Source organism: Pseudomonas sp. A-RE-22, assembly GCF_019956035.1.
In the GTDB taxonomy this organism is placed as follows: Bacteria; Pseudomonadota; Gammaproteobacteria; order Pseudomonadales; family Pseudomonadaceae; genus Aquipseudomonas; species Aquipseudomonas brassicacearum.
This window is the reverse complement of sequence record NZ_JAHBCZ010000044.1, coordinates 112,721-169,035: the sequence shown is the minus strand read 5'-3', so window position 1 is coordinate 169,035 and position 56,315 is coordinate 112,721. Positions and strand designations below refer to the sequence as shown.

At 60.1% G+C, this 56,315-nt stretch carries 56 protein-coding genes (2 of these 56 running past the window's edge); 14 read left to right on the top strand and 42 right to left on the bottom strand.

Going from position 1 to position 56,315, the window contains the following annotated elements:
• From atpD to rpmH, 17 genes are all read right to left on the bottom strand, one after another.
• Positions 1–648, bottom strand: the beginning of a protein-coding gene (gene atpD / locus KGA89_RS21300; protein ID WP_003207089.1) for a F0F1 ATP synthase subunit beta. It extends 729 nt beyond the left edge of the window; the window shows 648 of its 1,377 coding nt (coding positions 1–648); its start codon is at positions 646–648; its stop codon lies off the left edge, out of view.
• A gap of 27 nt (positions 649–675) precedes the next feature.
• Positions 676–1,536, bottom strand: coding sequence for a F0F1 ATP synthase subunit gamma (gene atpG / locus KGA89_RS21295; protein ID WP_003207090.1), 861 nt, complete (start codon positions 1,534–1,536; stop codon positions 676–678).
• A gap of 50 nt (positions 1,537–1,586) precedes the next feature.
• A complete protein-coding gene (atpA, locus tag KGA89_RS21290; RefSeq protein WP_003207093.1) occupies positions 1,587–3,131 on the bottom strand; it encodes a F0F1 ATP synthase subunit alpha in 1,545 nt (514 codons plus the stop codon).
• A 21-nt stretch (positions 3,132–3,152) separates the two neighbouring features.
• On the bottom strand, positions 3,153–3,689 hold the full coding sequence (locus tag KGA89_RS21285; protein ID WP_003207094.1) for a F0F1 ATP synthase subunit delta: 537 nt from the start codon (positions 3,687–3,689) through the stop codon (positions 3,153–3,155).
• Between the two features lie 12 nt (positions 3,690–3,701).
• Positions 3,702–4,172: a F0F1 ATP synthase subunit B gene (locus KGA89_RS21280; RefSeq protein WP_003187193.1), complete on the bottom strand. Its 471-nt coding sequence runs from the start codon at positions 4,170–4,172 to the stop codon at positions 3,702–3,704.
• A gap of 58 nt (positions 4,173–4,230) precedes the next feature.
• The gene (gene atpE / locus KGA89_RS21275; protein ID WP_003097235.1) at positions 4,231–4,488 is read right to left on the bottom strand and encodes a F0F1 ATP synthase subunit C; all 258 of its coding nucleotides are present in this window, start codon (positions 4,486–4,488) and stop codon (positions 4,231–4,233) included.
• A 131-nt stretch (positions 4,489–4,619) separates the two neighbouring features.
• Positions 4,620–5,489, bottom strand: coding sequence for a F0F1 ATP synthase subunit A (gene atpB, locus KGA89_RS21270; RefSeq protein WP_003207096.1), 870 nt, complete (start codon positions 5,487–5,489; stop codon positions 4,620–4,622).
• A gap of 16 nt (positions 5,490–5,505) precedes the next feature.
• Positions 5,506–5,913, bottom strand: a complete 408-nt coding sequence (locus tag KGA89_RS21265) for a F0F1 ATP synthase subunit I (RefSeq protein WP_013694636.1) — start codon at positions 5,911–5,913, stop codon at positions 5,506–5,508.
• Between the two features lie 148 nt (positions 5,914–6,061).
• Positions 6,062–6,934, bottom strand: a complete 873-nt coding sequence (locus KGA89_RS21260; protein WP_003207098.1) for a ParB/RepB/Spo0J family partition protein — start codon at positions 6,932–6,934, stop codon at positions 6,062–6,064.
• A gap of 9 nt (positions 6,935–6,943) precedes the next feature.
• Positions 6,944–7,741, bottom strand: a complete 798-nt coding sequence (locus tag KGA89_RS21255; RefSeq protein WP_003207100.1) for a ParA family protein — start codon at positions 7,739–7,741, stop codon at positions 6,944–6,946.
• 18 nt (positions 7,742–7,759) lie between these two features.
• On the bottom strand, positions 7,760–8,395 hold the full coding sequence (gene rsmG, locus KGA89_RS21250) for a 16S rRNA (guanine(527)-N(7))-methyltransferase RsmG (RefSeq protein ID WP_013694637.1): 636 nt from the start codon (positions 8,393–8,395) through the stop codon (positions 7,760–7,762).
• Between the two features lie 5 nt (positions 8,396–8,400).
• Positions 8,401–10,299, bottom strand: a complete 1,899-nt coding sequence (gene mnmG, locus KGA89_RS21245) for a tRNA uridine-5-carboxymethylaminomethyl(34) synthesis enzyme MnmG (RefSeq protein ID WP_003207103.1) — start codon at positions 10,297–10,299, stop codon at positions 8,401–8,403.
• 564 nt (positions 10,300–10,863) lie between these two features.
• Positions 10,864–12,234 carry a tRNA uridine-5-carboxymethylaminomethyl(34) synthesis GTPase MnmE gene (gene mnmE, locus KGA89_RS21240; RefSeq protein WP_003207104.1) on the bottom strand — a complete coding sequence of 457 codons (1,371 nt, stop codon included), beginning with the start codon at positions 12,232–12,234 and terminating at the stop codon, positions 10,864–10,866.
• 79 nt (positions 12,235–12,313) lie between these two features.
• A complete protein-coding gene (gene yidC / locus KGA89_RS21235) occupies positions 12,314–13,996 on the bottom strand; it encodes a membrane protein insertase YidC (RefSeq protein ID WP_003207105.1) in 1,683 nt (560 codons plus the stop codon).
• A 2-nt stretch (positions 13,997–13,998) separates the two neighbouring features.
• Entirely contained in the window at positions 13,999–14,244 is a 246-nt protein-coding gene (yidD, locus tag KGA89_RS21230; RefSeq protein ID WP_010465488.1) for a membrane protein insertion efficiency factor YidD, read from the bottom strand.
• A complete protein-coding gene (gene rnpA, locus KGA89_RS21225; protein WP_003207107.1) occupies positions 14,237–14,638 on the bottom strand; it encodes a ribonuclease P protein component in 402 nt (133 codons plus the stop codon). The genes yidD and rnpA overlap by 8 nt, the downstream gene beginning before the upstream one ends.
• A gap of 16 nt (positions 14,639–14,654) precedes the next feature.
• Positions 14,655–14,789: a 50S ribosomal protein L34 gene (gene rpmH / locus KGA89_RS21220; RefSeq protein ID WP_003213577.1), complete on the bottom strand. Its 135-nt coding sequence runs from the start codon at positions 14,787–14,789 to the stop codon at positions 14,655–14,657.
• 566 nt (positions 14,790–15,355) lie between these two features.
• Between rpmH and dnaA the strand changes: the two genes are divergently transcribed.
• The 5 genes from dnaA to gabP all read left to right on the top strand — a co-directional run bounded on the left by dnaA (position 15,356) and on the right by gabP (position 23,270).
• Positions 15,356–16,882, top strand: coding sequence for a chromosomal replication initiator protein DnaA (dnaA, locus tag KGA89_RS21215; protein WP_003196144.1), 1,527 nt, complete (start codon positions 15,356–15,358; stop codon positions 16,880–16,882).
• Between the two features lie 39 nt (positions 16,883–16,921).
• Positions 16,922–18,025 carry a DNA polymerase III subunit beta gene (dnaN, locus tag KGA89_RS21210; RefSeq protein ID WP_003196145.1) on the top strand — a complete coding sequence of 368 codons (1,104 nt, stop codon included), beginning with the start codon at positions 16,922–16,924 and terminating at the stop codon, positions 18,023–18,025.
• Between the two features lie 20 nt (positions 18,026–18,045).
• Positions 18,046–19,149 carry a DNA replication/repair protein RecF gene (gene recF / locus KGA89_RS21205; protein ID WP_003196148.1) on the top strand — a complete coding sequence of 368 codons (1,104 nt, stop codon included), beginning with the start codon at positions 18,046–18,048 and terminating at the stop codon, positions 19,147–19,149.
• Between the two features lie 5 nt (positions 19,150–19,154).
• Complete coding sequence (gyrB, locus tag KGA89_RS21200; protein ID WP_027912872.1) at positions 19,155–21,572, top strand: DNA topoisomerase (ATP-hydrolyzing) subunit B; 2,418 nt, start codon at positions 19,155–19,157, stop codon at positions 21,570–21,572.
• 303 nt (positions 21,573–21,875) lie between these two features.
• Positions 21,876–23,270, top strand: a complete 1,395-nt coding sequence (gene gabP / locus KGA89_RS21195) for a GABA permease (protein ID WP_223472457.1) — start codon at positions 21,876–21,878, stop codon at positions 23,268–23,270.
• 66 nt (positions 23,271–23,336) lie between these two features.
• Here the strand turns inward: gabP and KGA89_RS21190 are convergent, their stop codons facing one another.
• Entirely contained in the window at positions 23,337–24,071 is a 735-nt protein-coding gene (locus tag KGA89_RS21190) for a response regulator transcription factor (protein ID WP_223472456.1), read from the bottom strand.
• Positions 24,072–24,280: 209 nt separating this feature from the next.
• Here KGA89_RS21190 and KGA89_RS21185 point away from each other — a divergent pair, with 209 nt between their 5' ends.
• Entirely contained in the window at positions 24,281–25,798 is a 1,518-nt protein-coding gene (locus KGA89_RS21185; RefSeq protein WP_223472455.1) for a PAS domain-containing sensor histidine kinase, read from the top strand.
• Between the two features lie 177 nt (positions 25,799–25,975).
• Here KGA89_RS21185 and KGA89_RS21180 read toward each other — a convergent pair whose 3' ends face one another.
• The 4 genes from KGA89_RS21180 to glyQ form a co-directional block, all read right to left on the bottom strand.
• Positions 25,976–26,755, bottom strand: coding sequence for a lysophospholipid acyltransferase family protein (locus KGA89_RS21180; RefSeq protein ID WP_038855869.1), 780 nt, complete (start codon positions 26,753–26,755; stop codon positions 25,976–25,978).
• An 80-nt stretch (positions 26,756–26,835) separates the two neighbouring features.
• Positions 26,836–27,375, bottom strand: coding sequence for a D-glycero-beta-D-manno-heptose 1,7-bisphosphate 7-phosphatase (gene gmhB, locus KGA89_RS21175; protein ID WP_161796653.1), 540 nt, complete (start codon positions 27,373–27,375; stop codon positions 26,836–26,838).
• A gap of 4 nt (positions 27,376–27,379) precedes the next feature.
• Complete coding sequence (glyS, locus tag KGA89_RS21170) at positions 27,380–29,431, bottom strand: glycine--tRNA ligase subunit beta (RefSeq protein ID WP_003196162.1); 2,052 nt, start codon at positions 29,429–29,431, stop codon at positions 27,380–27,382.
• The gene (gene glyQ, locus KGA89_RS21165; RefSeq protein WP_003177094.1) at positions 29,428–30,381 is read right to left on the bottom strand and encodes a glycine--tRNA ligase subunit alpha; all 954 of its coding nucleotides are present in this window, start codon (positions 30,379–30,381) and stop codon (positions 29,428–29,430) included. Before glyQ ends, glyS begins: the two co-directional genes overlap by 4 nt.
• 81 nt (positions 30,382–30,462) lie before the next feature.
• On the opposite strand from glyQ, the gene KGA89_RS21160 reads away from it, so the two are divergent.
• The 5 genes from KGA89_RS21160 (at position 30,463) to KGA89_RS21140 (ending at position 34,382) form a co-directional block, all read left to right on the top strand.
• Positions 30,463–31,020 carry a DNA-3-methyladenine glycosylase I gene (locus KGA89_RS21160; protein ID WP_003196165.1) on the top strand — a complete coding sequence of 186 codons (558 nt, stop codon included), beginning with the start codon at positions 30,463–30,465 and terminating at the stop codon, positions 31,018–31,020.
• Positions 31,021–31,063: 43 nt separating this feature from the next.
• Positions 31,064–31,951, top strand: coding sequence for a lysophospholipid acyltransferase (locus KGA89_RS21155; RefSeq protein WP_003196168.1), 888 nt, complete (start codon positions 31,064–31,066; stop codon positions 31,949–31,951).
• 248 nt (positions 31,952–32,199) lie between these two features.
• Positions 32,200–32,925 (top strand): hypothetical protein, encoded by a 726-nt coding sequence (locus KGA89_RS21150; RefSeq protein WP_223472454.1) that lies wholly within the window; start codon positions 32,200–32,202, stop codon positions 32,923–32,925.
• Between the two features lie 184 nt (positions 32,926–33,109).
• On the top strand, positions 33,110–33,463 hold the full coding sequence (locus tag KGA89_RS21145; protein WP_223472453.1) for a VOC family protein: 354 nt from the start codon (positions 33,110–33,112) through the stop codon (positions 33,461–33,463).
• Between the two features lie 130 nt (positions 33,464–33,593).
• Complete coding sequence (locus KGA89_RS21140) at positions 33,594–34,382, top strand: SDR family NAD(P)-dependent oxidoreductase (RefSeq protein ID WP_223472452.1); 789 nt, start codon at positions 33,594–33,596, stop codon at positions 34,380–34,382.
• Positions 34,383–34,497: 115 nt separating this feature from the next.
• Here the strand turns inward: KGA89_RS21140 and KGA89_RS21135 are convergent, their stop codons facing one another.
• The 11 genes from KGA89_RS21135 to KGA89_RS21085 all read right to left on the bottom strand — a co-directional run bounded on the left by KGA89_RS21135 (position 34,498) and on the right by KGA89_RS21085 (position 45,301).
• Entirely contained in the window at positions 34,498–34,749 is a 252-nt protein-coding gene (locus KGA89_RS21135) for a hypothetical protein (protein WP_223472451.1), read from the bottom strand.
• A gap of 33 nt (positions 34,750–34,782) precedes the next feature.
• Positions 34,783–35,202 (bottom strand): organic hydroperoxide resistance protein, encoded by a 420-nt coding sequence (locus KGA89_RS21130; RefSeq protein WP_095962172.1) that lies wholly within the window; start codon positions 35,200–35,202, stop codon positions 34,783–34,785.
• A gap of 498 nt (positions 35,203–35,700) precedes the next feature.
• Entirely contained in the window at positions 35,701–36,825 is a 1,125-nt protein-coding gene (locus KGA89_RS21125; protein ID WP_223472450.1) for a sensor domain-containing diguanylate cyclase, read from the bottom strand.
• A gap of 322 nt (positions 36,826–37,147) precedes the next feature.
• Positions 37,148–37,522, bottom strand: a complete 375-nt coding sequence (locus KGA89_RS21120) for a lysozyme inhibitor LprI family protein (protein ID WP_003196186.1) — start codon at positions 37,520–37,522, stop codon at positions 37,148–37,150.
• Between the two features lie 239 nt (positions 37,523–37,761).
• On the bottom strand, positions 37,762–38,331 hold the full coding sequence (locus KGA89_RS21115; RefSeq protein WP_028237744.1) for an HD domain-containing protein: 570 nt from the start codon (positions 38,329–38,331) through the stop codon (positions 37,762–37,764).
• Complete coding sequence (locus tag KGA89_RS21110; RefSeq protein WP_223472449.1) at positions 38,328–39,485, bottom strand: TIGR03364 family FAD-dependent oxidoreductase; 1,158 nt, start codon at positions 39,483–39,485, stop codon at positions 38,328–38,330. The genes KGA89_RS21115 and KGA89_RS21110 overlap by 4 nt, the downstream gene beginning before the upstream one ends.
• Positions 39,486–39,635: 150 nt before the next feature.
• Positions 39,636–40,655, bottom strand: coding sequence for a putative 2-aminoethylphosphonate ABC transporter substrate-binding protein (locus KGA89_RS21105; protein WP_223472448.1), 1,020 nt, complete (start codon positions 40,653–40,655; stop codon positions 39,636–39,638).
• A 44-nt stretch (positions 40,656–40,699) separates the two neighbouring features.
• A complete protein-coding gene (gene phnX, locus KGA89_RS21100) occupies positions 40,700–41,527 on the bottom strand; it encodes a phosphonoacetaldehyde hydrolase (RefSeq protein ID WP_223472447.1) in 828 nt (275 codons plus the stop codon).
• Between the two features lie 17 nt (positions 41,528–41,544).
• Complete coding sequence (locus KGA89_RS21095; protein ID WP_223472446.1) at positions 41,545–43,254, bottom strand: putative 2-aminoethylphosphonate ABC transporter permease subunit; 1,710 nt, start codon at positions 43,252–43,254, stop codon at positions 41,545–41,547.
• Positions 43,254–44,294 (bottom strand): putative 2-aminoethylphosphonate ABC transporter ATP-binding protein, encoded by a 1,041-nt coding sequence (locus KGA89_RS21090; RefSeq protein WP_039013339.1) that lies wholly within the window; start codon positions 44,292–44,294, stop codon positions 43,254–43,256. The genes KGA89_RS21095 and KGA89_RS21090 overlap by 1 nt, the downstream gene beginning before the upstream one ends.
• A gap of 140 nt (positions 44,295–44,434) precedes the next feature.
• Positions 44,435–45,301, bottom strand: a complete 867-nt coding sequence (locus KGA89_RS21085; RefSeq protein WP_013691946.1) for a LysR family transcriptional regulator — start codon at positions 45,299–45,301, stop codon at positions 44,435–44,437.
• Between the two features lie 528 nt (positions 45,302–45,829).
• Here KGA89_RS21085 and KGA89_RS21080 point away from each other — a divergent pair.
• Positions 45,830–46,189 (top strand): DUF6124 family protein, encoded by a 360-nt coding sequence (locus KGA89_RS21080; RefSeq protein ID WP_223472445.1) that lies wholly within the window; start codon positions 45,830–45,832, stop codon positions 46,187–46,189.
• Between the two features lie 102 nt (positions 46,190–46,291).
• Here KGA89_RS21080 and KGA89_RS21075 read toward each other — a convergent pair whose 3' ends face one another.
• From KGA89_RS21075 to KGA89_RS21065, 3 genes are all read right to left on the bottom strand, one after another.
• Entirely contained in the window at positions 46,292–47,065 is a 774-nt protein-coding gene (locus KGA89_RS21075) for a MetQ/NlpA family ABC transporter substrate-binding protein (protein ID WP_027912883.1), read from the bottom strand.
• Between the two features lie 79 nt (positions 47,066–47,144).
• Positions 47,145–47,819, bottom strand: a complete 675-nt coding sequence (locus tag KGA89_RS21070) for a methionine ABC transporter permease (protein ID WP_003196204.1) — start codon at positions 47,817–47,819, stop codon at positions 47,145–47,147.
• Positions 47,819–48,826: a methionine ABC transporter ATP-binding protein gene (locus KGA89_RS21065; protein WP_013691947.1), complete on the bottom strand. Its 1,008-nt coding sequence runs from the start codon at positions 48,824–48,826 to the stop codon at positions 47,819–47,821. The genes KGA89_RS21070 and KGA89_RS21065 overlap by 1 nt, the downstream gene beginning before the upstream one ends.
• Positions 48,827–49,023: 197 nt before the next feature.
• On the opposite strand from KGA89_RS21065, the gene katE reads away from it, so the two are divergent.
• Positions 49,024–51,228 (top strand): catalase HPII, encoded by a 2,205-nt coding sequence (gene katE, locus KGA89_RS21060; RefSeq protein ID WP_223472444.1) that lies wholly within the window; start codon positions 49,024–49,026, stop codon positions 51,226–51,228.
• Positions 51,229–51,334: 106 nt separating this feature from the next.
• On the opposite strand, the gene KGA89_RS21055 is transcribed toward katE, so the two are convergent.
• Genes KGA89_RS21055 through zur form a run of 4 tightly spaced genes read right to left on the bottom strand, consistent with a single transcriptional unit; the run spans position 51,335 to position 54,131 of the window.
• Positions 51,335–52,048 carry a PA5502 family lipoprotein gene (locus tag KGA89_RS21055; RefSeq protein ID WP_003196211.1) on the bottom strand — a complete coding sequence of 238 codons (714 nt, stop codon included), beginning with the start codon at positions 52,046–52,048 and terminating at the stop codon, positions 51,335–51,337.
• 37 nt (positions 52,049–52,085) lie between these two features.
• Complete coding sequence (gene znuB / locus KGA89_RS21050) at positions 52,086–52,874, bottom strand: zinc ABC transporter permease subunit ZnuB (RefSeq protein WP_003196213.1); 789 nt, start codon at positions 52,872–52,874, stop codon at positions 52,086–52,088.
• Positions 52,867–53,649: a zinc ABC transporter ATP-binding protein ZnuC gene (gene znuC, locus KGA89_RS21045; protein ID WP_003196215.1), complete on the bottom strand. Its 783-nt coding sequence runs from the start codon at positions 53,647–53,649 to the stop codon at positions 52,867–52,869. Before znuC ends, znuB begins: the two co-directional genes overlap by 8 nt.
• Positions 53,649–54,131 (bottom strand): zinc uptake transcriptional repressor Zur, encoded by a 483-nt coding sequence (gene zur, locus KGA89_RS21040; protein ID WP_003196217.1) that lies wholly within the window; start codon positions 54,129–54,131, stop codon positions 53,649–53,651. Before zur ends, znuC begins: the two co-directional genes overlap by 1 nt.
• A gap of 66 nt (positions 54,132–54,197) precedes the next feature.
• Between zur and znuA the strand changes: the two genes are divergently transcribed.
• Positions 54,198–55,127 (top strand): zinc ABC transporter substrate-binding protein ZnuA, encoded by a 930-nt coding sequence (znuA, locus tag KGA89_RS21035; RefSeq protein ID WP_041931094.1) that lies wholly within the window; start codon positions 54,198–54,200, stop codon positions 55,125–55,127.
• A 138-nt stretch (positions 55,128–55,265) separates the two neighbouring features.
• On the opposite strand, the gene KGA89_RS21030 is transcribed toward znuA, so the two are convergent.
• Positions 55,266–56,216, bottom strand: a complete 951-nt coding sequence (locus KGA89_RS21030) for a homoserine kinase (protein WP_003196221.1) — start codon at positions 56,214–56,216, stop codon at positions 55,266–55,268.
• A 59-nt stretch (positions 56,217–56,275) separates the two neighbouring features.
• On the bottom strand, positions 56,276–56,315 hold the final stretch of the coding sequence (locus KGA89_RS21025; RefSeq protein WP_013691951.1) for a DUF2782 domain-containing protein. The gene runs 248 nt beyond the window's last position; the window shows 40 of its 288 coding nt (coding positions 249–288); its start codon lies beyond the right edge, outside the window; its stop codon occupies positions 56,276–56,278.

Here is a 56,315-nt window from a genome sequence, read left to right as displayed (position 1 = left end):
CAGACGGTTTCCCGGCGGCTCGTTCATCTGGCCGTAGACCAGTGCCACTTTGTCCAGAACGTTGGAATCCTTCATCTCGTGGTAGAAGTCGTTACCCTCACGAGTACGCTCACCCACACCGGCGAACACGGAATAACCGCTGTGCTCGATGGCGATGTTACGGATCAGTTCCATCATGTTTACGGTCTTGCCTACACCGGCACCACCGAACAGACCGACTTTACCGCCCTTGGCGAACGGGCAAACCAGGTCGATAACCTTGATGCCGGTTTCCAGCAGGTCGTTGCCGCCCGCCTGTTCAGCGAAGGATGGCGCAGGACGGTGAATGCCCCAGCGCTCTTCGGTGTCGATCGGACCCGCTTCGTCGATCGGGTTACCCAGTACGTCCATGATCCGGCCCAGGGTCGCTTTACCGACCGGTACGGAGATGGCAGCGCCAGAGTCGATAACGTCCAGACCGCGCTTCAAGCCTTCGGTAGAACCCATCGCAATGGTACGAACGATGCCGTCGCCCAGCTGCTGCTGAACTTCCAGGGTAGTTTCCGCGCCTTGTACTTTCAGCGCGTTGTAGATGCTCGGTACGCTGTCGCGTGGAAATTCCACGTCGATAACGGCGCCGATGATTTGAACGATACGTCCGCTACTCATAGCTGGATCCTCTGAATATTTGAACCGTTAAACCGCGGCAGCGCCGCCGACGATTTCCGAGATCTCTTGGGTGATCGCAGCCTGACGCGCCTTGTTGTAGATCAGCTGCAAATCGCTGATCAAATCACCGGCGTTGTCGGTAGCGTTCTTCATCGCGATCATCCGCGCTGCTTGTTCAGCTGCGTTGTTCTCGACCACCGCCTGGTAGACCTGCGACTCCACGTAGCGGACCATCAAGCCGTCAAGCAGCTCCTTGGCATCCGGTTCGTAGAGATAGTCCCAGTGGTGCTTGAGTTCCTGTTCCGGGGTCGCCACCAGTGGGATCAATTGCTCCACGGTTGGCTGTTGCGTCATGGTGTTGATGAACTTGTTGGATACCACGGACAGGCGGTCAATCCGGCCTTCCAGGTAAGCATCCAGCATCACCTTGACGCTGCCGATCAGATCATTGATCGACGGCTCTTCACCCAGGTGGCTGATAGCAGCGACGACGTTGCCGCCGAAGTTGCGGAAGAAAGCCGCACCCTTGCTACCAATCACGCACAGATCGATCTCGACGCCTTGTTCGCGGTTTACAGCCATGTCCTTGACCAGGGCCTTGAACAGGTTGGTGTTCAAGCCACCACACAGACCACGGTCACTGCTCACCACGACGTAACCGACGCGCTTGATAGCACGGTCGATCATGAACGGGTGGCGATATTCCGGGTTGGCGTTGGCCAGATGACCAATAACCTGGCGGATGCGCTCCGCATAAGGGCGGCTAGCAGCCATGCGCATTTGTGCCTTGCGCATTTTGCTGACCGCCACTTTTTCCATGGCGCTGGTAATTTTTTGCGTGCTTTTGATGCTCGCAATCTTACTGCGAATCTCTTTTGCGCCTGCCATGTAACACCTATCAGGTTAGCAAGCGGGAGCCTTGCGACCCCCGCTGCGGCTTACCAGGTTTGGGTGGCCTTGAACTTCTCGATACCGGCTTTCATGCCAGCGTCGATTTCGTCATTGAAGTCACCCTTCACGTTGATCTTGGCCAACAAGTCGGCGTGATCGCGGTTGAAGTAAGCAATCAGCGCTTGTTCAAAGCTGCCGACCTTGGCGATTTCAACGTCAGTCAGGAACCCACGCTCAGCGGCATACAGCGACAGCGCCATGTCAGCGATCGACATTGGTGCGTATTGCTTCTGCTTCATCAGCTCGGTAACGCGCTGACCATGCTCAAGTTGCTTACGGGTCGCTTCGTCCAGGTCAGAAGCGAACTGGGCGAATGCCGCCAGTTCACGGTACTGGGCCAGGGCGGTACGGATACCACCGGACAGCTTCTTGATGATCTTGGTCTGAGCGGCACCACCCACACGGGATACCGAAACACCGGCGTTCACAGCAGGACGGATCCCGGAGTTGAACATGGCCGATTCCAGGAAGATCTGACCGTCGGTGATGGAAATCACGTTGGTCGGAACGAACGCGGAAACGTCGCCAGCCTGGGTTTCGATGATCGGCAGAGCGGTCAGGGAGCCGGTCTTGCCGGTCACTGCGCCGTTGGTGAACTTCTCTACGTACTCTTCCGAAACGCGGGATGCGCGCTCCAGCAGACGGGAGTGGAGATAGAACACGTCGCCTGGGTAGGCTTCACGGCCTGGTGGACGGCGCAGCAGCAGGGAGATCTGGCGGTAAGCCACTGCCTGCTTGGACAGATCGTCATAAACGATCAGCGCGTCTTCACCGCGGTCGCGGAAGTATTCGCCCATGGTGCAACCGGAGTACGGTGCCAGGAACTGCAGCGCAGGAGATTCCGATGCGCTGGCTGCCACGATGATCGTGTTGGCCAGGGCGCCGTTTTCTTCCAGCTTGCGAACCACGTTGGCGATGGTCGATTGCTTCTGACCGATGGCTACGTAGACGCAGAAAATGCCGCTGTTCTTCTGGTTGATGATCGCGTCGATCGCCAGAGCGGTCTTACCGATCTGACGGTCACCGATGATCAGCTCACGCTGGCCACGGCCGACAGGGATCATGGCATCGACAGCCTTGTAGCCAGTTTGTACAGGCTGGTCTACCGACTTACGCCAGATCACGCCAGGAGCAACTTTCTCGACCGCGTCGGTCTCGGTGTTGTTCAGCGGACCTTTGCCGTCAACAGGGTTACCCAGTGCGTCGACAACGCGACCCAGCAGTTCCTTTCCAACTGGAACTTCGAGGATGCGGCCGGTGCACTTGGCGCTCATGCCTTCGGCCAGCGACTGGTAGGAACCCAGTACAACGGCACCTACGGAGTCTTGCTCCAGGTTGAGGGCCATACCGTAGACGCCGCCCGGAAACTCGATCATCTCGCCGTACATGACGTCGGCCAGACCGTGAATCCGCACGATACCGTCAGATACGCTGACGACAGTGCCTTCGTTACGGGCTTGGGAGGTCACATCGAGCTTGTCGATGCGGCCCTTGATAATTTCACTTATTTCGGAAGGATTGAGTTGCTGCATTGCTCTGCTGCCCCTTCAAACTCAAGATTTCAATGCTTCGGCAAGTTTCGCGATTTTGCCGCGAATCGAGCCATCGATAACCAGGTCGCCGGCGCGGATTACAACGCCCCCTATCAGGGACTTGTCTTCCTCGACTTGCAGGCGCACTTCCCGGTTGAGTCGTGCACTGAGAACCTTGGCGAGTTTGTCTTGCTGTTCTTGGTTCAATGCGAAAGCACTGGTCACTTCCACGTCTACCGACTTCTCTTGCTCGGCCTTGTACAGGTCAAAAAGAGTGGCGATCTCCGGCAGAAGCAGGAGACGGTCGTTTTCGGCAACGACGTGAATGAAATTCTGTGCCTTGGCATCGAACTTGTCGCCGCACACGTCAATGAACGTGGCGGCCTTTTCTGCGCTCGTCAGTCGCGGGGCCTTGAGCACGCGCTGCATGGTGTCGTCTTGCGACACCGCTGCAGCCAGGCCGAGCATGGCTGACCAATTGGCCAGTTGCTGGTGGGCCTGAGCGTGCTCGAAGGCCGCCTTAGCGTAAGGTCGGGCCAACGTGGTCAGTTCTGCCATGATCGCCCTCGCTTAGATTTCAGCAGCCAGTTGGTTAACCAGCTCTGCGTGCGCGTTTTGATCGATTGTGGCACCCAGGATCTTCGAAGCACCGCCAACGGCCAGGGCACCCACTTGGGCACGCAGCGCGTCTTTGACACTGTTGAGTTCCTGTTCGATCTCGGCTTGAGCCTGAGCCTTCACACGGTCAGCTTCGACGCGAGCCTGTTCACGGGCTTCGTCGACAATCTGGGTACCGCGTTTCTTGGCTTGCTCGATGATTTCAGCTGCCTGAGCTTTCGCTTCGCGCAGTTGCTGACCCACTTTCTCATGGGCCAACTCCAGGTCGCGAGCTGCACGGCTGGCAGCGTCCAGACCATCAGCGATCTTCTTTTGACGTTCGTGCAATGCCGCAATGACCGGAGGCCATACGAACTTCATGCAGAACAGTACAAAAATCAGGAACGCAACGGACTGGCCAATCAGGGTCGCATTAATGTTCACGCCAACACCTCGCAGTTACGTTGTCCATCACACCAATCTACTCGAGACATCCGAGTAATTAGCCAGCGATTTGACCAACGAACGGGTTCGCAAAGGTGAAGAACAGAGCGATACCAACACCGATCATGGTCACGGCGTCGAGCAGACCGGCCACGATGAACATTTTGACTTGCAGCATTGGAACCATTTCTGGCTGACGCGCTGCGCCTTCCAGGAACTTGCCGCCCAACAGGCCGAAACCAATTGCGGTACCCAGTGCGCCCAGGCCGATCAACAGTGCAACAGCGATAGCGGTTAGACCAACTACAGTTTCCATCTTTCCTCCCGACTTTTACGTCGTATGGTTTAGGTTTTTTAGATTAAAGCGGTAAAACAAATCGTTTCTCAGCCCGGTTCGGGCTCCTTCCCGTTTGACCGGGAAGGACATCAGACTAGTCGAGACTGGCCTTAATGGTTTTCTTCGTGCGCCATCGACAGGTAGACGATGGTCAGCATCATGAAGATGAACGCCTGCAGGGTGATGATCAGGATGTGGAACACAGCCCACGCCCATTGCAGGACTACACCCAGGCCGCTGAGCCACAGCAGGCCGCTGCCGAACATCACAGCGATCAGGATGAACACCAGTTCGCCGGCATACATGTTGCCGAACAGACGCAGTGCCAGAGAAATCGGTTTGGCGATCAGGGTCACGAACTCCAGCAGGAAGTTCACCGGGATCAGCAGGGCTTGAACCAGGATGTTCTTGCTGCCGAACGGGTGCAGGGTCAGTTCGCCGATGAAGCCGCCGATGCCCTTGACCTTGATGCTATAGAAAATGATCAGTGCGAAGACCGAGAAGGCCATGCCCAGGGTCGCGTTCGGGTCGGTGGTCGACACGGCGCGGAATGGGATGTGGTGGTCGCCGGAGATCAGGATGGCCAGCTGAGGAATCCAGTCGACCGGTACCAGGTCGACGGCGTTCATCAGGAACACCCAGACGAAAATGGTCAGTGCCAGCGGTGCGATCACCGGGCTACGGCCATGGAAGCTGTCTTTCACGCTGCCATCGACGAATTCGACCAGTACTTCAACGAAGTTCTGCAGTGCACCAGGCTGACCGGAAGTCGCCTTCTTTGCCGCCATGCGGAAAAGAAGAACGAAGATCAGACCCAATGCGACCGACCAGCCGAGGGTATCGACGTGGAAAGCCCAGAAACCCATTTCCTTGGCTTCTGCTGCGGTGTGGGCAAAGCCCCAGCCGCCGTTGGGTAGCTGACCGAAGGTCAGGTTCTGCAAGTGGTGCTGGATATAGCCCGAAGCGGTTGTCTCTGCCATGGTTGCCTCAAACGCCCTAAGGTCTCGAAAGTCTTGTTCTCATTAGCAGGGGAGCGAACCAGCTAACCAGTTGGGTCAGCACGAAGACGCTGAATACAGCCAGCGGCGCCAGTGGCTTCACACCTGCGAACGTCAATGCAAACAGCACTGCCGTCAAAATCAGTTTCCCCGCCTCACCGGCATAAAAAGACCGGACGATAGCCTGGGCTGCTCGGGCGCCGGAAAACCGAAAGGCCCTGTGAGCAAAGTAAATATTGGGAAGCAAGGCTATCAGGCCTCCGCAAAGCCCTGAGTATCCGGCGACGACTCCTTTCCATTGCCAGAGCGCCAATGCGGCGATCAGTACAACGGTGAACTGGGCCATCAAGACCGGGAAAACTGCCAGACGATGGAACGGCAAGCGGTTTGGCGTGCGGGTTTCCATCGCTTTTGCTCTCCAATAGTCGGCCGCCATAATTCAATAACTTGGCATAATTTGTGCCGACAAAATGCGCGCAGAGTATAGGGGCGGTTCTGCCCCTATTCAACTGTCAGGTAGTGATTTCCGACTGCGCGCTACAAGAGCAATTGTTTCAGCGAATGTGTGCAAGGACACCTTGCAGCTCATCGAGGGAGTTGTAACCAATCACCAATTGTCCCTTGCCCTTCTTTCCGTGGCGGATCTGCACCGCAGAGCCCAGGCGCTCGGCCAGGCGTTGTTCCAGGCGAGCGATATCAGGATCGGTTTTGGGTGCCTCGACAGGGGCCGGTTTGCCGCTCAGCCACTGGCGAACCAGTGCCTCGGTTTGGCGCACAGTCAGACCGCGTGCGACAACATGTCGCGCCCCTTCAACCTGTTGATTTTCCGGCAAACCGAGCAATGCCCGGGCATGACCCATTTCCAGGTCGCCATGGGACAGCATGGTCTTGATGACTTCCGGCAACGCAATCAGGCGCAGCAGGTTGGCCACGGTCACGCGGGACTTGCCCACCGCCTCGGCAACTTGTTGCTGGGTCAGCTGGAATTCCTGCTGCAAGCGCTGCAGGGCCACGGCTTCCTCGATCGGATTGAGGTCTTCACGCTGGATGTTCTCGATCAGCGCCATGGCGATGGCCGTTTCATCCGGCACATCGCGGACCATCGCCGGGATGGTTTCCTGGCCGGCCTGCTGGCTGGCGCGCCAGCGACGTTCGCCGGCAATGATCTCGAAGCGCCCATTGGCGATCGGCCGGACCACGATCGGCTGCATCACGCCCTGGCTCTTGATCGACTGGGCCAATTCTTCCAGCGCCTGCGGATCCATGTCCCGGCGCGGCTGATATTTGCCGCGCTGGATCAGGTCCAGCGGCAAATGCTGCAACTCACGCTGATCGACCTGGACGGCCTGCTCTTCCAGCGAGCTGACAGTGGGACCGCTGAGCAGTGCATCCAGTCCACGTCCGAGACCTCGTTTCTTGACGGCCATGGGGTTTCCTTAAGTTGGCTGGGCTGCAGCGGTGCGTGGATTGCGGCGCTGACGGCGAACCATCTCGCCCGCCAGGGCCAGGTAAGCCAGCGCGCCACGGGATTGTTTGTCGTAGGCCAGGGCCGGCATGCCGTAGCTCGGCGCTTCGGCCAGACGGATGTTACGCGGGATGACCGTGTCGTAGAGCTGCTCGCCGAAGTGTTCCTTGAGCTGGGCCGAAACATCGTTCATCAGGCTCAGGCGCGGGTCGTACATGGTCCGCAGCAGGCCTTCGACCTTCAGGTCCGGGTTCAGCAGTTCGGCGATACGCTTGATGTTATCCACAAGGTCGCTCAACCCTTCCAATGCGAAGTATTCGCACTGCATGGGGATAATTACCCCATCGGCCGCCACCAGGGCGTTGAGGGTCAGCATCGACAGCGACGGCGGGCAGTCGATCAGGATGTAATCGTAGTTTTCCCGGATCGGTGCCAAGGCGCTGCGCAGACGGCTTTCCTTCATCTGCATTTCCAGCAGCACCACTTCGGCCGCCGTCAGGTCACGGTTGGCCGGCAGCAGTTGATAACCGCCGTGTTCGGAAAAATGCATGGCCTGGCCCAGATCGCATTCGCCGATCAGGACGTCGTAGATGGAGTTTTCCAGGCCATGCTTATCCACACCGCTACCCATGGTGGCGTTGCCCTGTGGATCGAGATCGATCAACAGCACCCGGCGCTTGGTCGCGACCAGGGATGCTGCGAGGTTGATACAGGTGGTGGTCTTGCCCACACCACCCTTCTGGTTCGCTATCGCGAATACCTTAGCCATTCTTGCTTGTGTTCCCAATCATGCCGTGCGGCGCAGTATCAGCAGATGGCGTTGGCCTTGGCAACCGGGTACGGCCAAGGCGTGTTCGCTATCGAGGTGGAAGTCTGCCGGCAATGCTACCAGCTCATCGGCCGGATGAACGCCCTTCATTGCCAGCCAGCGCGTATCGGCGTCGCCCAGGTGGCGAGTCCAGTTGCTGAAGTTCTCCATGCTGCTGAACGCCCGGGAGATGATCCCGTTGAACGGCTCGGCAGGTTGGAACGCTTCGACGCGGCTGTGGATAACTTGCAGGTTATCCAGTTTGAGTTCGAGTTTGACCTGGGTCAGGAAGCGGGTTTTCTTGCCGTTGCTGTCCAGGCAGGTCACTTGCGAGTCGGGAAACAGGATCGCCAGCGGGATTCCTGGCATGCCACCGCCACTGCCGACATCCAGCCAGCGACCATTTTCGACGAAGGACATGACACTGAGGCTGTCGAGCAAATGGCGCGAGACCATTTCGTCCGGATCGCGCACGGCGGTCAGGTTGTAGGCCTTGTTCCATTTGATCAACAACGCCAGATAACCCAGCAATTGCGCGTGCTGGGCTTCGGTCAGGCTGACGCCGAGCTGACGGGCACCTGTGGATAACTCTTCAGCGTGTTGCGAGGTGACCATCGAACTCAAGCGCTTTGCTCCAACTGGCGGCCGGCGCCGCGTTTTTTCAAATGAATCATCAACAGGGAAATCGCCGCCGGCGTGACGCCGGGAATGCGCGAGGCCTGGCCCAGGGTCTCTGGACGGGTCGCACCGAGCTTGCTCTGGATTTCCTTCGACAACCCGGAAATGCCGGTGTAATCGATATCCACAGGCAGCTTGGTGTCTTCACTGGCGCGCAGACGGGCGATTTCGTCCTGCTGGCGGTCGATGTAACCGGCGTATTTGGTCTTGATCTCGACCTGTTCGGCCACCTGTGGATCTTCCGCGCCCTGGCCGGTCACTTCCACCAGCCCGGCATAGTCGATTTCCGGGCGGCTCAAGAGGTTGAGCAGGTTGTATTCGTGGGTCAGCGGCGTGCCGAATTTCGCCGCAATGGCATCGCCCTGCTCGGTACCGGGACGAACCCAGGTGCTTTTCAGGCGCTGCTCTTCCAGCTCGATACTCTCGCGTTTCTTGCAGAACGCGGCCCAACGCGCGTCGTCCACCAACCCCAGTTCGCGACCTTTCTCGGTCAAGCGCAGGTCGGCGTTGTCTTCACGCAGGATCAGGCGATATTCGGCCCGGGAGGTGAACATCCGATACGGTTCCTGGGTTCCCAGGGTAATCAGGTCGTCCACCAGCACACCGATGTACGCCTCATCGCGGCGCGGGCACCAGGCTTCTTTGCCCTTGGCGAGCAGTGCGGCGTTGGCTCCGGCGAGCAAACCCTGGGCACCAGCTTCTTCGTAGCCGGTGGTGCCGTTGATCTGCCCGGCGAAGAACAGACCGCCGATAGCTTTGGTTTCCAGGCTGTACTTCAAATCGCGCGGATCGAAGTAGTCGTACTCGATCGCATAACCCGGACGCACGATGTGCGCGTTCTCCATGCCACGGATCGATTGCACGATCTGCAATTGCACGTCGAAGGGCAGACTTGTGGATATCCCGTTCGGATACAACTCATGGGTGGTCAAACCTTCCGGTTCGATGAACACCTGATGGCTTTCCTTGTCGGCAAAGCGATGGATCTTGTCTTCAATCGACGGGCAATAGCGCGGGCCGACACCTTCGATTTCACCGGCAGCGGAATACATCGGCGAACGATCGAGGTTCGCCGCGATGATTTCGTGGGTGCGGGCGTTGGTGTGGGTGATCCAGCAACTGACTTGCCGTGGATGCTGTTCCTTGTTGCCCATGAACGACATCACCGGGATCGGCGTATCGCCAGGCTGCTCGGTCATCACCGAGAAATCCACGGACTTGCCGTCGATGCGAGGTGGCGTACCGGTTTTCAGGCGCCCGACACGCAATGGCAACTCACGCAGACGGTGAGCCAGAGCAATCGACGGCGGATCACCGGCGCGACCGCCGGAAAAATTCTGCAAACCGATGTGGATAAGTCCGCCGAGGAAGGTCCCGGTGGTCAACACCACGGAATCGGCGAAGAACCGCAGGCCCATTTGCGTGACGACACCACGTACCTGGTCCTGCTCGACGATCAGGTCATCGGCCGCTTGTTGAAATATCCACAGGTTCGGCTGGTTTTCCAGGATTTCACGGACAGCGGCCTTGTACAGGACTCGGTCGGCCTGGGCGCGTGTAGCGCGCACGGCTGGGCCTTTGCGGCTGTTCAATACGCGAAACTGGATACCACCCTTATCGGTGGCCATGGCCATCGCGCCGCCTAGGGCATCGATTTCCTTGACCAGGTGGCTTTTGCCGATCCCACCAATGGCAGGGTTGCAACTCATGGCACCGAGGGTTTCCACGTTATGCGTCAGCAACAGGGTTTTTGCCCCCATGCGTGCTGATGCAAGTGCTGCCTCGGTACCGGCATGACCGCCGCCGATGACGATCACTTCAAAACGGGAAGGGAAATCCACCACGCACCTCGTGCCTGCTTAATTCAGGTAATTCGGAAATAGGTCTTGAGCCTGGCCAGAGCGTTTTTCGAGCCAGGTCGGCAAGTATAGGGACTTCCCCTTTCCTAAAGAACCCTTTGCACAAAATTTAACCAGCTGTGGAAAACTCGCGGTTAAAGAAATTAAAAAGAAAGAAATTTATAAAATCTTTGTTTTTATGTTTATTCTTACTGAGCCACCTATCTGTGGATAACGTTGCACAGGCCTTTATTTTCAATATGTACAGAGATTCAAAACCCTGTGGTCAGGTGGCAATGAGGGGCTTGGATAACCGGTGTAAGCCTGTGGATGAATGGGCCTGTTATCCACAGAGGCGGTTATCTTCAGTTTTGAAGGGGGTTTATCAACCGACCTCAATGGCAGTTATTCACAGGGCTTAATCCACAGAAAACCGCAGCGATGGATCGCCGCAGCGTCCACAGGCAAGCCGCCATCAAGGGCAATCGTGTCAAAAACAGAGGAGAGGCACCGGGTTTGCGTTGGACTCGAGAGGCTTCGAGGGCAAACCCGGTTTGAAAGGCGGGGTTATTTACCGATGCAGAAGCTGGAAAAGATCCGCCCCAGCAAGTCATCGGAGCTGAAGGCCCCGGTAATTTCCCCAAGGGAATGTTGGGCCTGGCGAAGGTCTTCGGCCAACAATTCACCCGCCCCCGCCAAGGTCAGCTGCGCGCGACCGTGTTCCAGGGCGGCACTGGCATGGCGCAAGGCTTCAAGATGCCGCCTGCGGGCGCTGAAGCTGCTTTCCGAGGTCTGCTCGTAACCCATGCAGGCCTTGAGGTGTTCACGCAGCAATTCCAGGCCTTCGCCAGCCGCCTTCGCGCTCAGGCTGATGGTCACATGGCCGTCGTTGCTGACCTCAAGGACAATCGCTTCCCCGGTCAGGTCGGCCTTGTTGCGGATCAAGGTGACTTTTGCCGGATCCGGGCGGACTTCGAGGAATTCAGGCCACAGGGCAAATGGATCGTCCGCTTCCGGTGCGGTGGCATCCACCACCAGCAGGACCCGATCGGCTTCACCGATGGCCTTGAGCGCCCGTTCAACGCCAATCTTTTCCACCTGGTCCTCGGTGTCGCGCAAACCTGCGGTATCCACTACGTGCAGCGGCATGCCGTCGATGTGGATATGTTCACGCAGGATGTCCCGGGTGGTGCCGGCGATCTCGGTGACAATCGCCGCTTCACGACCGGCCAGGGCATTCAACAGGCTGGACTTGCCGGCATTCGGACGCCCAGCGATCACCACGGTCATCCCATCGCGCAACAAGGCACCCTGCCCGGCTTCGCGCAGTACTGTGGATAACTCATCGCGCACTTTATCCAGCATGCTCAGCACGTGGCCATCGGCTAGGAAGTCGATTTCTTCTTCCGGGAAATCAATCGCGGCCTCGACGTAGATCCGCAGGCCGATCAACTGTTCGGTGAGGTTATGCACACGCAGGGAAAACGCGCCCTGCAAGGAACGCAATGCGTTGCGTGCCGCCTGTGCAGAACTGGCTTCGATCAAATCGGCGATCGCCTCGGCCTGGGCCAGGTCGAGCTTGTCGTTGAGGAATGCCCGTTCACTGAATTCACCCGGCCGCGCCAGGCGACAGCCCAGTTCCAGGCAACGCTTGAGCAGCATGTCCAGCACGACGGGGCCGCCATGCCCTTGCAGTTCCAGTACGTCTTCGCCGGTGAACGAATTCGGCCCTGGGAAATACAAGGCCAGGCCCTCGTCGAGGACCTGCTGGTCATCACTGAAAAACGGACCGTAATGAGCAAACCGCGGCTTGAGTTCACGACCGCTGATTGCCTTGGCCGCAACACTGGCCAAGGGCCCCGAAATACGGACGATGCCGACACCGCCGCGACCTTGAGCGGTGGCAACGGCGGCGATGGTTTCACGCGGTGCGCTCATAAAGCGATATCCAGACAAAAGTGGCAGATAGCAAAACGCCCCACTAGGGGGCGTTTTGTGTGGTTATCCACAGAGCAAGTTACGCCTCGGCTTTTTTCGTAGCCGCTTCGATCTTACGCGTGATGTACCACTGCTGAGTGATGGACAACACGTTGTTCACAACCCAGTACAGCACAAGACCAGCCGGGAACCACAGGAAGAAGAAGGTGAAGATGATTGGCATCATTTTCATGACCTTCGCCTGCATCGGATCCGGAGGCGTTGGGTTCAGCTGCTGCTGGATGAACATGGTCGCGCCCATGATGATCGGCAGGATGAAGAACGGATCCTTGATCGACAGGTCGGTAATCCACAGCATGAACGGTGCCTGACGCATCTCCACGCTTTCCAGCAACACCCAGTACAGCGACAGGAACACGGGCATCTGTACAAGAATCGGCAAGCATCCACCCAGCGGGTTGATCTTCTCTTTCTTGTACAACTCCATCATGGACTGGGACATTTTCTGCCGGTCATCGCCATGTTGCTCTTTCAGCGCGGCCAGTTTCGGGGCCACAGCGCGCATGCGAGCCATGGATTTGTAGCTGGCGGCCGACAATGGGAAGAACAGACCCTTGATCAGCATGGTCAGGAAAATGATCGACCAGCCCCAGTTACCGACGATGCTGTGGATATGTTGCAGCAGCCAGAAGATCGGCTGGGCAATGAACCACAGGAAACCGTAGTCCACAGTCAGTTCCAGACCTGGGGACAACTCTTTCAGCACGGCCTGGCTTTTAGGACCGGCATACAGAATGGCGCTGGTTTCGGCTTTCGCACCTGGCGCGGCAGTCAATGTCGGGCCGGTGTAACCGATGATGAAGTTGCCTTTGCTGTCTTTCCGCGTCTGGACGACGTTGCTGTCGCCTTTCTGCGGGATCCAGGCTGTTACAAAGTAGTGCTGCAGCCAGGCAACCCAGCCACCTTGGACGGTTTCCTTGAGCGGGCCCTTGTCCATGTCCTTCATCGACACTTTCTTGTACGGCTCCGAACTTGTCCACAGGGCGGCGCCCAGGTAAGTCGCGGTGCCGGTGGCAGTGCTCGAAGAAGGATCGGAGCTGGCGTCACGCTTCAATTGCGCGAACATCGCACCAGACCAGGGCTGTGCGCTCTGGTTGTCGATCAGGTAAGAGACGGTTACGTCATACAGGCCACGTTTCAAGGTGAAACGCTTGATGTAATTGACGCCATCCTTGCTGAACTTCAGGTCCACGACCAATTGGTCCTGACCGTCAGCCAGTTGATAAGTCTTCTTCTCGGCGGAGTAGATCGGGCGACCGGCCGGGTTCGAATCCGGGCCGTTGGTACCGATCAGGCCACTTTGGGCCAGATAGGTACGCTCGTTACCGTTGTCGAACAACTGGAACGGGATTTCCGGATGATCCTGGCGACGCGGGTACAGCGGCAGCTTCAGCTGGGCGACGTCACCACCTTGTGGATCGATTGCCAGCTCGAGCACGTCCGTCTTGATCTGGATGAGATCTTTGCTTACGGCCACGGGGGCTTCGGCGGGAGCGCTGGTATCGCTTGCCGCGCGCGGGATGTCGTCATTGCTGGCAGCGTTGTTGCCAACTGGGGCATCCGGCAGGCTCGGTGCGGTATTGCTGGCTGCAACATTCTGAGTCGGCAGGGCAGCCTGGCCATAGTCCTGGTTCCATTTAAGGACCATGACGTAGGACACGATTGCCAGGGCGACGATCAGGATCGTGCGTTTGATATCCATGATTACTCGGCCATCGAAGAAGAACGGGAGGTAGGGATAGGCGGAACCGGGTCATAACCGCCGGGATTCCACGGATGACAGCGACCTAAACGACGAAAGGTCAGCCAGCCACCGCGCAGTAGGCCATGATTTTCTATGGCTTCGTACGCGTAGCAGGAACAACTGGGGTAGAAACGACAGTGACTGGCCATCAAAGGACTAATGGCATAGCGGTAAAACTGGATCGGAACGAGTGCCAGTTTACGCATCAGGACTGTCTACCCCTACAGTTTCGGTGTTGACTGCTGGTACTGGCTTGTTGCGGGCCAGACGCTTCCAGAGCTTGCCGAAATGCTGAATCAATTCGGGGTTTTCTACGTCACCCAAACCTTTGCGCGCGACGATAACAATGTCCCATCCAACCAGTGAATCCTGGTTCAGGCGAAACGATTCGCGCATCAGACGTTTGAGGCGATTGCGCTGAACAGAGAGCTTGACGCTCTTTTTCCCGATAACCAGCCCTAGTCGGGGGTGATCGAGATCGTTACTGCGCGCAAGGAGCAGGAGATTTTTCCCCGGAACCTTGCCGGTAGGGGAGTCAAAGACTGCCTTGAAATGCCGGGGTGTAAGCAGACGCTTTTCCCGACTGAAGTCCTGACTCACCTCCAGTGCCGGATTATCAAACTGCCAGACGCGCACGACCTTTGGCGCGACGACGCGACAGGACGGCACGACCGTTCTTGGTAGCCATGCGAGCACGGAAACCGTGGGTACGAGCGCGTTTGATAGTGCTTGGTTGGAAAGTACGTTTCATGTCGTGTTACCTGGTTCGTCCACAACGGGCCGGAATGGCCCCCGTTTTAAGAGACCGGGGATTCTAGAGAAAGCAAGCCTCTAGGTCAATTTCCAACCAGCGTTTCCTTTAAATAGATATCCAGGCGCTTGGGCGGATTCATCACACGACGCTAGATATAGAAATAAAGAAGGGAATTATTTAAAGCTTTTCTGTAAAGCTTATAAAAGCAAGGCAGTCACCTGTCTGTGGATAACCATGCTCAGGCCTTGTAATCCACCATGTACAGAGAATGACAACTACAGGGGAAAGCAGTGGCCAGCCTGTGCTGCGCTGTCGGATAAGCTGTGTGTGGAATGCGTGGTTATCCACAGGGCGGTTATCCACCGACTTTCGCCCCCACTTGTGCAACGACCTCAGGCCCTGTTATCCACAGAGCTTATCCACTGACCGCCCGTCGTCTTTCTTGCAGTTAACACATTGATAAATCATGGGCGATCAGCAAGCTGCATGTGGATAAGTGGGCGTCTGCTCGCTACAATGGCCGCTTGTTTTTGCCTCACCGGCTTTCAACTTAGGGGATATCCGTGTCAGTGGAACTTTGGCAGCAGTGCGTGGAGCTTTTGCGCGATGAGCTGCCTGCCCAACAATTCAACACTTGGATCCGTCCACTACAGGTCGAAGCCGAAGGCGACGAGTTGCGTGTCTATGCACCGAACCGTTTCGTTCTCGACTGGGTCAACGAAAAGTACCTGGGCCGGGTCATGGAACTGCTCGACGAGCATGGCAATGGCATGGCGCCTGCGTTGTCCTTATTAATAGGCAGCAAGCGCAGCTCGGCACCGCGCGCCGCACCCAACGCGCCGCTGGCCGCCGCAGCGTCACAGGCCCAGCAGGCTGCAACGGCACCGGTTAACAACCATGCTGCCCCGGCACCCGCGCCCGCCCCGAGCAAACGCAACGCACAAAAGGTCGCCGAGGTCAGCGAAGAACCCTCCCGGGACAGCTTCGACCCGATGGCCGGTGCCAGCTCCCAGCAGGCGCCAGTGCGGGCCGAACAGCGCACCGTCCAGGTCGAAGGTGCGCTCAAGCACACCAGCTACCTGAACCGGACCTTTACCTTCGAGAATTTCGTCGAAGGTAAATCCAACCAACTGGCTCGCGCGGCGGCCTGGCAGGTCGCGGACAACCCCAAGCATGGCTACAACCCGCTGTTTCTTTATGGCGGCGTAGGCTTGGGTAAGACCCACTTGATGCACGCGGTGGGCAACCATCTATTAAAGAAGAACCCGAATGCCAAGGTTGTGTACCTGCATTCCGAGCGTTTCGTGGCCGACATGGTCAAGGCGCTGCAGCTGAACGCGATCAACGAGTTCAAGCGTTTCTACCGTTCGGTGGACGCCTTGTTGATCGACGATATTCAGTTCTTCGCCCGCAAGGAACGTTCCCAGGAAGAGTTTTTCCACACCTTCAACGCGTTGCTTGAAGGCGGGCAGCAGGTCATTCTCACCAGTGACCGCTATCCGAAGGAAATCGAAGGCCTTGAAGAACGCCTCAAGTCGCGTTTCGGCTGGGGCTTGACGGTGGCCGTCGAGCCGCCCGAGCTGGAAACCCGGGTCGCGATCCTGATGAAGAAAGCCGACCAGGCCAAGGTCGAGCTGCCTCACGACGCCGCGTTCTTCATCGCCCAGCGTATTCGCTCCAACGTGCGAGAGCTCGAAGGTGCCCTCAAGCGGGTGATCGCTCACTCGCACTTTATGGGCCGCGACATCACCATCGAATTGATTCGCGAATCCTTGAAGGACCTGTTGGCGCTTCAGGACAAATTGGTTTCTGTGGATAACATTCAGCGAACCGTTGCGGAATACTACAAAATCAAGATTTCCGACCTGCTGTCCAAACGCCGTTCGCGTTCGGTAGCACGTCCGCGTCAGGTGGCGATGGCCCTGTCCAAGGAACTGACCAACCACAGCCTGCCGGAAATCGGCGATGTGTTTGGCGGACGCGACCACACCACCGTGCTGCACGCCTGCCGCAAGATCAACGAACTTAAGGAATCCGACGCGGACATCCGCGAGGACTACAAGAACCTGCTGCGTACACTGACCACTTGATGACCACCAGCGCAGCTTATTAAGGCAAGGGACTAGACCATGCATTTCACCATTCAACGCGAAGCCCTGTTGAAACCCCTGCAACTGGTCGCAGGCGTCGTCGAACGCCGCCAGACCTTGCCGGTACTTTCCAACGTGCTGCTGGTTGTCGAAGGCCAGCAACTGTCGCTGACCGGTACCGACCTGGAAGTCGAGCTGGTCGGTCGTGTGCAACTTGAAGAACCGGCCGATCCGGGTTCCATCACCGTGCCGGCGCGCAAGCTGATGGATATCTGCAAGAGCCTGCCCAACGACGCGCTGATCGACATCAAGGTCGATGAGCAGAAGCTCGTGGTCAAGGCCGGTCGCAGCCGTTTCACCTTGTCCACGCTGCCAGCCAACGATTTCCCGACTGTGGAAGAAGGCCCGGGTTCGCTGACCTGCAGCCTGGACCAGAGCAAATTGCGTCGCCTGATCGAACGCACCAGTTTCGCCATGGCCCAGCAGGACGTGCGTTATTACCTCAACGGCATGCTCCTGGAAGTGTCGGCTGGCGTCATCCGCGCCGTCGCCACCGACGGCCACCGCCTGGCCATGTGCTCGATGCAGGCCGATATTGGTCAGCCGGATCGCCACCAGGTGATCGTGCCGCGCAAAGGTATCCTAGAGTTGGCCCGCCTGCTGACCGAGCCGGACGGCAACGTCAGCATCGTGCTGGGCCAGCACCACATCCGCGCCACCACCGGCGAGTTCACCTTCACGTCGAAGCTGGTAGACGGCAAATTCCCTGACTACGAGCGCGTGCTGCCAAAAGGTGGCGACAAGCTGGTCCTGGGCGATCGCCAGGCGCTGCGCGAAGCTTTCAGCCGTACCGCGATTCTCTCCAACGAGAAGTACCGTGGCATCCGCCTGCAACTGGCCAATGGTCAGCTGAAGATCCAGGCGAACAACCCGGAGCAGGAAGAAGCGGAAGAAGAAGTAGGCGTTGAGTACAACGGCGGCTCCCTGGAAATCGGCTTCAACGTCAGCTACCTGCTCGACGTGCTTGGCGTGATGACCACCGAGCAAGTGCGTCTGATCCTGTCCGACTCCAACAGCAGTGCGCTGGTGCAAGAGTCCGATAACGACGATTCGGCTTACGTTGTCATGCCGATGCGTCTGTAATCATGCCCAGCAGAAGCTAGATGTCCTTAAGTCGCGTCTCGGTCACCGCGGTGCGCAATCTGCACCCGGTGACCTTCTCCCCCTCCCCCCGCATCAATATCCTTTACGGCGCCAACGGCAGCGGCAAAACCAGCGTCCTGGAAGCCGTGCACCTGCTCGGGCTTGCCCGTTCGTTTCGCAGCACCCGCCTATTACCGGTCATCCAGTACGATCAACTGGCATGCACCGTGTTCGGGCAGGTGGAACTGGCAGAAGGCGGCCATAGTGCCCTGGGGATATCGCGGGACCGGCAAGGCGAGTTCCAGATCCGCATCGATGGGCAGAACGCTCGCAGCGCGGCACAGCTGGCCGAGATCCTGCCATTGCAGTTGATCAACCCGGACAGCTTCCGTCTATTGGAGGGCGCACCGAAGATTCGTCGGCAATTTCTCGATTGGGGCGTGTTCCACGTGGAACCGCGGTTCATGACCACTTGGCAACGCCTGCAGAAGGCGCTGCGCCAGCGAAACTCTTGGCTGCGACATGGTACACTTGACGCCGTTTCGCAAGCGGTTTGGGACAGGGAACTGTGCCAGGCCAGCGCTGAAATCGATGAATACCGCCGCGCTTACATCAAAGCCTTGAAACCGGTCTTTGAGCAGACCTTGAGCGAGCTGGTTGAGCTTGAGGGCCTGACGCTCAGCTATTACCGAGGCTGGGACAAGGACCGGGAACTGAGCACCGTGTTGGCTGGCTCGCTGCAGCGGGACCAGCAGATGGGCCATACCCAGGCCGGACCACAACGTGCTGACTTGCGTCTCAGATTGGGCGCACATAACGCCGCGGACATCTTGTCCCGGGGGCAGCAGAAGTTGGTGGTGTGTGCCTTGCGCATAGCCCAGGGGCATCTGGTCAGCCAGGCCCGCCGTGGTCAGTGTATTTATCTGGTGGATGACTTGCCGTCCGAGCTGGACGAAGCCCACCGCCGCGCGCTATGCCGCTTGCTGGAAGACTTACGCTGCCAGGTGTTCATCACCTGTGTAGACCACGAATTATTGAGGGAAGGCTGGCAGACGGAAACGCCAGTCGCTCTGTTCCACGTGGAACAGGGCCGTATCACCCAGACCCACGACCATCGGGAGTGAAGGCATTGAGCGAAGAAAATACGTACGACTCAACGAGCATTAAAGTGCTGAAAGGCCTGGATGCCGTACGCAAACGTCCCGGTATGTACATTGGTGACACCGACGATGGTAGCGGCCTGCACCACATGGTGTTCGAGGTGGTCGACAACTCCATCGACGAAGCCCTCGCCGGCCATTGCGACGACATCAGCATCATCATCCACCCGGATGAGTCCATCACCGTTCGCGACAACGGCCGTGGCATCCCGGTAGACGTGCATAAAGAGGAAGGCGTTTCCGCCGCCGAGGTCATCATGACCGTCCTCCACGCAGGCGGTAAGTTCGACGACAACTCCTACAAGGTATCCGGCGGTCTGCACGGCGTAGGTGTATCGGTAGTGAACGCGCTGTCCGAACAACTGGTCCTGACCGTTCGCCGCAGCGGCAAGATCTGGGAGCAGACCTACATCCACGGCGTGCCCCAGGCACCGATGGCGATCGTTGGCGACAGCGAAAGCACAGGCACCCAGATCCACTTCAAGGCTTCGAGCGAAACCTTCAAGAACATCCACTTCAGCTGGGACATCCTGGCCAAGCGGATTCGTGAACTGTCCTTCCTCAACTCCGGTGTCGGCATCGTCCTCAAGGACGAGCGCAGCGGCAAGGAAGAGCTGTTCAAGTACGAAGGCGGCCTGCGTGCGTTCGTTGAGTACCTGAACACCAACAAGACCCCGGTCAACCAGGTGTTCCATTTCAACGTCCAGCGTGAAGACGGCATCGGCGTGGAAATCGCCCTGCAGTGGAACGACAGCTTCAACGAGAACCTGTTGTGCTTCACCAACAACATCCCGCAGCGCGACGGCGGCACCCACCTGGTGGGCTTCCGTTCGGCGCTGACCCGCAACTTGAACAACTACATCGAACAGGAAGGCCTGGCGAAGAAGCATAAAGTCGCCACCACCGGTGACGATGCCCGTGAAGGCCTGACCGCGATTATCTCGGTGAAGGTGCCGGATCCGAAGTTCAGCTCCCAGACCAAGGACAAGCTGGTGTCTTCCGAAGTGAAGACCGCAGTTGAACAGGAGATGGGCAAGTACTTCTCCGACTTCCTGCTGGAAAACCCGAACGAAGCCAAGCTGGTGGTCGGCAAGATGATCGACGCCGCCCGTGCCCGTGAAGCGGCGCGCAAGGCCCGTGAGATGACCCGCCGCAAAGGCGCGCTGGACATCGCCGGCTTGCCGGGCAAACTGGCCGACTGCCAGGAAAAGGACCCTGCCCTGTCCGAGCTGTATCTGGTGGAAGGTGACTCTGCTGGCGGTTCCGCCAAGCAGGGTCGCAACCGCCGCACCCAGGCCATCCTGCCGCTCAAGGGCAAGATCCTGAACGTCGAGAAGGCGCGCTTCGACAAGATGATTTCCTCCCAGGAAGTCGGCACCTTGATCACGGCGTTGGGCTGCGGTATTGGCCGCGAAGAGTACAACATCGACAAGCTGCGCTATCACAACATCATCATCATGACCGATGCTGACGTCGACGGTTCGCACATCCGTACGCTGCTGCTGACATTCTTCTTCCGTCAGTTGCCGGAGTTGATCGAGCGCGGCTACATCTACATCGCCCAGCCGCCGCTGTACAAGGTCAAGAAAGGCAAGCAAGAGCAATACATCAAAGACGACGACGCCATGGAAGAGTACATGACGCAGTCGGCCCTGGAAGACGCGAGCCTGCACCTGAACGAAGATGCCCCAGGCATTTCCGGTGAAGCCCTTGAGCGCCTGGTGAATGACTTCCGCCTGGTGATGAAGACCCTCAAGCGTCTGTCGCGCCTGTACCCACAGGAACTGACCGAGCACTTCATCTACCTGCCAGCCGTGAGCCTGGAGCAACTGTCCGATCACGCAGCGATGCAGGATTGGCTGGCCCAGTACGAAGTGCGCTTGCGCACTGTCGAGAAATCCGGCCTGGTCTACAAAGCCAGCCTGCGTGAAGACCGTGAACGTAACGTCTGGCTGCCGGAGGTCGAACTGATCTCCCACGGCCTGTCGAACTACGTCACCTTCAACCGCGACTTCTTCGGCAGCAACGACTACAAGACCGTCGTATCCCTCGGCGCGCAACTGAGCACGCTGCTGGACGAAGGTGCGTACATCCAACGTGGTGAACGCAAGAAGGCCGTGACCGAGTTCAAGGAAGCCCTTGAGTGGCTGATGGCCGAAAGCACCAAGCGCCACACCATCCAGCGATACAAAGGTCTTGGCGAGATGAACCCGGATCAGCTGTGGGAAACCACCATGGATCCAGGCTCGCGCCGGATGCTGAAAGTCACCATCGAAGACGCCATTGGCGCGGACCAGATCTTCAACACCCTGATGGGTGATGCGGTCGAGCCTCGTCGTGACTTCATCGAGAGCAATGCGTTGGCGGTATCCAACCTGGATTTCTGATCCCTTCAGCAGCACCGCTCCAAAAAAAAGCCAACGCTTATGCGTTGGCTTTTTTTTACGTTTGAAAAACGTGCACCCTTTTCAGGCCTGTGGATAAAAAACGGGGTAACTCGGTAACACCTTGGCACAAAGCCTTCATGCTCAATAGGTTAGGAATTGGGTGAGAGCCCCGGATAACGGGGCCTCAGATTTTCTGGCGCAGAACTTGCGTGTTAAATAAATTACACATCGTTTCTTTAAATTGACAGGGGAACGGTGGGGTACGAGGTGACACGAATAAATCCAACACCAAGGGTAGTCTCAATGAGCGGTACGCAAACTTCCAATCATCTGGAGCAAGGGCTCAAACCCCGGCATGTGACGATGCTATCCATCGCCGGCGTCATCGGCGCTGGCCTTTTCGTTGGCTCCGGCCACGCTATTGCAGCGGCCGGTCCAGCCGTGCTGCTGGCTTACGCTGCCGCGGGTGCCTTGGTGGTGCTGGTGATGCGGATGCTGGGCGAAATGGCGGTGGCGTCGCCGGACACCGGTTCCTTCTCGACCTATGCTGACCGTGCGATTGGTCATTGGGCCGGTTTCACCATCGGCTGGCTCTACTGGTGGTTCTGGGTCCTGGTGATTCCGCTGGAAGCCAACGCCGCCGCGACGATCCTGCATGCCTGGTTTCCGAACGTGGCAATCTGGGCCTTCACCTTGGTCATCACCCTGATGCTGACGGTCACCAATCTGTTCAGCGTGAAGAATTACGGAGAATTCGAATTCTGGTTCGCCCTGGTCAAGGTGGTGGCAATCATCGGCTTCATTGGCCTGGGTGTGATGGCGATCTTCGGCTTGCTGCCCACCAGCCAGGTCAGCGGTGTTTCGCACCTGTTCGACACCCAGGGCTTCCTGCCCAACGGTATGGGCGCGGTGTTGGGGGCAATTCTGACCACCATGTTTTCGTTCATGGGCACCGAGATCGTGACCATCGCGGCGGCCGAATCGAAGAACCCGGGCCAGCAGATTTCCAAGGCGACCAACTCGGTCATCTGGCGGATTGGCTTGTTTTACCTCGTCTCCATCTTCATCGTCGTCGCCCTGGTGCCATGGAACGATCCGATCCTGGCCAGCGTCGGTTCCTACCAGACGGTGCTGGAGCGCATGGGCATCCCCAATGCCAAGCTGATCGTCGATATCGTCGTCCTGGTGGCGGTCACGAGCTGCCTGAACTCGGCGCTGTATACGGCTTCGCGGATGATGTTCTCGTTGGGCAAGCGTGGTGATGCGCCGGCCGTTTCCCAGCGCACCAACAAGAGCGGTACGCCTTACTGGGCGGTGATGCTGTCGACCGGGGCGGCCTTCCTCGCCGTGTTCGCCAACTATGTGGCTCCGGCCGCCGTGTTCGAATTCCTGCTGGCCAGCTCCGGCGCCATTGCGTTGCTGGTGTATCTGGTCATCGCGATTTCGCAACTGCGCATGCGCAAACAACGCATGGCGCGTGGTGAAAAAGTCGCCTTCAGCATGTGGCTGTTCCCCGGCCTGACCTACGCGGTGATCGTCTTCATCGTGGGAGCCTTGACCATCATGCTGTTCCAGGAAGCCCACCGCGTGGAAATCCTCGCGACCGGTCTGCTCAGCGTACTGGTCGTCGCGTCCGGGTTGCTGGTGCAGCGCCGTCGGATCGCCAAGGCAGGAAAAGGGCTACAGATGGCCAGGTGAGCTGATCACCCTGGGTTCATCCGCTCCAACGAAAAAGGCCAACGTTCATGCGTTGGCCTTTTTTTGCTAACTCGCGACAGACGCTTCGCTTCCCGCAGCCACACTCTCCAACCGATACCCATACCCATAAATAGTCAGCAATTGCCAACCCCGATCTGCCGTCAGGCCGAGCTTGTTGCGCAGGCGATAGATATGGGTGTCGAGCGGGCGGGACGAGGTCATTTCCTCGTGGGTCCAGAAGCGTTCGTAGAAATACTCCCGAGACAGCGGCCGGCCCAGGTTGGCGAACAGGCACCGGGCCAGGCGGTATTCCCGCTCGGTCAGGCTGATGGGAATGCCGGCGCGGGTGATGGTCAGCTCGGCGTCGTCGAACGCCAGGTCGTTGAACACCAGCACGTCGCTGGCGGGCGCGCGCTGCAGGTTGTGACGGCGCAGCACAGCGGTGACCCGGGCCTTGAGCTCGTTGGGCCGGAAGGGTTTGCTCACATAGTCGTCGGCGCCGGCGTTGAGGGCCTGGACGATGTCGTGCTCGCCGTCGCGGCTGGTCAGCATGATGGCGGCCGGTGGCGAATCCATGTGCTCGCGGGTCCAGCGCAGCAATGAAAGCCCGCTGATGTCGGGCAATTGCCAGTCGAGGATCAACAGGTCGAAGGTTTCCCGGCGCAGTTGCCGCAACAAGTCCTCGCCTCGCTCAAAGCTGTGCAGGGCCCAGGCTTGCTCGCCCCTGCCGGGGATTTGTTGCAGTGTCTGTTCTACCCGGCGCAGCTCGGCCGGTTCATCGTCCAGTATGGCGACACGCATGGAATGCGATTCCTTGATCTCGAGAGTAACGGACATCTTCAGGTGGCAATGGCTGATTCGTTGTCATTGACCTGTCGCTGGCTGCGACAATACCGGCTCGCGGCACAGAGGGAAAGGCAGCAGCGCGCCACCCATCGAGTCCCGTTATAGTCGTGGGCTTGGCAGGCCTGTGAAAAAATCTCCAGTTCTTGAGTTTGGCCAGGAGGCCTATGAATAACCAACGTCGGCGTGAAAGTCGTGAGCCAACCCAGGTCCAGCGGTTGTTTCGTCAGTTGGTGCGGGAGTGGTTGTGGATAAGTCTGTTGCTGTTGCCGCTGACGGCCTTGCTGTCATTGAGCAGCCAATCGACGGGTAACCATCCAGGCGCTGTGTTGTTGTCAGTGTGTTTGGTGGCCTGTGTATTGGGCTTGTTGCTGTTGCGCCCGCGCCTGGCCCTGTGGACAACAGTGGGCGGCATGAGCCTGGCCCTGTTGATCAGTGCCGTGCTGGGCGCGCGAGGCTGGTGGTGGTCGCCCATGGCAAGTGTGCTGGGCATCATGTTCGGCTACCTGATCTGGAATTGGCGGCGCCTGAGCGTGGTGTTGGCCTATTTCGGCTGGGAGCTGGCACGCCTGGACGCGGAGCCCAAGGTTTTCCCGGAACGTCGCCGCGCCTCCTACACCGGCAGCGACCGCTTGCAGGGTCAGATCATGGCCCTGGAACAAGCCATGAGTCGAACCCGCGACACCCGGCGTTTCATTGCCGATGGCCTGGAATACCTGCCGGTGGCGACCATGATCAGTGATCCTCAAGGCAAGCTGTTGCTTGGCAATCGCAAGGCGCGCGAGCTGTTCGGTCATGGCCTGGCGGGCGGCGACGTGCTGGAGCATCTCGGGCAATTGGGTTATCCAGGGTTGGAGCATGGGGCCCATCACCGGTTATCCACATTGCCCTTGGTGGAGTTTCGCGACATTCGCGAGCGCAGCTTGCGCCTGGAACGAGCGGCGTTGTTGCCGGTTGATGGCGACGCGCCGATTGGCTGGTTGTTGAGCCTCACGGACCTGAGCGCCGAACGTGAGGCTGAAGAACAGCGCAGCGTCATGCTGCGTTTTCTCTCCCACGACTTGCGCGCCCCGCACTCGGCGATCCTTGCATTGCTCGATGTGCAACGGCATCAGGTCGGTGGGGACAATCCGCTGTTCGACCAGATCGAGCGCCAGGTACGTCGCGCCCTGGACCTGACCGAGGGCTTCGTGCAATTGGCCAAGGCCGAATCCGAGGCGTATCAATTCCAGCCGACGCTGTTCGCCATGCTGGTGCTGGATGTACTCGACCAGGCGCTGCCCATCGCCCAGGCAAAACGCATCCAGTTGATTCATGAAATAGCGGATGAAGAGGCGATGGTGAGGGCGGATCAACCGTTGCTGACCCGTGCCTTGTTCAATCTGCTGGAAAATGCCATCAAGTACAGCGCGCCCGACGCCTGCATTTCGCTGCAGGTTCATTGCACCCCGGGCTGGTTGATCTGCAATGTCGCCGACCAGGGCAAAGGCATCAGCGCCGAAGAACTACCCGACCTGTTCAGTCAGTACCGACGGTTTTCCTCGGCTCACGGGGTCGATGGAATTGGCTTGGGGCTGTCGATGGTCAAGGCCGTGGTTGACCATCACGAGGGGAAAATCGAGTGCCATAGCGTGGTGGGTAAAGGCACGACGTTTAGCCTGCGCTTTCCGTTATTGGCAGATTGAAAAGATCACGGCCTTCGGCTGTAGGAGCTGCCGAAGGCCGCGATCTTTTGGTGCTATAAAAAACTTATGCACCTAACCGCGGGTTTTATGTTTTTAGGAAATATGTATTAAAAACATAGAGTTACAGCATAAAAGCAACGGATTTCGAAGAAACGGTACACAGGTTATCCACAGATCTCAAACAGCGAGCTGGTCGGAGGTGGCCGGTGTTGTCGGGGTCGGAGGCAGCGAGCCCATTTCCCGTTGTGTCTGTTCATTCCAGGCTTGTACGCGGTCATTGAGCTCGGCGATGGCACGGGGCCCAGTGCCTTCGGCATACATCGGCGCGCCGATCACCACGGTGATGACGCCCGGTTTCCTGATCCAGCCAGCCTTGGGCCAGAATTTGCCGGCATTGTGTGCAATCGGCAGCACGGGAAGATCGGCGTTCACGGCCAATGCCGAACCGCTGCGGGAGAATTTGCCGACAGTTCCATAAGGAACACGGGTGCCCTCGGGGAAGATCAGCACCCAAACGTTATCCTTGAGCAGTTCGTCGCCCTTCTTCGCGACCTGCTTGAGGGCCGCCTTGGGGTTGTCGCGATCGATGGCGATCGGGCGCAGCATCGCCATGGCCCAGCCGAAGAACGGCACGAACAACAGTTCACGCTTGAGCACTTGGCTCAACGGTTCGAAATAGGCCGAGAGAAAGAACGTCTCCCAGGTGCTCTGGTGGTTGGATTGGATCACGCAGGGCCGGTCAGGCACGTTCTCGGCACCTTTGACTTCATAGCTGATGCCCAGGAACACCTTGCTCAACCACAGCGCGCAGCGGCACCAGTACACATTGATGAAACGGTAGCGCGCCTTGAACGGCAAGAAAGGCGCGATGAAAAAACTCAGGGAGCACCACAGCAAGGAACTGGTGCCCAACAGCAGGTAAAAGAGAAAGGCTCTGATGGCCTGCAATATCGACATAGCGGCATTTACCGTTGCGGGCAATGCCCGCCTGTTCAAGCGCTTCCCGAACAATCCTTGATCAGGTTGTCTTGGGAGCTCTAATTGTGGATAAGTTCAGCGGCAATCGCCGCCAAGTCGTCAAAAATCAAGGTGCCTACCGGTAGGGTCTTGCCCAGAGTCTTTTCGCCTTTCCCGGTCTTTACCAAAACTGGCTGACAATCGACGGCCTTGGCCGCCTCCAGGTCACCGAGGCTGTCGCCGACGAACCACACACCCGCCAGCGCCACGCCATAATGCGCGGCAATGGTTTTCAACATGCCCGGCTTGGGCTTGCGGCAATCGCAACCTTCGTCCGGCCCGTGGGGGCAATAGACGATCAGCCCGACTTCCCCGCCCTGCTCCGCCACCAATGCACGCAGGTGCTCGTGCATGGCTTCGAGCACGGCGAGGTCATAATAACCGCGGGCAATGCCCGACTGGTTGGTGGCAACCGCCACCGTCCAGCCGGCCTTGCTCAACTGCGCGATGGCTTCGATCGAACCGGGTAGCGGCAACCACTCCTCCACCGATTTGATGTAAGCGTCGGAGTCGTGATTGATCACCCCGTCCCGATCGAGAATCAGCAGTTTCAACAGCAGCTCCTCAACCCAGCACGGAAATATCGGCAATATTGAGGAACAGGCTGCGCAGGCGTGCCAGCAATGCATAACGATTCTTGCGAACGTCTTCGTTGTCCGCATTCACCATCACGGCTTCAAAGAACGCATCGACCGGCTCGCGCAGTGCCGCCAGGCGCGCCAGTGCCTCGGCATAATCGCGTTTTTCCATGAGCGGTTGCACCGACGCATACGCCTGTTGAATCGCCGAGTTGAGCGAAAACTCGGCGGCATTATCAAAGTAGCGTGCTTCAACGGCTTTGACGGAAGGCTCGGCCTTGCTCAGCAGGTTCGACACCCGCTTGTTCACCGACGCCAGCGCTGCCGCTTCCGGCAATTTGCGGAACGCCTGCACCGCTTGTACGCGCTGGTCGAAGTCCAGGGCCGAACCCGGTTTCAGGGCTCGCACCGACAGGTAGGTCGCGACTTCGACACCTTCGTCTTCATAACGCGCACGCAGGCGGTCGAAGATAAATTCCAGCACGGCATCGGCCAGGCCGGCAGACTTGACCTTGCTGCCGAACGCGTTGACGGCGAACGCCACTGCGTCGTTCAGGTCCAGGTCCAACTGCTTGTCGATCAGGATCCGCAACACGCCCAGCGCCGCACGACGCAAGGCATAAGGGTCTTTGCTGCCGGTGGGCAGCATGCCGATACCGAAGATGCCGACCAGGGTGTCGAGCTTGTCGGCGATCGCCACGGCCGCACCGGTCAGGGTGGTCGGCAGCTCAGCGCCAGCACCGCGCGGCATGTACTGCTCGTTCAGTGCCAGGGCCACGTCTTGCGGCTCGCCATCGTTGAGGGCGTAGTAGTAACCGGCGACGCCTTGCATCTCCGGGAACTCACCGACCATCTCGGTGGACAGGTCGCACTTGGACAGGATGCCGGCACGGGCCGCGCGCTGGGCGTCGCCGCCGATGCGTGGAGCGATGAACGCAGCCAGTTTCGACACGCGCTCGGCCTTGTCGTAGACGCTGCCGAGTTTTTCCTGGAACACCACGTTGCGCAGGCGCTCGTTGAAGCTTTCCAGGGGCTGCTTCTTGTCTTGCTTGAAGAAGAACTCGGCATCGGTCAGGCGCGGGCGAACGACTTTTTCGTTACCGGCGATGATCTGCTGCGGGTCCTTGCTTTCGATGTTGGCGACCGTGATGAAGCGCGGCAGCAACTTGCCTTCGGCGTCCAGCAGGCAGAAGTACTTCTGGTTGTCCTGCATGGTGGTGATCAAGGCTTCCTGCGGCACTTCAAGGAAACGTTCCTCGAACGAGCACACCAGCGGCACCGGCCATTCCACCAGCGCGGTCACTTCGTCCAGCAGGTTGGCCGGCACGATGGCGGTGCCTTCCTGCAGGGTGGCCAGCTCTTCGGTGCGCTTGCTGATCAACTCGCGGCGCTCGTTGGCGTCGGCCAGCACGTAGGCGGCACGCAGGTCGGCCAGGTAGTTGGCCGGCGAGGTGATGCGCACGCTCTGTGGATGATGGAAGCGGTGACCGCGGGAATCGCGACCGGCCTTCTGGGCCAGGATCGTGCAGTCGATGACCTGGTCACCGAGCAACATCACCAGCCATTGGGTCGGGCGCACGAACTCTTCCTTGCGCGCGGCCCAGCGCATGCGCTTGGGGATCGGCAAGTCATTGAGGGAATCTTCGACGATGGTCGGCAACAGGCTGGCGGTCGGCTTGCCCTTGATGCTTTGGCTATAGCGCAGCTTCGGGCCGCTCTGGTCGATTTCGCTCAGGTCCACGCCACACTTCTTGGCGAAGCCCAGGGCAGCTTGGGTTGGGTTGCCGTCGGCATCGAACGCGGCCTGGCGTGGCGGGCCGTCGAGGTTGATGCTGCGGTCCGGCTGCTGGGTCGCCAGTGCGGTGATCAGCACGGCCAGGCGGCGCGGCGCGGCGTACACCTGTTTGGCTTCGTAGCCCAGGCCGGCGGCTTGCAGGCCTTTGTCGATACCGGCCAGGAACGCATCGGCCAGGGTGTTCAGGGCTTTGGGTGGCAGTTCTTCGGTGCCCAGTTCAACCAGAAAATCTTGAGCACTCATTGTGCAGCCTCCAGCTTAGCCAACACTTCATCACGCAGGTCCGGGGTCGCCATCGGGAAGCCCAGCTTGGCACGTGCCAGCAGGTAGGCTTGCGCAACGGAACGCGCCAGGGTGCGTACACGCAGGATGTATTGCTGGCGCGCGGTCACGGAAATCGCCCGGCGCGCATCCAGCAGGTTGAAGGTATGGGACGCCTTCAACACCATTTCATAGCTCGGCAACGGCAGCGGCTGGTCCAGCTCGATCAGGCGCTTGGCTTCGCTTTCATAGAAATCGAACAGTTCGAACAGCTTCTCGACGTTGGCGTGTTCGAAGTTGTAGGTCGACTGTTCCACTTCGTTCTGGTGGAACACGTCGCCGTAGGTCACTTTGCCGAACGGGCCGTCGGCCCACACCAGGTCGTAGACCGAGTCCACACCCTGCAGGTACATGGCCAGGCGTTCCAGGCCGTAGGTGATTTCGCCGGTGACCGGGTAGCACTCGATGCCGCCCGCCTGCTGGAAGTAGGTGAACTGGGTCACTTCCATGCCGTTGAGCCAGACTTCCCAGCCCAGGCCCCAGGCGCCCAGGGTTGGCGATTCCCAGTTGTCTTCGACGAAACGAATGTCATGCACCAGCGGGTCGAGGCCCACGTGCTTGAGCGAGCCCAGATACAGTTCCTGGAAGTTTTCCGGGTTCGGCTTCAGCACGACCTGGAACTGATAGTAGTGCTGCAGACGGTTCGGGTTTTCGCCGTAGCGGCCGTCAGTCGGGCGGCGGCTGGGCTGCACATAAGCGGCGTTCCAGGTTTCCGGGCCGATGGCACGCAGAAACGTGGCAGTGTGGAAAGTGCCGGCGCCTACTTCCATATCGTAGGGCTGAAGTACCACGCAACCTTGCTCGGCCCAGTATTGCTGGAGGGCGAGGATCAAGTCTTGGAAGGTACGCACGGCTGGCGTAGGCTGGCTCACGAAATTCACCTGTTTCTTGGGCTGCGATTTAAAGAGCGGGAGTATACCCGATTCGTTCGTGCGCACGCCCCCTGGAGCCTTATGCCACGCTGCTTTTGGTGTTCTGACGATCCGTTGTACATGGCTTATCACGATCAGGAGTGGGGCACGCCGCTGCGCGATGCGCAGGGTTTGTTCGAGTTGCTTTTGCTCGAAGGGTTCCAGGCCGGGTTGTCCTGGATCACCGTTTTGCGCAAACGCGAGCGTTACCGGGAGGTGCTGTACGGCTTCGATGTACAGCGGGTAGCGCAGATGAGCGATGCCGAAATCGATGAACTGATGCTCGACCCCGGCATCATCCGCAACCGCCTCAAGCTCAAGGCCGCCCGCCGCAACGCCCAGGCCTGGCTGGCGTTGGAAGACCCGGTGACGTTCCTCTGGTCGTTCGTGGGCGACAAACCCATCATCAACCATTTCAAGGACCGCACCGAAGTGCCGGCCATCACGCCCGAGGCGCTGGCGATGAGCAAAGGCCTGAAGAAAGCTGGATTTACTTTCGTCGGACCGACCATTTGTTATGCGCTGATGCAGGCCTCGGGCATGGTCATGGACCACACCCAGGATTGCGACCGCTACGCCGAGTTGGTAAACGGCGGTTAGAATAGCCGGCTCGCAACACGGCCCATACATTCAGGAGTGACCTGTGGATAAGTTGAAAGGCGCCTTGCTGGTCGGCGCTCTGCGGTTGTTTGCGCTGCTGCCCTGGCGGGCGGTGCAAGCGGTGGGCTCGGCCATTGGCTGGTTCATGTGGAAGCTGCCCAACCGCTCCCGCGACGTGGTGCGGATCAACCTCGCCAAGTGTTTTCCCGAGATGGACCCGGCCGAGCGCGAACGCCTCGTTGGCCAGAGCCTCAAGGACATCGGCAAATCCCTGACCGAAAGCGCCTGCGCCTGGATCTGGCCGGCCCAACGCTCCATCGACCTGGTGCGTGAAGTCGAAGGCCTGGAGGTGCTGAAAGAAGCGCTGGCCTCCGGCAAGGGCGTGGTCGGCATCACCAGCCATTTGGGCAACTGGGAAGTGCTCAACCACTTCTATTGCAGCCAGTGCAAACCGATCATTTTCTACCGTCCGCCCAAGCTCAAGGCGGTGGATGAATTGCTGCGCAAACAGCGCGTGCAACTGGGCAACAAAGTCGCAGCATCCACCAAGGAAGGCATCCTCAGCGTCATCAAGGAAGTGCGCAAGGGCGGCCAGGTGGGCATCCCTGCCGACCCGGAACCGGCCGAATCCGCCGGTATCTTCGTGCCCTTCTTCGCCACCCAGGCCCTGACCAGCAAGTTCGTACCGAACATGCTCGCCGGCGGCAAAGCGGTCGGCGTCTTCCTCCACGCCCTGCGCCTGCCGGACGGCTCCGGCTACAAAGTCATCCTCGAAGCCGCGCCGGAGGCCATGTACAGCACCGACACCGAAACGGCCTGCGCCGCCATGAGCCAAGTGGTGGAGCGCTACGTACGGGCCTACCCGAGCCAGTACATGTGGAGCATGAAACGCTTCAAGAAACGCCCGCCGGGCGAGGCGCGGTGGTACTGAAGGCCTGTTGCTTCATATGAGCTAGGTTGTGGTGAATGCAGGACCTGTAAACACCCAAGAACCCATGTGGGAGCCGAGCTTGCTCGCGATAGCGCCCTGACAGCCGCCGCATAACTAACTGACCCCAACCCCTGTGGCGAGGGAGCTTGCTCCCGCTGGGCTGAAGCAGCCCCACGCCTTACCCCCTCCTAAAGCTCAGTCCCCGGCTGTCGATAACCCGATGTATCCGCCAATCATGGACCGATGAAATGGAACTCTCCCTGAACGCTGCCTCTTTCTTTCCCGCCAACACCAACCTCACCCGCTCCGACCAGAAGCTGGTAACCAATCCTCCAGCGGACGCCGTAAAGCAGCTGGCAAACGCCAGCCCTGCAGCGATCTACCACCCCAGTGAAGAAACCCAGACCATGGTGCAGTCGCCAGTGGTCATCGAAACCTGGATCGGTCGCTCCCAATCGCCAGACTTCCCTCGATTTGCCGCGATCACCGAGAGCGCGAAAAACACCCTGAAAACCTCCTTCGAGACGTTCCAGTCAACGCTGTCGGCAACCCATCCGGACCTGGCCGGCAAGAAATACGGCTTCACCGTCGAGGCCGATGGCCGCCTGAAGGTGCTCAACACGGCCGGCCAACTCAGCAGCGCAGACACCCAGCGGCTGACGGATCTGCTCAATGAATCCACTGACCTGAAAGCCGCCGCTGTTGCGTTCCGCGATGCATCTATCGACATGGTCGACGCCGACTCGCCCTGGTCCGGTAGCTACCTGGGCCTGTACAACCTGACCAAGGAAAACTTCGCCAACACCATCGACTTGGCGCCGATGCTTAAGCGCAGAGCCTCGGTGTCTCCCCAGGAGTTTTCGGACGGTTTGTTTTTCAACCAACTGGCGTACAAAGGCGAACGGGCGACGCGAGAGACGGAAGCCGCGATGCTTGCACGGCGTGCTGCACAGCGATTCAGCGCGCAGGCTTGAAAGCGGGGTCGCGAATCCTAGAAGCGGAACGCGGAGCGTCCCTGGAAACATTCCCATGCAGCAGCGTGGGAACGATCACGCAACCCTGTGGGAGCGAGCCTGCTCGCGAAGAGGCCGGCACCTTCACATAGATGTTGGCTGATGCCCTAAGCTTGCTTGTCCCCAACCAGCCAAGGAAGCATCCATGGGCATTCGCGGAAAAGACCGTCAGATCGATAACATCGAGCTCAATGTCAACGACATCGCCCGAAGCAAAGCCTTCTATGGAAGCGTATTCGGCTGGCATTTCGTCGACTACGGCCCGACCTACACCGAGTTCAGCGATGGTCGCCTGACCGGTGGCTTTACGACCGGTGAACCCGTGCGCCCGGGTGGCCCATTGATCATCCTGTACGCGGATGACCTCGAAGGCACCCAACTCAGGCTCGAAGCCGCGGGGGCGCCCATCAGCCGTGATGTGTTCGCTTTCCCGGGTGGCCGACGTTTCCACTTTATCGATCCGGATGGCTATGAGCTGGCGGTGTGGTCGGCTTCTTGATGACTGATTGATCACAAAGAGGCGCAAAGCCTCAATCGTGTCCATGATTAAGGGCCTGCGATATCGGCGACATTGGGATGGCAAAGCCGTATCGCACTTCCTCTGGTTCATTAATCAAGGAGTCCCCCTCATGAACATCGACTTCACCGGCCGTCACGTGTTGGTCACTGGGTCCACCAGCGGTATTGGGTTTGCGACAGCCAAAGGCTTCCTGGAAGCCGGCGCCCAAGTGGTTATCAACGGTCGCAGCGCAAGCAGCGTGGAGGATGCGTTGCAGCGCTTGGGCGCCCTCGCTTCAAGGGCCGATGGCTTTGTTGGCGATCTGAGCAACGCGCCGGGCTGCCAGGCACTGATCGCCAAATACCCACGCTTCGATATCGTCATCAACAACCTGGGCATTTTCAAACTGGAAGACTTTTTCGAGACGCCGGACAGCGAATGGCTGCGCTTCTTTGAAACCAACGTGATGTCGGGCGTGCGTGTTTCCAGGGCCTACGCACCGGGCATGGTCGAGCGCGGTTGGGGGCGGATTGTGTTTGTCTCATCGGAATCGGGCGTGAACATTCCCCCTGACATGATCCATTACGGCTTCACCAAAACCGCGCAACTGTCCATCGCTCGCGGCCTGGCCAAGCGCCTTGCCGGCACGGGCGTGACGGTGAACTCGGTGTTGCCTGGGCCGACGCTTTCCGAAGGGGTTGCCCAGATGCTCCAGGCGGACGTCGAGCGCAGCGGGGAAAGCCTGGAAAAGGTCGCGGCGGATTTCGTCAACCAGCACCGCAGCACCTCGATCATCCAGCGCGCGGCACGCGTCGAGGAAGTCGCCAACATGATCATCTACGCCAGCTCGGAACAGGCCTCGGCCACCACCGGAGCGGCGCTTCGTGTTGATGGTGGGGTGGTGGATAGTATCGTTTAGGATCCTGGGACACGTTGCAAAAAACGCCGCTTCCTCATGAGAGATAAGCGGCGTTTTTTCTTTTGGAAGCAACATGGGGTGATTCGACCGGTTTTCGGAGCGGTGAAGGGATTGTTCAGCCCACTCTGTTTTCCATCAGGCGACCGGAGCCGCCTTCAGCCACGCGGTTTTCGATGAGTCGATCCGAGCCGCCTTCGGCTACGCGGTTTTCGATGAGTCGATCGGAGCCGCCTTCAGCCACACGGCTTTCGATCAGGCGATCCGAACCTCCCTCGGCGAACGTAGGTTGAACAGAAGAAGTCGCGAACGCATTGCCGAGCGACAGTGCCAGAAGCGAGCCAACAAGAGTTTTGCCGAGAGTGTTCATGTCCTGATCCTTTTTATTCGTAGATGAAGTGAGTTAGACGGTGACGTGCAAACGGACATCGACGTTGCCGCGTGTCGCGTTGGAGTACGGGCAAACCTGGTGAGCCGCATCGACCAGCGCTTGAGCATCGGCTTGATCCAGACCTGGCAAGTTGATGTGCAGGTCGATGTCCAGGCCGAAACCGCCAGGGATCTGGCCGATACCGACATGTGCCGTGATTGAAGCGTCAGCAGGAATGCTGCGTTTGCTTTGGCTGGCGACAAACTTCAATGCGCCAATGAAGCAGGCGGAGTAACCGGCAGCGAACAACTGCTCAGGGTTAGTGGCTTCACCACCGGCGCCGCCCAAGGCTTTTGGAGTAGCCAGTTTCACGTCGAGAATCTTGTCGCTGGAAACAGCACGGCCATCACGGCCACCGGTGGAGGTTGCGACTGCGGTGTAGAGAGCGTTCATCGTGTTTCCTCTTTTGCTGATTGGTCTGATCAATGTTTTGGTTTGCGCTAAATGTTTGCGCGCTAACCAGTTGCGATAAAGTTAATGTATGAATAATTAGTGCGCAAGATAAATTTTGAGAAAATTGCCAATTCAGAATTAACTAATTGATCTAAAAAGAAATTTATTTTTAGGCCCTGCAATATCGCCACCCCGCGTGAGCCGCGAGGTGAGCCAAGGGGAAGGAGGTGCTAGGGGGGATCAGCAGGACCAGCGCAATTGCAGGCCTTCAAAGAGAGGGGAATTCATAAGCAGAATGTTGGGTTTCGATCGTCCCCACGCTCTGCGTGGGAACGCCGCCAGGGACGCTCCGCGTTCCGCTTTTGGAAAGTGACGCAGAGCGTCACGGGATGCATACCCACGCAGAGCGAGGGCACGATCAAACGCGAGATCAGGGAAAAGTAAAAAAACCGCCGAATTGGCGTTTTTTTGATTTTGCTCTGGGCAAAGCCACCCCTACTAAGCAACAGCCACTCGATTACGCCCCAACGCCTTCGCTCGATACAGAGCCTTATCCGCATCATTCATCAAGCTATGAAGATCCTTATTACAGGCCTCCGTCGATGCGACGCCAAGGCTGGCGGTTATGCAGTGAACAGGCTCGATCATCAAACCCGCAATCGTATCGATGAGCTGTTCTGCAATCCGGGTGGCGACCTCAATAGACGTGTCCGGAAGCAGAATGGCGAACTCTTCCCCACCGAGCCGGCCGTGGATATCCGTCGCCCGAAACGACGAACTGATCACCACCCCCATCTCACGCAAAACCTGATCTCCGACCTGATGGCCGTAGGTGTCGTTGATGTGCTTGAAGTGATCCATGTCCAACATGACCGCGCACAACCCCAACCGGTTGGCCTTACATTCGTCATAAAGCTGCTGGGCATGCTCGAAAAATGCCCGTCGACTCTTCAGACCGGTCAGTTCATCGGTTTGCGCGGCGCGGGTTGAAATGCTGTTCGCCTGTTCCATTTCACGGGTGAGTCGAAAGGCGATCTCCAGTGCCTGGGACATTTTGTGCGTGGCGCGGGCCGCAAATGCCGTGAATACCAAAATCGAAAGGGCCATGCCGACTTGGATCGGGGACGGTTGAAACAGCAGCCAGATCGTGCATGGCAACAACACCACGCCGATGGAAACCAGTGTCATATCGCGATAGGCCGAGTAGCAGGACACCGCACTGACGGACATCCCGACCGTAAAAAGCATGACCAACGCCTGCGACAACAAATCGTCCGCCGGCATGAGCACAAACGCCCCACCGCCCCAGATGCTGGCTGACAGCACCAGCGTGACCCAGTATTTGCGTTCCCAATGTTGAGGCGTGCGCTGACTTTCGTCGCTGCGGAAATAGGCAACGAACATCGCGATACGCACCAGCGTCGATGCGGTCAGGATGGCCAGCCACCAAAAAATAGCGCTGTGCTCAAAACGATCCCAACACAGCCAGCTCAGCATGATGGCAGCCAGGTAACTACCCAAAACCGCAGAAACGGATTGGCGAAACAGTTGCTGCAATCGGTCAGTTCGAACCTGCTCGGCTATTACAAAATCCTGGCCATTGCGCAATCTTGGGCCATACATTTGAACCACCTGGTTATGACGCAACAAAAAAACGATTGTGGCACCCTGCCACCAATGCAAACAACTGAATTACTGTGAAGATGAGATTTAGCGAAACATCTCGCTGTCCCGCCCGCTGGGATCTTCGCCTCGCTGGCGTAACTCCCCGAGCCTGAAGAGTGTGTGGCCTGCACCAGGCATGAAAAAAGGGGCAAGGGCGAGTTGAGTCGTTGTTGGCGAATCGGGTGTTGAATAGCGTTGAGCCGCGATAGCGGGTGAACCCGCCAAAGAAAAACCCGACGTTTTACGTCGGGTTTTTCAGCGAGGGCAAGTTGTTTACGGCTTACTCGACTTGCGACAGCTTGGCGTCGTCGCAACCGGCGGCACGGCACTCGCGCTCGACAGCTTTGAGGATGACGATACGCGCCTCGGTCTTCTCGTTGGCACAGTCCAGGTAGAGCAGGCCATCGTTGGAACAGGCGCTGTCACGATTTTTGATCCACTGGATTTGAGCGGCTTTCACTTTTTTCTTTTGATCCGGGTTCAGCGCACTCATCGTCTTCTTGTATTGATCATTGATGTCCTGATCCGACTGAACCATTTTCAGCGATGCGCAATAGGTTCTGTCATAGGCGTTTCTAGGGTTATCGCAACTCATCGCAGATGCCGATGCTGATGCCATTGCCAGCAATGTCCCAACCAACAAAGACTTGATCACTTACTTCTCTCCCTGAATGCCCTCTATTGATTAGAGGTCGCGGCGGGGAATTTATCATGCGGGTTGTAGAACAATGAAGCAGATCCTAGGGTTCGTTCGGCCCGAACAGGGGGCAAATGCTGATAGGGGTTCGGGAGCAAGTGATCGCTGAAAGAGACTTCGTCGTTCCCACCGCTCTCGGGCCCCAATTTACGGGCCAAAACCAAGCCCCGTTTATTCCGCTGGTGTGATCCTTTCCATCAAGGTATCGCAGCCTGGTGAACACGTATCGCAAGCTGCTCCAAATCGCTGAGATCGGTTGAAGGTCTCCCGGCGACCTTGGCCGCCTCGTCCCAGCGGCGCAAACGCAGGCTGTCGGCAAACAGCGGGTCGGCCTCGAAAGCTTCGGCCTCAGGGGTCGTCATCGGTCCGCCCTGCCAGTGCAGCGTTTGCCGGCTGGCCTCACTCAACCCTGCCAGATAAGCCGGTTCGCGCCAGCTCAGGTAACGCTTGGCGTCAACATGCCGCGCCACCAGCCCCGCCAGGCGCTGGGAGAAGCCCAACCCCAACAGCCAGTTTGCGCCCACCCGCTCGTGGCCTCGACGGCCCAGGCCGGCCATTGAGTTTTCCGTCGTCAGCGGCGCACAGAAGTGCCCGACATCGTGGCAGAAAGCGGCCAGCACCAACTCCTCGTCTGCCCCTTCGTCACGTGCCAGCTCGGCGGCCTGGACCATGTGTTCGAGCTGGCTGACCGCCTCGCCGATGTAGTCCGCCTGCGCCTGCTGGCGGCACAGGGCAAACAGTTCGGCCACCGCCTGCTCCGCGCTCATGCGACGCACGCCTGCGGCCATTCTTCTTCGCCGAGCAGCGCCGCCAGGCTGCGCTCGCCGAGGCCTAGGCCGACGCTCATGCCCAGGCCGGTGTGCATCAGTACGGCGCTGACACCTGCTCCGGCTTGCACCACGCTGAACGGGCCGGGCCCGCGCGAGCCGTATACGCCCTGCCAGCGTTCCAGCACCTGCAGCTTGCCGCCCAGGGTGTGCTCGGCCAGCGCCAGCATGAGGTCGTCCACGGCCTCGGCATTGAACGGCGAGGCGTCGCTGCCGTAGTCGTGGGAGTCGCCGATGATCAACTCGCCATGGGGCGTCGGGCTGACCAGCAGGTGGATGCCGTGGGTTTCCAGTTCCGGCTGCTCGCGGCGGATCTGCGCGCGAATGGCCTCGGCTTCCGGCAGATCGGCGAAAGCGCCGTAATGCACGCAGCTGAGTCCGGTGAGCACCGCGTGCTGCAGGTCCAGCGGCTGTTGCAGGCGGGCGCGCAGCATCTGCAAGCGACACACCGAAGGCTGGAGTGCGGCCAGCGGCTCGGCCAGCAAGGTCTGATAATCGTGTCCGGAGCAGACCACGATGTGCCTGGCGCTGAAACTTCCGGCGCTGGTCAGGGCGCTACCTGGTTCGACGTCACGCACCAGGGTGGAGAAGTGGAACTGCACGCCCAACCCGCGCAGGTAATCGACGATCTGCGGCAGCGCCTCACGGGAATACAGCTGCTGGTCGTCGAGGCCATGCAGGGCGGCGCGATGGTGGGCGAAACGTCCGCCGTACAGCCCATTCAGGGCGGCGCCGCGCAGTAGCTCGACGCGGTAGCCCTGCTCACGAGCGCGGCCCGCGCAGAAGGCTTCGAGCAAGGCTTCTTCGGCTTCGCTGCGTGCAAACAGCAGTGAGCCCTGGTGCTTGAGCTGCAGGCCTGCGGCCTGGCCCAGTTCGGCCCACAGGCCGCGGGACTGGCGGGCCAGGTCGAGCATCACGCCGGGTGCCTGGCCAGTGACCAGGGCCTGGCCGAAGTTGCGGATGGAGGCGCCGAGCGGCGTGTGGCTGCGCTCGAACACACGTACCTTGAGGCCGCGCTTGGCGCCGGCCCAGGCATGGGCGAGGCCGAGCATGCCGGCACCGACGATCAACAGATCGCAGTCGTGCTGACTCATGGGGAAACTCCTGGAACGAAAAAGGCGGCCGCCAACGCAGCCGGATGAATCAACGTGCAGCACCGATGGGCAGAACCCCTCTGGCAAGGCTGGCGGGCGAGCCGTACAGCAGACCCGCGTCACACCGCCAACAGGATTCTGCCGGCCACGTCACTGGGCGACAGGTTCGGACTTGCCGTCGTAGCGCTTGCGCCATTCGGCGAGGATCTTGTCGCGGTTCTCCGAGGCCCAGGCGAAGTCGTTCTTGATCAGGCGCTGCTCGTAGTCGGCGGGCAGTTCCTGGAAGCGCTCGGCGATGCCCGGCTGGGCCAGCACGGCGAAATTCGCCTTGTACAGGTCCATGGCCTCGCGGCTGGCGGAGAAGTCGGCGAGCTTCTTCGCCGCTTCCAGCTGCTCGGTGCCCTTGATGATGCCGGTGGCCTCGATCTCCCAACCCAGGCCTTCCTTTGGCAGGACGATGTCCAGCGGCGCACCCTTGCGCTTGAGTTGCACAGCCGGGTACTCGAAAGAAATGCCGATGGGAAACTCACCGGCAGCGGCCAGCTTGCACGGCTTGGAGCCGGAGTGGGTGTACTGGCCGATGTTCTGGTGCAGCTTGTCCATGTAGACCCAGCCCTGGGGCTCGCCGAAGGTCTGCAACCAGGCGCTGACGTCGAGGTAGCCGGTGCCGGACGAAGCCGGGTTGGGCATGACGATCTTGCCCTTGTACACCGGGTTGGTCAGGTCTTCCCATTTGGTCGGCTTGGGCAGGCCCTGCTTCTCGGCCTCGATGGTGTTGAAGCAGATGGTCGCAGCCCACACGTCCATGCCGACCCAGGCCGGTGGGTTGGCGGTGTCGCGGTAGTTGGCGCCGATCTTGTCCAGGTTGGCCGGGGCGTAGGCTTCGAGCATGCCTTGTTGCTTGAGCACAGCCAGGCTCGAGCCAGCCAGGCCCCAGACAACGTCTGCCTGCGGACGATCCTTCTCGGCCAGCAGCTTGGCGGTGACAATACCGGTGGAGTCGCGTACCCACTTGATCTCGATATCCGGGTGCAGCTTTTCGAAGGCGCTCTTGTAGGCGGCCAGCTGTTCCACTTCGAGGGCGGTGTACACGGTCAGCTCGGTGTTGGCCTGGGCCTGCATGGCGCAAGCGGCGAGCAGGCCGGCGGCCAGAGCGGTGCGTTTGAACATGAAGAGCTCCTTGGTTGGCATTGCGTGGCGTTGGTTATTCGAATTCAGCTGGCTTGCGGACTCTCGCCCCGGGCCAGGCGAGTGTTGATCGCGTCGATCACCGGCGGCAGTTCGGCGAGGGTGTCGATCAGGTAATGCGGCCGGCTCGGCGCGAACAGCGCGTCGATGCGCGTGCGCTCGGCTTCGCGCTGCGCGGGCGTCAGGGCCTGGTACTGCGCCCAGTCAAGGCCCAGAAAGTTGCCGGAGAAGCGCAGCGCCACGGTCCACATGCCGGCGCTGCGGCCTTCGAGGATGCCCGGCTCGGTGTCGTCGACCTTGACGCAGGCAGCCACGTCGTCGAGGCCGAGGGCGATGACGTTGGCCAGCGCCTGGGCCGGGCTCGGCCGACCCTTGGGCACCTCGTCGGTGGCGACCACATGGTCCGGGCTATAGCCATTGGCGGCGGCCAGCTCGACTACCTTGTCCATCACCTGTTTGGGATAGCCGGAGCAGCTGCCGAGCTTGAGGCCGCGCTCGCGCAGCGCGGCGATACACGCCAGCGCGCCGGGGATCAGCGCCGAGTGCTCGCCGACCTTGGCGATCTGCAAGGGCATGAAGCGCTCATAAATTGCCGTCACATCTTCATCGCTCGGCAGACGGCCGAAGCGACGCTGGTAGCGCTCGGCAATCGCCGGCAGGTTGCACAGGGCGCGGATATGGTCCCATTTGCCCATGCCCATCGGCCCGCGCGCCTCCTCCAGGCTGATCTCGACGTCGAAACTGGCGAAGGCCTCGACGAAGATGCGGGTCGGCGCGAAGGAGCCGAAATCGACCACGGTACCGGCCCAGTCGAGAATGGCGGCGTGCAGGCGGTCGGGGTGTTGGTAGTGCATGGCAGTCTCCAGGGTAATCAATGGCCGGCGGTCGTGCGCCAGGCTTGGGCCCGACGCAGCACACCGCGTGAGGCCCCCGCCAGCAGCAGCGAAACCGCGGCCGAGGTGAGCAGAATCAGGGTGGACATGGCGGCGGCGCCGCCGACGTTGCCGGCGTCGTCCATGTTCAGCACGGCGATGGCGGCGAGCAGGCTGTCCGGGCTGTAGAGGAAGATCACCGCCGACACCGTGGTCATCGCCGAGACGAACAGGTAGCGCAGGATGTCGAGCAACGCCGGCAGGCAAATTGGCAGGGTGACGCGCAAAAAGTGGCGCAGCAGCGGCACCTTCAGCGACAGCGCCGCGGCCTCGAACTCGCCATCGAGCTGGCGCAGCGCGGCGCTGGCAGTCAACTGCGCGGTGGTCAAGAAGTGCGCGATGGTGCACGCCACCAGCAGGGTCAGGCTGCCGTACAGACCGTGCAGCGGATTGCCCGGCAAGTTGAAGAAAAACACGTAGCCCAGGCCCAGCACCAACCCCGGCACCGCCATCGGCACGAAGCTGAGCAGACGCAGGGCCTGGGTCAGCGGGCTCTGCCGGGTCTTCTCCAGCAGGTAGGCGCCGGTGAAGGTCAGCAGGCTGCCGAACACGGCCGTGCAGCCGGCCAGCAGCAGGCTGTTGCGGTACACCTGCCAGCCGCCGGGGAGTTCGGAGAAGGCGTAGTGGTGCAGCGACAGCGACAGGTCGTAGGGCCAGAACTTGACCAACGACGAGTACATCGCCATGCCGAACACACCGAGCAGCGCCGCGCAGATCAGCAGCACCACGGCAAGGAAGGCCAGGTCGCGGCGGCGCGACGGTTGCGGCTGGTAAACCTGGGCGCGACCGCTCATTGCCTCGCGCTGACGCCGGCGTAGCCACAGGTCGACGGCGAAGCTCAACAGCGCCGGCAGCAGCAGGACCATGCCGATCAGCGCGCCGCGGCCGAACTGCTGTTGCCCAACCACTGCTTTGTAGGCCTCCAGCGCCAGCACCTGATAATCGCCGCCGACCACCACCGGCACGCCGAAATCGGTGATGCACAGGGTGAACACCAGGCAGAAGGCGGCGAATACGCCCTGTCGGCTGCCCGGCCAGGTGATGCTGCGAAATGCCCGCCACGGTGAAGCGCCCATGCTCGAGGCGGCGTCGAACAGGCGCGCATCGGCCAGGGCCAGGGCTGAAAGCAGCACCATCAGCGCATGGGGGAAGGTGTAGATGGCTTCGCCGATAACGATGCCCCAGAAGCCATAGATATTGTCCGTGAGCAGGTGCCGGAGCGCGCCCTGGTTGCCAAACAGGTAGATCAGCGCGATGCCCGGCAATATCGACGGTGCCAGCAGCGGCAGCAGGGAAATGCCGCGCCACAGGCCCTTGGCTGGCACGCAGGTACGCTGCAGCGCATAGGCGAAGGCGTAGGCCAGCGGCACGACGATGGCGGCCACGGTCAGTGAGACCGCCAGACTGTTGCCCAGCAGCCAGCGGAAGTTGGCGCTGCCGAACAATTCGGCCGCCGCCGTCAACCCACCGCCCTGCCCGGGCTCGCTGGCAAAGCCGCGCCAAAGCATGGCCAGTAGCGGCAGCAGCACGGCGAGCACCAGCAGCACCAGCAGCAACCACTGGCCACCGTGGACGAATATCCGGTCGGCCAGGTCGGCAGGCAGGCGCCGCGCGCCGGCTTGGGGCTTGCTCAGCAATACCTGTTCCATCAGACGAACACTTGCAGGCTGCGCGGCGGCAGGGCCACCCAGATATGCGGGGCGCCCAGGCGCGGCATGGCGTCCGGCGCCAGCTCGGCAAGCAGGGCATGACCCGGCAGGGCGTCCAGCTCGAAACTCAGGCGGCAGCGATTGCCGAGGAAGGTGATCTCGCGCATCTGTGCGCTGAACAGGTTGTCTTCGTGCACCGGCGGGTTGACCACCACCGCCTCGGGCCGGCAGAACAGGCGACCGCGTTCGGCCGGCCGGACGCCGTGCAGACGCAGGCTAAGCTCGCCAACCCGGGCGTGCTCGCCGTCGCGCTCGTAGGGCAGCCAGTTGCCCTGGCCGACGAACTCGGCGACGAAGGGCGTGGCGGGCGCGCGATAGATCTCCTGGGGCGTGGCGTATTGCTCGACCCGACCGTGGTTGATCACTGCGATACGGTCGGCCATGAGCATGGCCTCGTCCTGGTTGTGGGTGACCATCACGGTGGTGATGCCCAGGCTCTTCTGCAACTGACGCAACTCGCCGCACAGGTGTTCGCGCACGCGAGCGTCGAGGGCCGACATCGGTTCGTCCAGCAGCAGCAGCTTGGGTGCCGGCGCGAGGGCGCGGGCCAGGGCCACACGCTGTTGCTGACCGCCGGAGAGCTGGCCGGGGTATTTCTGCTCGCTGCCCTTGAGGCCGACCAGCTCAAGCATCTCGGCGACCCGTGCACGGAGGCTCTCGCGGCTGTTGCCGGCCAGGCCGTAACCGATATTTTGCGCCACCGTGAGATTGGGAAACAGCGCATAGGATTGGAACAGGATGCCGTAGTCGCGCGCCTGCGGTGGCAGCGTGGAGACATCACGATTGCCGAAGAAAATATTGCCGCCGTCCTGGCGCTCCAGCCCGGCGATGCAGCGCAGCAGGGTGGTCTTGCCGCAGCCCGAGGGGCCGAGCAGGCACACCAGCTCGCCGGCAGAGACGTCCAGCGACACCCCGTCCAGCGCCTGAAAGGCGCCGAAGGCCTTGTGGATATCGCGCAGTTGCAAGCTGACCGTAGCCATGGCGGAACCTCGTCGGTGGAATACGAGGTCCATCCTGGACACAGGGTGCTAAGGCTTTATGGCAGTTAGGCAAAAACTGCCGATAGTGGCATCGGTGGATTTATGTAGTGCTTTCATCCAAAAGGCGGGCGCGAGGCACCTTACGAGGTGCTCCCGGCCTCCCGCGCCAACGCAAGGAAAACTGCCGGCAGGCGCGCGCTGCGGCGCTCCTTCAGGCAGTAGAGGTATTCGGTAATCAGCGGCGCGCCTTCCAGTTCGATCACCCGCAACTCGGTACTGGTCGGCACTTCGTGGCGGGCGATGATGCTGATACCGATATTGCGCAGCACCGCTTCGCGGATCGATTCGCGGCTGCCGATCTCCAGTAACGAGCCGAGCGCCACGCCAGCGTCGCGCAGCAACTGCTCGGTAAGCACGCGAGTGGTCGAACCTTTCTCGCGCATCAGCAGGCAGTGCCCGGCCAGCGCCGCGAGCGGCACGCGCTCCCGCGCGGCCAGCGGGTGACTACGGTGTACGGCCAACACCAGTGGATCGTGGCCCAACAGCAGGCGAGTCAGTCGCGGGTCCTCGACCAACAGCGAGGAAGCGGCAAGGTCGACGCGGTAGTCTTCCAGCGCTTCGATCACCTGCTGCGAGTTGCCGATCTCCAGGGTCACCTCGCATTGCGGCAGTTGCTCGCGAAAGCGCCGCACCAGGTCGAGCATGTAGTAGGGCGCAGTGGCGCCGATGCGCAGGGCACCTTGTACCTGGCCGCAGTTGCGCAAGAAGAACTCAATGTCGGCCTCCTGTTGCAGCAACTGCTGCACCATGGGCAGCAGGCGTACGCCTTCATCGCTCAGGGTCAGACGCCGACCACCCCGGTAGAACAGCTCGACGCCGTACTGCCCTTCGAGGCTGCGGATCTGCGTGGTGACCGTGGGCTGGCTGAGGCCGAGCTTCTTCGCCGCCTGGGTGATGCTGCCCAGGCGGGCGACCATGTGGAAGGATTTCAGCTCGGCGAAGGACATTATGTATACGGCTCTCGGTACGGATCACCCTTGAAGGCGCGTGAGCATACGTTACAGCTTGGAAGTGACAGAACGTCAGTAAAGCATGACGGGCAGATCGACTTGCAGCGTTTTGTGATGCGTTACGACAACGTCAGGTTCCATAGCTAAAACCTGCCCTCTGGCTCCGAATTTCAAGGCAAAACGAAGCTTTGTTTATTCCGCAACAGCCACCCTTCCATCAAGCTACGAATCCTTGCGCCATTGCCTACAACTACGCCAGAATCCGCCCGCTTGTGCGCCTTGTCCCTGGGTTCTATCGTTTCCCTGCCACTGCCCATCAGTGGTCGGGTTTAGTAGCCCGAGGTATTTAGTAAGGTGCAAAGCTCTATCAGTCAGGTATTTCCATGCCTGTATTTGATGGCGGCTGTGCGCAGGGCGCCCTCGGGCGCGCCGGCTTGCTAAGTCCCCGGTCTACTAACCTGCGTACAGCTGCCACCCCTTGTTTAGTAGCTAGAGGGTTGCGGCGTCACCTATAGGACTTAGTACATGTTCAAACCTACACCGAATCCGCCAGAGGCGGACCAAGCTTCCCCGCGAACCAAATCCAAAGCCAAGAAACACGACGAAGCCACCAATCGCGCCTTGGATTACTACCTGCTACCAAAACCGGAAAAGTCCGAAGATACGTCCCAACCGGGTCAGCTCTTCACCGTCGCCAAAAACGCCGACAACGAATCCCTCCTCGCCAACCTCAGCGAAACCCTGGTGGCAGCCGACGCGATGGTCAGCAACCTGGCCTTCGACCTGGAAGGCCCGCGTCGTCACATCCTTCTCGGCATCCAACAATTGATCGAATTGAGTTCATTGCTGGCGAATCGGGTGTTGAATAACGTTGATCCGCGATAGCCCGTGATCTTGCGGGTCTTTCCGTGACGCCACACATTTTCGAGCATAAAAAAAACGGGTCTGCATTCCCACGCAGCCCCGTTTTTTCACCACCTGATCAGATCAGAACGCCGGCAAAACCGCACCTTTGTACTTCTCAAGAATGAAAGCCTTCACTTCCGGCGTATGCAGCGCCGCCACCAGCTTCTTCATCGCCTCGCTGTCCTTATCATCCTCGCGAGCCACCAGGATGTTCACATAAGGCGAGTCGTTACCTTCGATAACCAGCGCATCCTTGGAAGGATCAAGCTTGGCTTCCAACGCGTAGTTGGTATTGATCAACGCCAGATCCACCTGGGTCAGCACCCGTGGAATGGTCGCCGCTTCCAGCTCGCGGAATTTCAGATCCTTCGGATTCTCGGTGATGTCCTTGGTCGTCGACAGGATGTTGTTCGAATCCTTCAACTTGATCACCCCAGCCTTAGCCAGCAGCAACAGCGCACGGCCGCCGTTGGTGGCGTCGTTCGGGATCACCACGTTGCCACCACCTGGCAATTCGGCGAGTGTCTTGTACTTACTGGAATACGCGCCCAGTGGTTCCAGGTGCACACCGGCCACGCTCACCAGGTGCGTGCCCTTGGCCTTATTGAACTCATCCAGGTACGGCTGGTGTTGGAAGAAGTTGGCGTCCAGGCGTTTTTCGGCGACTTGTACGTTCGGCTGGATGTAGTCGGTGAAGACTTTGACCTTGAGGTCCACGCCTTCTTTGGCCAGGGCCGGTTTGACGAATTCGAGGATTTCCGCGTGGGGAACCGGGGTGGCCGCGACGGTCAGGGTGTCGGCGGCGTGGGCGGAAAACGCTGCGGCGGCAGCGAAGGCAACCAGTAGTTTTTTCATTCAGCTAACTCCTTTTGAGGCGCCTGCTCTCGGCGCCTGCCAGCGAATGGCCGGCTCATGGTTTATTGGCCGCGAGGCCTTATTTTCTAGAGAAATGCACAACCAGTTTGTCGCCCACGGTCTGCAGGACCTGCACCAGCACCAGCAGCAATACCACCGTGACTACCATCACATCGGTCTGGAAACGCTGGTAACCGAACCGGATTGCCAGGTCGCCCAAACCACCGGCGCCGACCACACCGGCCATGGCCGTGTAGGACACCAGCGTAATCGCTGTCACCGTAATCGCTGCAAAAATGCCTGGGCGGGCCTCCGGCAGCAAGGCGTTGACGATGATTTGTCGCGTCGTTGCGCCCATGGCCTGGGTCGCTTCGATGATGCCGCGGTCGACTTCGCGCAGGGCGGTTTCCACCAGGCGGGCGAAGAACGGTGTGGCGCCGACTACCAGTGGTGGGATCGCGCCGGCCACGCCCAGGGAGGTGCCGGTGATCAATACCGTGAACGGGATCATCACGATCAACAGGATGATGAACGGCAGCGAACGCAGAATGTTGACGATCAGCGACAGCAGCGCATACACGCCACGGGCTTCGAGCAACTGGCGCGGGCTGCACAGGAACAACAGCACCCCCAGCGGCAGGCCGAGCAGTACGGTGAACAGCAGCGAACCGAACAGCATCAGGAAGGTGTCGCCCGTCGCCAGCCAGATTTCCAGCCAGTCGATGTTGGAGAAGAACGAACTCAACAGTTCCATTAGCGCAGCACCTCCATGTGGACATCGGCCGCGGTGAAGCGGGCAAACGCCGCCTCCATGTCACCGCCGGTGATGGCGAGGGTCAGTTGCCCGTAGGGGGTGTCTTTGATGCGGTCGATACGACCGGCCAGGATGCTGTAGTCCACGCCGGTTTCCCGGGCAATGGTGCCGAGCAATGGCGCGTAGGTCGCTTCGCCCTGGAACGTCAGACGCACGATGCGCCCTGGGACGTGAGCGAAATCGTCGCGCTGTTCGCTTTCGTCGATCTGCTCGTCTTCCTGGACGAAACGCTTGGTTGTCGGGTGCTTGGGGTGCAGGAACACCTGGGCCACCGGGCCTTGCTCGACGATCACGCCGGCGTCCATCACGGCCACTTGATCGCAAACGCGGCGGATCACGTCCATTTCATGGGTGATCAGCACGATGGTCAGCTTCAGCTCGCGGTTGATTTCCGCCAGCAGTTGCAGCACCGAGGCAGTGGTCTGTGGGTCGAGGGCGCTGGTGGCCTCGTCGCACAGCAGGATCTTGGGTTTGGTCGCCAAGGCGCGGGCGATGCCAACGCGCTGCTTCTGGCCGCCGGACAGTTGCGCCGGGTATTTGCGAGCGTGGTCGGACAGGCCCACCCGCGCCAGCAACTCGGCAACGCGCTGGTCGATTGCGCCGCGGGACAATTCGCCCGCCAGCGTCAGTGGCAGCGCCACGTTGTCGGCCACGGTCTTGGACGCCAGCAGGTTGAAGTGCTGGAAGATCATCCCGACTTGCTGGCGGAAGCGGCGCAGGCCGCTGGCGTCCAGGGCGGTGACTTCTTCGCCGTCGACGATGATCTTGCCGCCCGTGGAATCTTCCAGGCGATTGATCAGGCGCAGCAAGGTACTTTTTCCCGCACCGGAATGGCCAATCAGGCCGAAGACCTGACCGTTCTCAATCGTCAGACTGGTCGGATGCAGGGCGGGGATATCCCTACCGGCGACTCGGTAGGTTTTATGGACGTCTTGAAACTCGATCACGTAGCGAACCTTGTGGGGCGCGTTGGAAAAGGGTCAGCGGTTAGCCGGGCGCGCATTTTAGCCTGTCCGTATAGAGGTTCTTAGCATTTATTTGCGATCAGACCTGTCATTTGGCAATAACGCGATCAAAGGCCATAAAAAAGGAACACGGCCAAACGGCGTCGGTCACTCATTAAGCCACTCGAAATGCCGGGGTCATGCACCTGCGGTATCGAACTCAGATTCCTGGCCACGGCGAGGAACGCAAAGAGGAGTCATGCCTGATGAGTACCAAGAAGCCCACGGTCAACAAGAGCCAACTGGCCGGGACCGACACGCTGGATCGCGGCAACACCAACGCCAAGCTCGAGAGCCTGGAACAGTTTCGCTCCGACGCCACCGAACAGGCGTTGCGCACCAACCAGGGCGTGAAGATCGCCGATAACCAGAACACCCTGCGCGCCGGCCCCCGCGGCCCTTCGTTGCTGGAAGACTTCATCATGCGTGAAAAAATCACGCACTTTGACCATGAGCGTATCCCGGAGCGCATCGTCCACGCCCGTGGGACCGGCGCCCATGGTTATTTTCAGAGCTACGATGCGCATTCGGCATTGACCAAGGCCGGTTTCCTACAAGATCCGAGCAAGAAAACCCCGGTGTTCGTGCGTTTTTCCACTGTGCAAGGCCCACGCGGCTCCGGCGACACCGTGCGGGACGTGCGTGGTTTTGCGGTGAAGTTCTTCACCGACGAAGGCAACTTCGATCTGGTGGGCAACAACATGCCGGTGTTTTTCATTCAGGACGCGGTGAAATTTCCGGACTTTGTCCACGCGGTAAAACCCGAGCCCCATAACGAAATTCCTACAGGCGGCTCGGCCCACGACACGTTCTGGGATTTTGTCTCGCTGGTGCCGGAATCGGCTCACATGGTGATCTGGGCGATGTCTGACCGGGCCATTCCAAAAAGCCTACGTGCAATGCAGGGTTTTGGTGTGCACACCTTCCGCATGATCAACGCTGAAGGCAAAAGCAGCTTCGTCAAATTCCACTGGCGCCCTACCGTCGGCACCTGCTCGTTGGTATGGGACGAAGCCCAGAAGCTGGCGGGTAAAGATACGGACTACCACCGTCGCGATCTCTGGGAGTCGATCGAGATGGGCGACTACCCGGAATGGGAGTTCGGCGTGCAGATTGTCGCCGAGGAAGACGAGCACAAGTTTGACTTCGACCTGCTCGACCCGACCAAGATCATCCCTGAAGAACTCGTGCCCATCACCCCCCTGGGCAAGATGGTGCTGAACCGCAACCCGGACAATTTCTTCGCCGAAGTCGAGCAAGTTGCGTTCTGCCCAGGGCACATCGTGCCGGGCATCGACTTTTCCAATGACCCGTTGCTGCAAGGGCGGCTGTTTTCCTACACCGATACGCAGATCAGCCGACTCGGTGGGCCGAATTTTCATGAGCTGCCGATCAACCGGGCGATCACCCCGGTACACAACGGTCAGCGTGATGCGATGCACCGCACCACCATCGACAAGGGCCGTGCGTCCTACGAGCCGAACTCCATCGACGGCGGCTGGCCGAAGGAAACCCCGCCTGGACCGGAAGACGGCGGCTTCGAAAGTTATCCAGAGCGCATCGACGCCTACAAGATCCGCCAACGCAGCGATTCGTTCGGTGATCATTTCTCCCAGGCTCGGTTGTTCTACAAGAGCATGAGCCCTCATGAGCAGGAGCACATCATCGCTGCCTACAGCTTCGAGCTGGGCAAGGTGGAGCGTGAGTTCATCCGGGCGCGGCAGGTCAATGAGATCCTCGCCAATATCGACCTGGAACTGGCCGGGCGAGTGGCGAAAAACCTCGGGTTGCCGGCGCCCACCGCTGGCACCGTCGATGTACCAACGCCATCGCTGGAGCAGTCTCCGGCCTTGAGCCAGGCGAACCTGCTGTCCGGCGACATCAAGACGCGAAAAGTGGCGGTGTTGGTGGCTAACGGTGTCGACGGGGCGATCATCGATGCGCTCAAGAAGGCCCTGAAGGCCGAGGGCGCCCACGCCAAAGTGTTGGGGCCGACCTCCGCGCCGGTAACCACGGCCGATGGGAAAACGCTGGCGGTGGATGCGTCCATGGAAGGCTTGCCGTCGATTGCCTTTGACGCGGTGTTCGTGCCCGGTGGCGCGGAGTCGATCAAGGCCTTGAGTCGCGACGGCGTGGCTTTGCATTACGTGCTGGAGGCCTACAAGCATCTGAAGGCCATTGGGCTTCATAGTGAGGCCCGGCAGTTGTTGGTGGAGTTGAAGCTGGAGGTGGATGCGGGGTTGATCGAAGATGCGGATGCGAACGGTTTTTCGCGGTTTTTCGCGGCGATTGCTCAGCATCGGGTTTGGGCGCGGGAGCCGAAGGCCAAGGCGGTTCCAGCCTAAAGAGATTTGTTGTCTGGTAGGGCGCTATCGCGAGCAAGCTCGCTCCCACATGGGGTGTTGTAATCGACACAAAACCCCTGTGGGAGCGAGCTTGCTCGCGATGCTTTTAGGGCTTACGCGGTGTCAGCACCATCTGCGCCGGCACACTGCGCAAAATCTGCTTCTGCAGCTTCAAATCAAACCCCGGGTCCAGTTTCTTGACCCGTTTGGTCAGCAACGTCGCCAGCCACGGATAATCATCGGTGCGCGGCGCCTGGATGCTGACGTCACACTGATAATTCACCACGTCGGCGGCGATGGCGTCCAGTTGTCGACGCATTTGCTGGATATCGGCGAGGTTGAGCGCAACCGTGGTGCTGGGTGCGCTCGGGTCGATCACTTTGGCGACCGGTTTGGCTTCGGCGGCCTTGAGGTCGGCCTCGGCTTTATCCAGGTCGGCCTTGCGGGCTTCGGCAATGGCGCTGTTGACCTCGCCGGTGAGCGCTGGGGCCTTGGGCATCAAGGCTCGGGCACGGCTCAGGGCGGTGGCAGCGGCGTTGACGTCGCCTTTTTGCAGATCGATCTGGCTGCGGCGCAAATACGCCTCGGCCAGTTGCCGCTGGTAGGGTTCCAGCGAGCGGTCTTCGGGCGATTGGGCTTGCAAGGCGGCCAACTGGTCTTCGGCGGTGGCCAGCTCATTGCTGGCAAGGCTTTGCTCGAGCTGCGCGATGGCCGGGCCCCGCGTATCGGGGGCCTGGGTGACCGGCGGTGTACTCTGGCAGGCGCCCAGCAGCAGGGAAAATGCGACAAGGAGCAGATAACGGGAGGCGAACGGCTTCATTCCTGCGACTCTCTATTTGCGCAAAAAGCGAGCAAGTCTACACCCCTCGACGAGGCAGGACAAAACTCAGCAGAAACAGCGCGGCGGCGCTGACCACGATCGATGGGCCGGCCGGGGTGTCCTTGAACCAGGAAAGTGCCAGGCCGCCACACACCGCGAGCATGCCCAGCAGGCTCGCGCCCAGGGCCATCTGCTCGGGTGAGCGAGCGTGACGCTGTGCCGCAGCCGCCGGAATGATCAGCAATGAAGTGATCAGCAACACCCCGACGATTTTCATCGCCACCGCGATGACCACTGCAATCAGCAGCATCAGCGCCAGGCGCAAGCCCAGCACGGGCAGGCCTTCGACCCGGGCCAGTTCCTCGTGCACGGTGACGGCCAGCAAGGGCCGCCAGAGCGCCACCAGCAACAGCAGCACCGCCGCGCTACCGCCGAGGATCCACGACAGGTCCGTCGGACTGATCGCCAACAGGTCGCCGAACAGATAGGCCATCAGGTCAATCCGCACGTCATGCATGAAGCTTAGTACCACCAGCCCGAGGGATAGGGTGCTCGGCGCCAAAATACCCAGCAGTGTGTCGGACGCCAGCGGCTGGCGGTGTTGCAAGGTCACCAGCACCACTGCCAGCAACAGGCAGCCAACGGTCACCGCCACCGCCGGGCTGACGTCCAGCAGAAATCCCAAGGCCACGCCGAGCAACGCTGCGTGGGACAAGGTGTCGCCGAAATAGGCCATGCGCCGCCAGACCACGAACGAACCCAGGGGGCCGGCTACCAGGGCGAGTGCCAAGCCTGCGAGCAGGGCGTACAACAGAAAATCAGCCATGCTTGCAGCCATCTCCATGAACATGATTGGAAGCAGAAGGGGCGCTGACCACCGAACCATGCAGGTCATGGGCGTGGTCATGGTGATGGTGATAAATCGCCAGGCTTTGTGCGTTTTTTCCGAACAATTCGACGAAGGCCGGATCGCCACTGACCTGCTCGGGATGCCCGGAACAGCAGACATGGCGATTGAGGCAGACCACCTGATCGGTGGTGCTCATCACCAGGTGCAAATCGTGGGAGACCATCAGCACGCCGCAACCGTGGCGGTCGCGCAGGCGCGTGATCAGGCTGTACAGCTCGGCCTGCCCCGCCACATCGACCCCTTGCACCGGCTCGTCGAGCACCAGCAGCTCAGGCTCGCGCAGCAGGGCGCGAGCCAGCAATACGCGCTGCATCTCGCCACCGGAGACACTTTGCACCGGGCTGTCGATCACCTGTTCGGCGCCGACTTCTTTGAGCGCGGCCAAGGCGCGGGTGCGGTCCACGCCAGGCACCAGGCGCAGGAAGCGCAGCACCGACAGTGGCAGCGTCGGGTCTACGTGGAGTTTTTGCGGCATGTAGCCGACCCGCAGCTTCGGCTTGCGCCAGACGCTGCCGCTGTCGGGCTTGAGCAAACCCAGCACGGCGCGCACCAGGGTGGTCTTGCCGGCGCCGTTGGGTCCGATCAAGGTCACGATCTGCCCCGGCTCGACGCTCAGCTGGATGTTGTCCAGCACGCTCTGCCCGGCGAACGTCACGGCCACCTGTTCGAGGCGGATCAACGCATTGCTCATCAGGCCCCCTGGCAGCCGGAGCAGAGACCGACCACTTCGACGGTCTGGGTGTCGACCACGAAACCGACCTCTTTGGCGCTGGCGATGATGGCATCGCTGATGGACTTCTGTTCCAGCTCGATGGCGGCGTGGCATTCGCGGCAGATCAGGAACTGGCCTTGGTGGGCGTGCTCCGGATGGTTGCAACCGACGAAGGCGTTCAGTGACGAAATGCGATGCACCAGGCCGTTTTCCAAGAGGAAATCCAGTGCCCGGTAGACCGTTGGCGGCGCGGCGCGGCGGCCGTCCTGCTCGCTGAGCACCGCGAGGATGTCGTAGGCACCCAGTGGTTTGTGGCTTTGCCAGACCAATTCCAGCACACGCCGACGCAGGGCGGTCAGGCGCACCCCTTGGCGCGCGCAGATGGCGTCGGCCTCGGACAGCGCGCTGTGCACGCAGTGGGAGTGATCGTGAGGGCGACTGGCAAGGGGTGTAATAGGCATGGGCAGCGACGAGTTTAGTGAGAGACGTTATTATGTTACCCGTTCTCGCCTCTACGAGTGGTCATCGTGTCCCGATTTTTTTCGCTCTTTGTCGCTTTTGTCGCAAGTTTTCTACTGATTGGCCCGGCCCAGGCCGACGTCAAGGTGCTCACCAGCATCAAGCCGCTGCAACTGATTGCCGCCGCCGTGCAGGACGGCGTGGCCGTTCCAGAGGTGTTGCTGCCGCCAGGGGCTTCGCCGCATCACTATGCGTTGCGGCCATCGGATGTTCGCAAGGTGCAGTCGGTGGACCTGCTGTATTGGATCGGCCCCGATATGGAGGGCTTTCTGCCGCGCGTGTTGAACGGTCGCACGCAGCCCTCCGTCGCCATCCAGGATTTACCGGGGCTCAAGTTGCGTCATTTCGCCCAGGACAGCGCGTCCCACGAAGATGATGACCATGACGCCGATGAACACGATCACGACCATCGCCCCGGCACGGTGGATGCCCACCTGTGGCTCTCGCCGTTCAATGCGCGGGTGATTGCTGCCAAGATGGCGGCTGACCTGAGCGCGGCGGATCCGGCCAACGCGGCCCGCTATCAGAGCAACCTCAAGGGCTTCAACCAGCGCCTCGATGCCTTGGACACACGCCTCAAGGCGCGTCTGGCCGGGGTCGCGGGCAAGCCGTATTTCGTCTTCCACGAGGCGTTCGACTATTTCGAAGACAACTACGGCCTCAAGCACGCCGGGGTGTTCGCCGTGGCCGCCGAAGTCCAGCCCGGTGCCCAGCATGTGGCGGCAATGCGCACGCGCTTGCAGGCCGTGGGCAAGACCTGCGTCTTCAGCGAACCGCCCCTGCGCCCGCGCCTGGCCGAAACCCTGGTGGCCGGGTTGCCGGTGAAGCTGGCGGAGCTCGATGCACTGGGCGGCTATACCCCGGCGACGGCGCAGGGGTATGAGCAGTTGTTGGAGAAATTGGGGAATGATCTGGCGGGGTGTCTGGAGTCGTTGTAACCCTGTGGGAGCAAAGCTTGCTCGCGACATAGGCGACTCGATTTCTGAAAGATTTCATCGCCTTCATCGCGGGCAAGCCTTGCTCCCACAGGAACAGTCGCTTACTGCTGTGGGAGCAAGACTTGTTCGCGATGCTGTTTAAAGGGCGAAAGGCAACACCGTGTGAACCGTCTGCCGCTGCGCCAAGCGCTGCTGGAACTCCATCGGATCGTGAATCAACACATCCTGCCCGGCAAAGGATTCAGCGGCGATCAACCGCGACAGCCAGAACCGCACGCACGCCACGCGCAGCATGGTCGGCCACAGTTGCGCCTCAGCGGCGGTAAACGGTCGCAGCGCCGCATAGGCGCCCAGCAGCGCTCGCGCCCTGGGGCCATCGAGCATGCCGTCGTCGTCCGAGCACCAGTCATTCAAGGCAATGGCCACGTCATACAGCATCGGCCCGGAGCAGGCGTTGTAGAAGTCGATCAGCCCGGTCAGGTGCGTGCCTTCGAACATCGCATTGTCGCGGAACAGATCGGCATGGATGTTGGCGCGCGGCAGCGCCAGGATGCCGACCTTCTGCAGGGCGATTTCATCCAGCGCCGCCTCGAGCAGCCGACGTGGCTCGGCGTCGAGGTGCGAGAGCAGCTTGGCGCCCTCCTCCTGCATCCAGTCCAGGCCGCGATCGGTCTTGCGCTTGATCATGTTGTCGCGAGTCGCCAGGTGCAGATGCGCCAGCAACTCGCCGACCTGGGCGCAGTGCTGGGCGTTGGCCTGCTTGATGTGCTTGCCGGCCAGGCGCGGTTGCAGCAGTGCCGGCTTGCCCGCCAGTTCTCGCAGCGCGACGCCGTCGGTGGTGCGCAAGGCGTAGGGCACCGGCAGGTCGGCGTCATGCAACACGTCCAGCAGTTCGATGAAGAACGGCATTTCCTGCACCGGACCGCGCTCGACCAGGGTCAGGACGAATTCGCCCTGCTCCAGGCTGATAAAGAAATTGGTGTTTTCGCTGCCGGCGGCGATCCCCTGGAAATCAAGCAGGCGGCCAAGCCCATAAGGGGCGAGAAAGGTTTCCAGCTCGGGCCGAGCCAGGGGCGTGAACACAGACATGGTTAAAACTGCCAGTACGGGCGCCCTTCAGCGGGCGCCGGTTGAAGTGCAGAGCGGTACTACCACTCAAAGATTTTCCACGAAGGGATCAGCATATCC

Bases quoted from the DNA above. Each gene is read 5' to 3' on its own strand.
- KGA89_RS21085 (WP_013691946.1), bottom strand. From the start codon at position 45,301: ATGTCCTTCGCCGAGCTGAAATCCTTCCACATGGTCGCCCGCCTGGGC.
- KGA89_RS21135 (WP_223472451.1), bottom strand. From the start codon at position 34,749: ATGAACACTCTCGGCAAAACTCTTGTTGGCTCGCTTCTGGCACTGTCG.
- dnaN (WP_003196145.1), top strand. From the start codon at position 16,922: ATGCATTTCACCATTCAACGCGAAGCCCTGTTGAAACCCCTGCAACTG.
- rpmH (WP_003213577.1), bottom strand. From the start codon at position 14,789: ATGAAACGTACTTTCCAACCAAGCACTATCAAACGCGCTCGTACCCAC.
- KGA89_RS21090 (WP_039013339.1), bottom strand. From the start codon at position 44,294: ATGGCTACGGTCAGCTTGCAACTGCGCGATATCCACAAGGCCTTCGGC.
- KGA89_RS21150 (WP_223472454.1), top strand. From the start codon at position 32,200: ATGGAACTCTCCCTGAACGCTGCCTCTTTCTTTCCCGCCAACACCAAC.
- phnX (WP_223472447.1), bottom strand. From the start codon at position 41,527: ATGCACTACCAACACCCCGACCGCCTGCACGCCGCCATTCTCGACTGG.
- recF (WP_003196148.1), top strand. From the start codon at position 18,046: ATGTCCTTAAGTCGCGTCTCGGTCACCGCGGTGCGCAATCTGCACCCG.
- KGA89_RS21075 (WP_027912883.1), bottom strand. From the start codon at position 47,065: ATGAAAAAACTACTGGTTGCCTTCGCTGCCGCCGCAGCGTTTTCCGCC.
- KGA89_RS21265 (WP_013694636.1), bottom strand. From the start codon at position 5,913: ATGGAAACCCGCACGCCAAACCGCTTGCCGTTCCATCGTCTGGCAGTT.
- atpA (WP_003207093.1), bottom strand. From the start codon at position 3,131: ATGCAGCAACTCAATCCTTCCGAAATAAGTGAAATTATCAAGGGCCGC.
- gabP (WP_223472457.1), top strand. From the start codon at position 21,876: ATGAGCGGTACGCAAACTTCCAATCATCTGGAGCAAGGGCTCAAACCC.
- KGA89_RS21080 (WP_223472445.1), top strand. From the start codon at position 45,830: ATGTTCAAACCTACACCGAATCCGCCAGAGGCGGACCAAGCTTCCCCG.
- glyS (WP_003196162.1), bottom strand. From the start codon at position 29,431: ATGAGTGCTCAAGATTTTCTGGTTGAACTGGGCACCGAAGAACTGCCA.
- KGA89_RS21145 (WP_223472453.1), top strand. From the start codon at position 33,110: ATGGGCATTCGCGGAAAAGACCGTCAGATCGATAACATCGAGCTCAAT.
- KGA89_RS21115 (WP_028237744.1), bottom strand. From the start codon at position 38,331: ATGAGCGCGGAGCAGGCGGTGGCCGAACTGTTTGCCCTGTGCCGCCAG.
- KGA89_RS21285 (WP_003207094.1), bottom strand. From the start codon at position 3,689: ATGGCAGAACTGACCACGTTGGCCCGACCTTACGCTAAGGCGGCCTTC.
- znuB (WP_003196213.1), bottom strand. From the start codon at position 52,874: ATGGCTGATTTTCTGTTGTACGCCCTGCTCGCAGGCTTGGCACTCGCC.
- KGA89_RS21105 (WP_223472448.1), bottom strand. From the start codon at position 40,655: ATGTTCAAACGCACCGCTCTGGCCGCCGGCCTGCTCGCCGCTTGCGCC.
- KGA89_RS21160 (WP_003196165.1), top strand. From the start codon at position 30,463: ATGCCACGCTGCTTTTGGTGTTCTGACGATCCGTTGTACATGGCTTAT.
- KGA89_RS21185 (WP_223472455.1), top strand. From the start codon at position 24,281: ATGAATAACCAACGTCGGCGTGAAAGTCGTGAGCCAACCCAGGTCCAG.
- yidD (WP_010465488.1), bottom strand. From the start codon at position 14,244: ATGCGTAAACTGGCACTCGTTCCGATCCAGTTTTACCGCTATGCCATT.
- KGA89_RS21055 (WP_003196211.1), bottom strand. From the start codon at position 52,048: ATGAAGCCGTTCGCCTCCCGTTATCTGCTCCTTGTCGCATTTTCCCTG.
- atpB (WP_003207096.1), bottom strand. From the start codon at position 5,489: ATGGCAGAGACAACCGCTTCGGGCTATATCCAGCACCACTTGCAGAAC.
- KGA89_RS21140 (WP_223472452.1), top strand. From the start codon at position 33,594: ATGAACATCGACTTCACCGGCCGTCACGTGTTGGTCACTGGGTCCACC.
- rsmG (WP_013694637.1), bottom strand. From the start codon at position 8,395: ATGGTCACCTCGCAACACGCTGAAGAGTTATCCACAGGTGCCCGTCAG.
- KGA89_RS21125 (WP_223472450.1), bottom strand. From the start codon at position 36,825: ATGTATGGCCCAAGATTGCGCAATGGCCAGGATTTTGTAATAGCCGAG.
- KGA89_RS21070 (WP_003196204.1), bottom strand. From the start codon at position 47,819: ATGGAACTGTTGAGTTCGTTCTTCTCCAACATCGACTGGCTGGAAATC.
- KGA89_RS21260 (WP_003207098.1), bottom strand. From the start codon at position 6,934: ATGGCCGTCAAGAAACGAGGTCTCGGACGTGGACTGGATGCACTGCTC.
- KGA89_RS21180 (WP_038855869.1), bottom strand. From the start codon at position 26,755: ATGTCGATATTGCAGGCCATCAGAGCCTTTCTCTTTTACCTGCTGTTG.
- atpG (WP_003207090.1), bottom strand. From the start codon at position 1,536: ATGGCAGGCGCAAAAGAGATTCGCAGTAAGATTGCGAGCATCAAAAGC.
- KGA89_RS21255 (WP_003207100.1), bottom strand. From the start codon at position 7,741: ATGGCTAAGGTATTCGCGATAGCGAACCAGAAGGGTGGTGTGGGCAAG.
- KGA89_RS21130 (WP_095962172.1), bottom strand. From the start codon at position 35,202: ATGAACGCTCTCTACACCGCAGTCGCAACCTCCACCGGTGGCCGTGAT.
- atpE (WP_003097235.1), bottom strand. From the start codon at position 4,488: ATGGAAACTGTAGTTGGTCTAACCGCTATCGCTGTTGCACTGTTGATC.
- KGA89_RS21095 (WP_223472446.1), bottom strand. From the start codon at position 43,254: ATGGAACAGGTATTGCTGAGCAAGCCCCAAGCCGGCGCGCGGCGCCTG.
- KGA89_RS21030 (WP_003196221.1), bottom strand. From the start codon at position 56,216: ATGTCTGTGTTCACGCCCCTGGCTCGGCCCGAGCTGGAAACCTTTCTC.
- zur (WP_003196217.1), bottom strand. From the start codon at position 54,131: ATGCCTATTACACCCCTTGCCAGTCGCCCTCACGATCACTCCCACTGC.
- katE (WP_223472444.1), top strand. From the start codon at position 49,024: ATGCACCTGCGGTATCGAACTCAGATTCCTGGCCACGGCGAGGAACGC.
- KGA89_RS21190 (WP_223472456.1), bottom strand. From the start codon at position 24,071: ATGCGTGTCGCCATACTGGACGATGAACCGGCCGAGCTGCGCCGGGTA.
- mnmE (WP_003207104.1), bottom strand. From the start codon at position 12,234: ATGAGCGCACCGCGTGAAACCATCGCCGCCGTTGCCACCGCTCAAGGT.
- yidC (WP_003207105.1), bottom strand. From the start codon at position 13,996: ATGGATATCAAACGCACGATCCTGATCGTCGCCCTGGCAATCGTGTCC.
- znuC (WP_003196215.1), bottom strand. From the start codon at position 53,649: ATGAGCAATGCGTTGATCCGCCTCGAACAGGTGGCCGTGACGTTCGCC.
- KGA89_RS21110 (WP_223472449.1), bottom strand. From the start codon at position 39,485: ATGAGTCAGCACGACTGCGATCTGTTGATCGTCGGTGCCGGCATGCTC.